The organism is Blautia sp. OM06-15AC (genome assembly GCF_003481425.1).
Lineage (GTDB): Bacteria > Bacillota > Clostridia > Lachnospirales > Lachnospiraceae > Fusicatenibacter > Fusicatenibacter saccharivorans.
On sequence record NZ_QULD01000013.1, the window covers coordinates 1 to 42,190 of the forward strand.

Consider the following 42,190-nt stretch of genomic DNA (forward strand, 5'->3'; position numbering starts at 1 on the left):
CCGCCTTTTGTGCAAGCAGTTCTTTCCGTTTTTCTCCCAGCTCGGTAATCCAGCCTTTGAGGTTTTGGATAAGCTGCCGGATGGACTTCATCAGACTGTTGGCGGCTCTGATTTCCCGGTTCAGGTTTCCGATATTCGTCTGGATACCACGCTTTTCCATCTGCCGGACAGCAGCCCCCTCATGGACAGTGGGGACAATATCAAGCCCCTGTCTGGCATAGGAACGCAAGTCCACACGCTCCGGACGGTCATTGGCTTCCAGATAGCGGTTCTGGATGACCTCCCATTCATGCCGCCAGATTTCGCAATACTTCTGGTCGTTCCAATCCACCGTATCCTCCTTGTGGCTTTTCCATCTGCCGGACGGAAGTTTTATCCGTTCCCCGTTTTCGTCAAGGTCATAAACCTTGCGGCTCTTGGGAAGCCATTTTCCATGTTCGTCCATTGCCCTCATAGTGAGCATGACATGGGCGTGGGGATTGTGTCCCGGCGGATGGGGGTCATGGATTGCAAAATCAGCAATCATGCCTTTGGAAACAAACTGCTGCTCACAAAACTCCCGGACAAGGACAGCATACTGGTCGGGTGGTATCTCTCTTGGAATGGTAAGCACCCACCGCCTTGCAAGCTGGGAGTTCCATTGCTTTTCCACCGCTTCGGCGGCGTTCCATAAGGTATTGCGGTCTGCATACGACCGTGGGGCGTTTGCCGGGAGCAGAATTTCATTGTGGACAATACCACGCTTTTCCGGGTAGTGCTTCACTTGCTGGTCGTATTCACAGAACAGCTTTTCGCCGCTTTGGTAAGCAGCGGCGGCAACCGCAGACTGCCGCTGGCTGCGCTGAACAATCGTGATTTCGTTGTGTGGGCAGGGCATTTCGTGTCCCTCCTTTCGGTAATTGGTGGATGAGGTGGCGTTTTACCACCCCACCTTGGGCAGAAAAAAAGCAGGAGACCTTTTCAGATTTCCTGCTTGGTGTGCCACTGTGTAGGCGGCGGGTATTTAGTTGTGAAAGTTCGGGGCAAGTTGACCCGATGTGTAGGGAATGAAAAACTGGAAATTATTTTTCTTTGCATTTTATACCGTAATTTCCCCTACTACCATTTTCGTAGCCCCGATATATTTCATATCTTTTTCCATTTATCTCCACTTCGTCATCGTTAATAAATGTATAAGACTCGCCATTTTCTTCACAATATTTTGAAATTGCTTCCATAGTTTTTGCAAGAGTTGGGTAATTGGTACTATCCTCATAAGGAACCCAAAAAGCCTTTTTAAACATATAAAATACCTCCTTCTAATTTGTTAAATAATCCACGAATTTTCAAATCTTTGTAAAATAATAGTATCATACAACTTCGCAAAAGTCCACTTATAACTTCTAATTTGTTGCTGTCTTTATTATACTGCATTGCCTATCGAAAAGATAGTATATTTTATGAAACTTGTCGGCTGGGAACAGCTTGTAGCGCAAGGTGTCCCCAGATGGCAAGTCCACAAAAGGGTAGCTGGCGGCAGCCAGCGCAGGGGAAGCGTAGCGTCCCCTGTTTGATTTGGAGCAGACCATGACTGCGGAAAATTACAGCCCTCCGGCGAGGAGCCTTCGGAGAACGCAATGCACCAACCTCTGGGCGGTGTATAATTGCGCCCTTAGTAAACTAAGGGGGTTCCGGCTTCTTCCGTTCCAGCAGTTTTTTCAATAGTTCCTGCGTGTCCTGCCTGTGAAAAATGAGTTTCAATAACAGCATGACATCATCATCTGTCAGGCGTTCCGGCTCTTGCAGAAAACTTTCCAGCATACCGCCACGGGTACAGAGCCGGTGCGTCCGTTCCTTTCGGGTAAGCTGCTTTAACTGGTGCTGCAATGCCTTTTCATCATTGATGGCTTTCCGCAGTTTCTTTTCGCTTTTCTCCAACTCCCGGTTGAGCTTTTCCAGCTTTGAGGTATCAGGCAAGGGCAGCGTCCTCCTTTCCCGGTATCAGCACATAAATTCTATTCGGTTCTCCCACGCCCTGACGCACCCGCATGATAAGTCCGGCGGTTTCCAGTTCATTCAGAGAACGCTTGACCGTCATGGGGCTGCGGGACAGGACTGCGGCAATGGCTGTGACAGGAAAGCAGACAAACAGGATTCCGTTCTCGTCCTCCTGCCCTTTGGATAGCATAGCGTCCAACATCCGGCAGTACATGACCTTTGCGGTGCTGCTGACTGGAAATCCTGTCAACGCTCTGGGAAATGGCATACAGGGCGGCAAGGGTGTGTCTATCGTCATAAATTCAAAATTCATTCGGTGTGTTCCTCCTTTTTCTTTGCTCGTTTGGATAAATAACGGGGGCAGTCAATCACAACCGCTCGGAAGCTCTGCTTGCACCCATGCTGGCATTTCCGGCATAATTTGTTGTAAGTGACACGCCCCCGGTCATTGAGGTAAAAGGAAAGCTCATGCTTCCGCTTTTTGCTCATTCTCGGCATATTGCATTTCCTCCTGTTTTAGTGTATGGTTTCGGGGCGATTTTCGGCAAAATTACGGTCATAGAGCCGCTTAAAATCTCCCGAAGTATCAACGATAGGGTAGACTATCCCCCTATCAGATTGTCGTGTTTCGGTATCATTTCGGTGTCAGTTCGCCAGTTCTCCCCGGTGTCGTTCCTCCCCTGAATCTCACAGCGGCGTATCGCTCCCTTTGGTATGCTCGTTTCGGTCAGGGTTCCTCCACATCCCTGCCAAAAGTCATGGCACTACATCGCCGGGGAAGCATATCCCACACAGGCTGGTCATTCGATTGGAATAATCCATCGATGAACTACCTGTATCATAGAACATTTTTGTGCCCTGTGCCGTATGTCCACAAAGTAGGAATTAGGGGTAAAAATCGGAAATTTCCACGATTGCGGAAAGTGTGATATAATCCAGTTAAGCGGCAGAAATACAACCGCTGGAAAGGAGCGTGCGCCCATGAAAGGAGCAACTACCATACAGGAACGTCTTTGGGAACTCCGCAAGGACAAAGGCTTAAATTTGGAAGAATTATCAGAGCTGACGGGCATTTCCAAATCAGCTCTTGGAAGTTATGAGAAAGAGGATTATAAGGAAATCAATCATGGCAACCTTATCACGCTGGCAGACTTCTATGAGGTTTCCGTTGATTATCTGCTGTGCCGGACAGAGAACCGGGAACAGATCAACACACCATTAACAGGGCTTCATTTGAACGATGAGATGGTGGCACTTTTGAAAAGCGGTCGAATTAACAACCGTCTGCTCTGTGAGCTTGCCACTCATAAGGATTTTATCAAGTTTCTTGCGGATATTGAGATTTATGTAGATGGGATTGCCACCATGCAGATTCAAAACCTCAACGCCCTTGTCGATACTGTCCGGCATGAAATCATTGAACGGTATCGCCCCGGCGAAGATGACCCCCATTTGAAAGTGCTACAAGCCGCCCATATCAGCGATGATGAATATTTCAGCCACATGGTGCTGGATGATCTCAACCTCATTATCCGGGATATTCGGGAAGCCCACAAAAAGGATAGTGAAAGTGCCCCACAGACCACCGTTGCCGATGAACTGAAAGAAAATCTGGAAGCGGTCGAAAAATTCAAGGGTAGTCGGGATGAAAAGCTGGTCATCCTTTATTGCAAGCAACTCGGTATCAACTATAAAAATCTGTCGGAAGAAGAATTCCGCTGGCTCATTCGGATTCTCAAAAAATCAAAGAAAATGGGAACGCCTATCAGCCAGAGGAAAAAACGGTAACAAAAAACCGCTGTTGCATGGTTGTGTTAGCTTCCATGTAGCAGCGGTTTATGCTGTGGTTATTCAGTTGAAATTTCAGAAAGACAGGCTGGAATTTATGAACTTAATGCCGTTACCAATGATAAATATCTTTCTGTCTTTTTCTTAATATCATCTTCACTAACACCATAATAGATATACAAATCTTTTGAAATTTTCTCAAACTGTTTCATTACTTTCTTGTTTCCAGAATAAGATATACCGAATATATTCCAAATATAATCTATCTCCATCTCAAGAGAATCATCACCGATTCTTATTTCATATAGATGAAAGTTCATAGGAATTACATTATCTGGCATTTCGGCAATCATTTCGCTTCGAGTCTTTATTTTACAAAAATATTCTCTGACAGATTCTTCATTAGAAACATCCGGCTTTGGAATATCCTTCATTTCACCTAAAACTTCTGGTTTATGCTGTAAAATCAAACTCTCCTTTAGGTTTTTTTGTTGTTCAATATATTTTCTCTCAGTTGAATTAGTTTCAATTAGATTGTAGGTATTCATTGCATATTGTACCAATTCATCAAGAGTATGTGAATCTGCAACCACTTTCTTCTCTACTATCTTACGTCTATATCTGTAGATAATATTTCGTATCCTTACTTTTAGAGGCTTTTTCCGTGTTCTGCCAGCTATAAAAATACTTGTTGGGCCATCTGCACCACCTATTATTGAAACTTCACTTTTGCTTTTTTCTTTCATAAGTGTTCATCCTCGCAAATTGGAATTTGACTAATCCTACATGTGCATCATATTACACTCATGTAATTATCCTCTACATAAACAGCTTTTCCATCAGCAAGCTTAATCTCATCTTTGCCGTTCGGTAATACTGTTGTTTCAGAACCATTCCAATGGGGGATAATAGGATTGTCAATAATATGTAATCCATCTGTTAAATTTCCCGCCGCATACATACTTCCTGCACTGATTCCGACATATATAAGTCCGTTTTTAATTGCATTATTAAGTATTCTATCAAAACCAGTTCTAGACATTTCACGACAAAGCACAGATACATCACCACCACTGACAAAAACAGCATCAAATTGGTTTAATTCTTCAAAAGTTAATAGCCTTGTAAGCATAAACGGGGTTGTAACATACGAAGAATAGGTTCTTTGATAGTCTTTTGAAAGAATTAATTCCAGATTGTACACTAATATATTTTCGTACTGAATTCCCATTAGAAAGAGTTCATGAAAACATATTGCAAGCGACTCTCTTGCACCATCTGTTTCAATGCCAGCTGTTGGAATATAAAGCACTTTCACATCCTTCGGACACTTTCCAATAATATCAAAGAATTTCTCTTTCATCTTATCGGTCAACCCTGCAGATGTAAGAAATAGATGTTTTCCATTCATATTCTTTTACCTCGTCAAACTCCGATTTATCATAATCATTCTACCATACCGTTATGAATAAATCATCTCATGCAAAACAATTTCTTCTGCCCGATTGTGAATGTTATTGCAACGCTGCACCCATTCCATCTGACAGATACTCTTTAATTCTTCTGTGACCCCCTCAGCAGCTTTCATCTGCTCTATGATTGTACCTAATCGCTTCTGTGCCTGTTCGTTCAGATCTGCAAGATATGTCCATAATTCCCCTGTCAGGGTCAATGTATTCAATCTGGCTGGGTGGACTTCTCTTAAATATTCCCGGTGCATCCGTCCGTACTTTCCGATAGGGCGGTGTTCCTCCGGCAATTTCAAATCTGGGATGTAGTAATCTCCGACAAGGATATAATCAATTCCGTTTTCTGTTATTCTTGGTTTCAATTCGCTCATGTTCCTTACCTCCTGTGGAAGCAGGCTCGTCTGGTACTAACTCAATCACATCGGTAATCTCACAATTCAGCGTTTCGCAGATACGGGCTAATGTGTCCATGCTGATGTGCTTTCCCTCTTTGCTCATGTTGGCAATCATATTCGTTGTCATACCGGCGGCAAGCCTTAAATCTTCTTTTCTCATATCACGCTCTAACAGTGTATGCCAGAGTGGTTTATAGCTGATGTGCATATTGCTTTCCTGCCTTTCTATCCATACCACCGGGGCGGCTGCCCCGGCAGGAACTTTTCTCTTATTATAACACCAATCTTGTGTAATCACAATTTATTCTTGTATCTTGCCGCTGATACCGTCTGGATTGTGCTTTTCCTTTCTTTTTGTTCCCTTTAATTAGCCATAAACTGCTTAACACCCTGCGACTTTGCTGATGTGTGATAAAGAAGTAGTAGAAGTGTAAAAAATTTTGCCGTTCCTATCCGGCGTTTGCGCATTGCGCCGGATAGGTCGGGCGGTCATTCGGGCAGGTCTACCTTGCCAACGAAAGAGTAATAAATATCAATGTCCTGTCTGCGTGTGCCGTTCTCGTCATAGCTGCACTCATGCACAACGATTTTCTCCACAAACTCACGCAAAAGGGTAGGGGTAAGTTCTTCAAAGCTGGTGTACTTGCGGACAACATTCATAAACTTTTCTGCGTTTACCGTGGCTTCCTGCGCTTTGGAAAGCTCTGCCCGGATAGCGGCGGCTCTCTCTTTCAGTTCTTTCTGCTCGGCTTCATAGTCTGCCGACAGCTCCGTGAAACGCTCGTCTGAAATGCGCCCGGTCACGCTGTCCTCATACAGCCGCTTGAAGATAGCGGATAACTCGCTGATACGCTTCTCGGCGGCTTCCAGCTCCTTTTTCCTTGCGGCGTTCCTGCGCTTGCCCCCGTCCTCGTTCTGCTCGATCAGCAGCTTCATAAACCGGGCTTCGTGCTTCGCTGCATAGCTGGTGACTTTCCGCAGATTGTCGGTCACTCCGGCGGTCAACAGGTCGGTGCGGATAAAGTGCGCCGTACAGTCACGGGTACGCTTCTTGTAGCTCCCGCAGATATAACAATCCTGCTTGCGGGTGGCGTTCTGGTAACGCTGCTGGTAAAGGACGCTGCCGCAGTCGGCACAAAAGAGTATGCCGGAGAATAAGCCCACTTCATCATAGCGGTTCGGGCGTTTGCGCTGCTTGCGTAACTCCTGCACACGCTCCCACATCTGGGTGTCAATGATAGGCTCATGGTGGTTCTCGAAAATCGCCTGTTTCTCAATGGGGTTCTCTACGCTGTGCTTGGTCTTGTAGGACGGCTTCTCCGTCTTGAAGTTTACCAGACAGCCCGTGTACTCCCTGTTTTCAAGGATATGTACCACGGTATTGGTCGCCCACTTGCACTCATAGCCGGGGTGGTAGCGGCGGGTGCTTCCCGTCCGACGGTATTCCAGCGTTCCCGGCGTGGGGATCTCCTGCTCTGTGAGCATACGGGCTATCTTGGTCGGCCCGTTCCCGGCAAGGCACAAGCTGTAAATCTGCCGCACAACAGGGGCGGCTTCCCCGTCAATGATAAAATTTTCGTCCTCGTCCATAAAGTAGCCGTATACGGGTTTGCTCGTGACGGGCTTCCCGCTCATACCCTTAGACCGTTTTACTGCTTTGATTTTCTTGCTCGTATCTCTCACCAGCCATTCGTTAAAAATGTTCCGCAGAGGGGCAAAATCATTGTCGCCCTGTGCGCTGTCCACTCCGTCATTGATAGCGATAAAGCGGACGCCTTTCTGTGGGAAAATCATTTCCGTATACATTCCCACTTGCAGATAGTTTCGCCCTAACCGTGACATATCCTTGACGATAACGGTGCCGACTTTTCCGGCTTCAATGTCCGCAAGCATGGCTTGAAAACCGGGTCTTTGGAAGTTCGCCCCAGAATAACCGTCATCTGTGTACCATTGCAGATTGGAAAAGCCGTTCTGCTTCGCATAGGTTTCAAGAATACGCTTCTGGTTTGAAATAGAATTGCTCTCACCTTGCAGCTCGTCCTCGTGGGATAATCTCGGATAAAGGGCGGTAATAAGGTTTCGGGTGGTCTGTCTTAACATAGTGTCCTCCATTTCCGACAGCCAGCCCCACTATTCCGTATGACTATCATACCACACGCCGGGGCTGGCTGTACAGTCCTTTCTGCTTCTTTACGTCCCGTCAAATTGCCGATTTTTGTGTAGCAGCTTCCGCTTCCAGCACTTTCAGCATTTTATCGGCGGCGGTGGCGGTGGTGTCCTGCTTGAAATAGCCGGAAACGACAAGGACAGAATTACCTATGCGGATTTCCGTCACGCAATCCGGGCGGCGGGTGCTGCGGTCATTCTTTGGGGTGTTGGTCATAGGCGGCTCTCCTTTCTGTTCATCAGCTTTTTCAGTTGTCCCATTTTCTCCTGCGCCGTGGCTTTTCGGAAGTTGCTCCCGGTAAAGCGGACAGGAGAACACATTTCAATCAGACGGTCATAAATGCGGGCGTGGGCGGTGTCCTCCGGGTGCTGCAAGTCCTCCAGCGTGAGATTAGTCGTGACGATCAGCGGCCTGCCGCTGCGGTAACGGCTGTCAATCACGTTGTAGACCTGCTCTAAGCCGTATTCCGTTCCCCGTTCCATTCCAAAATCGTCAAGGATAAGCAGCGGGAAGCTGCAAAGTCGGGAGATATATTCATTCCTGCCCTCAAAGCTGGCGGCAAGGTCACCCAATATCAATGCAAAGTTTGTCATGCACACGGGGATTTCACGCTCCATAAGGGCATTTGCGATACAGCCCGCAAAATAGCTCTTGCCTGTGCCAACGCCGCCCCATAGCAGATAGCCAATGTTGCGCTCTTTCATGGTTTCCCAGTTCTCCACATAGAAATGGGCGTGTTCCATTTGCGGGCACTTGCCGTTGTCGTTCTCAAACGTCCAGCCCTGCATAGCCGGGTCTGTAAAGCCCCGCCGCTTCAACCGCTCGACAGTTTCAAGGTGACTGCGCTGTTTCTCTGCGGCTTCCCGTTCCTCACGCTCTGCCCGCTGGCAGTCACATTCTGCCGGGTGGCGGTCACGCCCCAGCCATGCGGCGGTTTCTTTGGGGAAATAGCCCTCTTTGGGCTTGTGGCACTTCCCGCAGTATAAAAGCCCGTCCTCGCCGGTGTAGTCCTCCGGCTCCGGCGTGGTGTCGGTCATATTCAAAATCATTTCATCAAATCCATTCGTCATAAGCTCTCGCCCTCCTTACAGGTATAATCGGGTATGCCCTTTTTCGGGGCTTTCTTGGCTGCGTCCTCCTGCGCCCACTTGAAAATCGTGGCTGCATGGCTCTTGTATTTCCTCCCGCTGGAAGCGATATGGCAGGATAGGCGGTCAATGTAATACTCCCACTTGCCGGGAAGCTCTGTTTTCAGCCCGTCAAGCTCCGTATCGGAAAGAATGACATTGTGGTATCTGCCATAGGCGGCGGGGGCGGGGTGTCCCGTTTCTAACTCTCTCTCTTTTTCTATTTCTATATCTATCTCTTTCTCTATCTCTATCTCTGGTGGACAAATGTCCGCTCGATATGGTGGACATTTGTCCGCCCCTGTCTGCGGCAGGGCTTTTTGTTCCTGCAAAGCCAGCCGCGCCCTGCGCTTGCGCTCCCCCTCGGTAGAGGACTGGCCGATTAAAAGCTCAATGTTGCTCATGTAGAGTGCGCCGCTTGGCAAAGGCTCCACAAGCCCCAGCTTCATAAAGATTTTCAAAGCTCTCTCTACGGTACCTACCTGCTGGCGGGTAATGGTCGCAATCATCTGGGCGGTGTAGGGGATATTCTCGTCAAGCTGCAATTTCCCGCCGTTTTTCAGCGATTTCAAGTACAGCTTCAAGAGAATGTTGGAATAGATAACGCCGTCCTGCATACTTTCCAGCAGAACGATTGCATCATCGTCAAAATAGCTCTCTTTCAGCTTGAGGTAGTAATATTTGCGGTTATCTGCCATAGGCTGCGTCCTCCTTTTTCCAGCGTTTGGAATAATAGCGAGGGCATAGTATGATAACCGCCCGGAAGCTCTGTTTGCAGTCACGGGTGCAGCCCCGGCATAGGTCGTTGTAAGTGATACGGTTGCGGTGGTTGAGGAAGAAAGACCATTCCAGCCGCCGCTTCTTGCTCATTCTCGGCAATGGTAAGCTCCTTTCTGCCGTTCCTATCGGTGTAGCGGGATAGGGGGCATTTTCTGTATGTTCTCGGTATCATTTTCGGGCTTTTTCTGCCCTGTAAGCCCCGTTTGGAAGTCGGGGAGTATTGCGGTAAGGGTTCATATCATACCTGTATTTTTGTAGGGTTTCGGTATCATTTCGGGGCGGTCTTTAACGCTCCTGTTCACGCTTTTTCTGCTGGCTCGGTGCGCCCCTTAAAATCTGGTCGATATTGCGTCTGACTGTCTGAAGCTCCTGCGCCCGCTGGCGTTTCTCCCGGTAGTCGTTATATCCGGCGTTCTTCTGGACGGTAAGCTGCTCAATCTCCCTTTGCAGGGCTTTGCTGGCTGGCAGCTTGGTTATTCCATGCTCCCGGAAATAACGGGCGGCTGTGTCCGCTATGATAAAATCGCTTTCGTGCTGTTCCCGGTAGGCTCTCCGGGCTTTCTCCGATTTCTGCGCTTTCAGACCGTCACGGGCGGGCTTCGTGCCGATATAGCCCAAAAGGTTGCGCTGCAATTCCTTTTTCTCCCGGATAGCGGCTTCCAGCCCTTTCAGTCCGGCAAGGCTCTCCTGCGTGGCGGTGTTGGCTGCGGAAATGGCAGCGTCCAGCTCGTCCGGGGAAGAAAAGCCATACTGCTGGTAGAGCATGAGGGTAGCCGACATCTGTTTGAGGTTGTGCATGGTCGCCCACTTCTCATAGCCCCGTCCTTTCCCCTCGGCTCGCTTGGCGGCTATGTCTACCATGCGCTGTACAGCGTCATTGTTCGGGGCGTTTTTCGCTTCTTTTTTCGTCCGTAAGCGGTCTTTGATACTGCCGGGGTATTCCGCTATGGCTGCGGGTTTTTCGGCGGCTCTGGCGGCGTTCTGCTCCAAAACGGAGAGGACAGCAGCCCGGTCAAAATCGTCCCCCAGCTTCCGGGCGGTAATTGGCTTCGTCCTGTCCGGCGTGAGGTAACTTAGCCGCCCCCGGCTCTCCTTGACGGTCACACCATGCCGGAGAAGCAGGGCGGCAAACTCATCAAAGCCGGAAGCAGCGGCAAGGGCTTCCCGGATAGTCCGGCGCAGCTTCGCCTTATCCGTTTCAAACTTGGTCTGCCGGGGCGCGATACCGTCCGCAGCAATAGGGGCGTTGGCTCTGTCAAGGGCAGCCTGTCCTTTCTTCTGCGCCCAATACTCACGCTCGGTAATGCGTTCTTTGCTGCCGTTCAAAAGGTCTATCTGGTAAAGCCCCTCGCTGTGGCACATCTCCATGACTTCGGCTTTCAGATAGTTCATAGCTGCGTCCGTACAGCGGTGCTTGCAGCCTGCTTTCCTGTCCGCTGGCCTGTCCATGTGGGGCAGCATGGGAACCTCCGCAATCCGCAGACTGTTAATGACGATATGCACATGGATATTTTCGGTGTGGCTGTGTCCGTCCGGGTGGGTGCAGACAAGGGCCTGGTGTCCGGGGAAATGCTCGGCGCAGAACTTCTCGCCCAGCTCCTGCGCCCGATCAACGGTCAAGCCGTTGTCCGGGCCGTCCCGTGGGTCAAAGCTGATGATGTAGTGGTGGCTCTTTACGTCCTCCCGTTTCTGGTTCTTGCCGTAGCGGAGATTGGAGCGCATACAGGCAACGGCAAAATCCTCCCCGCCACAATTCAGAGAGGATATGCGGTAGTCTACCCTCGGTATGAGCCGCCCGTCTGCGTCAAGGGTGGGCTTCATGGTAAACTCGTCATGCTCGAATGTGAGGTATTTTTCAGCGTCCCCGTAGTTGGCATTTTTAGAGCTGATATGTTTGAGTATCGCCAACGGCTTCACCTACTTTCTGCAAGACTTCAAACTTCAAGGCGGCAAGGTCGGCGGCGGCTCCCCGCACTTCCTTTTCCAGCCCCCGGTAGGGGCTTCCGTATTCGTTCAGGCTCCGGGCAATCTGGTTTAAGTTGCCGCCGATTTTCCCGTACTCTGCCGTGAGCTTGGAGAGGGCGGCAAGCAGCCCGTCATTGACCGGGGAAACGGTGACAATGGGGCGTATGGTCGCTTTCCGTATGGCTTGCCGGATAAACTCGGACTGGCTGATTTCATAAGCCGCCAGCCGCCCGGTGAAGTCGGCGTATTCTTCATCGGTCATGCGGGTCTTTACCACATGACGGCGGTGGGGCGTATTGTATTTCTTTCGCATGGTCTGTGACCTCCTTTCTCGCCCGACAGGGCGCATAGCAGGGTTTGGGGAAGGCACTCCCCAACAAGATTCCCGCAGGGGCAAAAATAAGCGGAGAGCGAATTTTGGCACCTCGGTAGAATCTTGCTCTGAAAAACTCCGGCGTTCCCCGGCTCCCGTCCTTTCCGCTAACAAAACGTTTCAAAAGGGCTTTGCTACCCGCTATTCCGGCTTATCTTGAAAATTTTCCTTTCACTACCTACAACACCACGCAAAGCAAAATGGACGGAGATTTTTAGAATTTCCCCTCTATTCCCTACAACACCACGCAAGCCGGAATAGGCGGACAATGGCAGTATTTTTTTCTTTGATACCCTCTACGGATAAGTAAGGGATTTTGCCAACTGCGGCGGCTATTTTCCCTTTTGTTTTTTCATACTGGGGATTTTCAAAAATGCCAAACAGGAACGAAAAAAAGCAGCAAATCTGTTGAATAGATTTACTGCTTTCTGGTTGCCGGCGAAGCGGCGGTTATTCAGTTGTAGGCGGTAGGGCTATCTCCCAAAGCGGAACTTGAAAATAGCTGTGAGAAGCGTCTGGGTGATGTAGTCCTCTGTATCTTGGTCTACCCGTCCATTCACACGGGCGGCACATTGTATGCGGCGGCGGTAATACTGCAATACAGTTCCCACCGCTTCCGGCTCCCCGCTGGCGGCTTGGACGATTGTTTCATAGGGGAGAAGCCTATTATTTCTCATATGCCATTCCCTCCATTTCCGCTTGGAGCTGCCGTAGGGCTTTTCGGATATGGTAGCCCGCTGTGCTGCGGCTGCGCCCGTACTGTCTGCCAATTTCGTGCTGTGGAATACGCTTGAAAAAGGACAGGTAAATCATTTCCCGCTCCCGTTCGTCCAGCCGTGACAGGGCTTCCGCAAGTAAACCGCTGCTGAAAATGACCGTATCGCCGCAAAGGGTAAGTATGTATTCCTCGTCCGGCTCCGGGGCTTGGAAATATTCATCTGTCGTGCCTAAAGGGTAGTGCTTTTCGTCTGTGAGGTATTCAAGGGATATTTCTCTTTTGTGCTTCCTGCTCCGTGTCCTCGCTGCGTTGATCGTTGCATTTCGGATAACGACTTTGCAAAAGGCATGGAAAGTGTACTCGATATGTTCCCGATATTCTTCTGTACAGGTCATGGAAAATCCCCCTTTCCTCCCAAAAGGGCTGTGGCTGGTTAGTAGTTGCTTTTTATGATAGTAAGGGGCGGCAGCACTTTAGGCTGTCGCTCCTTGACTGCCTAACTGCAAAACCGGGCGGGGCTGTCAACGGCGGGCGAAGCCCGTTCATCTTGACCGTTGACTGGCTCGGCCGGGTTTGCTATTTATCCGGCAAACTTGAATTTATTTTAAGCTATCACGTTTTACCTTTTTAAGCCTTACTATCATTACCATAGGAATTTCTTTATTGTTTTTGAAACATTCTTCATAAAATCCATCAATGACAAATCCAGCTCTGAAACAAAGGTTAAAAATATCTTGTATGGAACGATGATAATAAATCTGCTCCTCCGGCTGCCCTTCGATCGCTATATCATAGTAACTGTGCGGTGTCATATATTTTTCAGTCAATGTGATAAAACAAGGGTGCTGCGTTGCAAAGACAAAAATCCCGTTTTCCTCCAATAGTTCATAAACAGCCATAAAAAGCGGTTCAATATCCGTAATATCCATAATTGCCATATTAGAAACTGCTTTCGTAAAGGCTCGATTTCTTTTTAATCCTAATAAGCTTTCTCTATTGGTCGCATCCGCTACGCAAAACTCAATTTGTTTTGCATATTGTGATCGCCGTCTTTTAGCCAATTCTATCATTTTTTTGCTGTAATCAAAAGCGACGACCGAAGCGCCTCTCTGTGCAAGATACGAAGAATAATTTCCATTGCCGCACGCAATATCCAAAATGTAATCCGAAGGATCAGGAGAGAGAAGTTCCGTTACTTTGGGACGTACTACCTCTCTGTGAAATTCATTGGATTCGTCACCCATTGCATCATCCCAAAATTGTGCGTTTTTCTCCCAGATCTTTTTGCTTTCCTCTGTTCCCATGTTCTCTCCCACTCCCAAAATTTGCCTTTTTGCTTCCATTAAATCTTCCTTACTATATTCCATTGTTACCCTCCATAACTTCTGATTGTTGCCGTCTTGACTATTATGTATCTTTTCTTTCCAAAATGGTATAGGCTTTTATTTTTATAATGCTGCAAAACTTTTCTTCTGTAAGGTATTCAAAGGATATTTCCCTTTGCCGCCGCTATTGGAAAGCCAAAAGCAGCGGCTTTTTTACGCGATATGACCGAAAAGACTAGAAAGCAGGATATGTCATCATTTGTCATTTCTTCTCAATGTAATAACTGCATGGCATATCAAGCCAAATACAAGAGAAAAACAGCCACCGCCAAATAGTGATGCTCCCCACCCTGCACCCGACATTGTCATAAAACCGCCAACAAAGAAAATACCAATGCCAAGAAATATCCCGACACCATAAAAAAGTCCAATTGCCATATCATACTTATTAAATTGTCGTTTCTCTTTTTTTCACATGTTTCCATTTTTGTTATTACCTCCTTCGCAAAATCGTCCATGTGGACTCCAAAAAGAAAACAAATTTTTTTCAACGTATTTAAATCGGGTTCATTAACATCTCTCTCCCAATTCGATAGCGCCTGCCGGGTAACATTCAATTTCCCAGCCAGTTCTTCCTGTGTCATTCCCGATTGTGTTCGCAGATGACGTATTTGCTTTCCTGTTGTAATATCCGTCTGTTTCTGGTTCAAAATGGTTCCTCCTCTCTGATGCTGATTTTATCAATGATATTTCGCAATAGCCAGCAATGAACGTTTGCATTGCGCAAGATGTTACATTATCTTCTGAAACATATGCCGGATCTTGTCTAAACGGCTGTTCGGGCGGCGTGGCTGAAACACAGGCTCGCCGGAAGTTTCCTGATACCCTTTTAATTCTGTAATGCAGACACTTCTTCCATTTGTATAAAAATTCAAATCATTTCTATATTCACCAATACAACGGGCAGGGATTTCCCCCTTAAAAATAACTTCATCTTTTTCAAGTCTGGTTGATTCAATGATTGCGCAATACTTTGGTGCGTCATTATAAGCCCGTGAAAGATATTCCTGCGGTGCAAAAAGGGTAAAGGAAAGGTATGGTTCCAACAGTTGTGTTCCTGCTTTTTTCAATGCCTGCTCCAACACGACAGGCGCAAGAAAACGAAAATCAGCGGGGGTGCTGACCGGGCTGTAATAAACTCCATAATCAAAACAAATTTGGCAGTCTGTCACTCCCCAGCCATATAAGCCCTGCTCCATTCCATAACGCACACCCTCCATGACGGCATTTTGAAAACTTTGGTTTAAATAGCCGAGAGATACCTCGCTTTTATATTGTGTTCCGCTTCCAACAGGAAGCGGTGTTACAGTCAAACCAATAGATGCCCAAAACGGATTCGGCGGCACTTCAATATGAATCGTGTAGCTCGCTTTTTTTTGCGGTCTTTCCAGATAAATAACCGAAGGCTCTTTCATAGCCACGCCCACATGATATTTTTCTTCTAATAGCGAACAAATAACTTCTAACTGTACTTTTCCCAAAAAAGATAATATAATCTCATGTGTAACAGTATCAATGTCAAAATGCAAAAGAGGGTCTGTATCAGCAATCTCTGTGAGGGCATTTAACAGGGCTTCCCTTTGCTCCGGCTTTTGCGGCTCTACCGTTGTCCGAAGTAATGGCATGGGATTATCAATCCGTGTTTTGTGAGGCAGGAGTTTTTCATTTCCCAGAATGTCGTTCAGTTTCAAAGTATCATCAGCTAAAATAACAATTTCTCCCGGACAGGCATGGTCAACCGGGACGATTTCACCATTTGACGGAATACACATTTCTGTAATCTTTATTTTTTCCTTTTTTGACAGCAGCAGGGTATCCCGTAAATGGAGCGTCCCATGATACAGGCGTAAATAAGAAAGCCGTTTTTTCCTCTCTGTATACTCAACCTTAAAAACATATCCACATAATTCAGACTGAATATCGTCTGTTTCTGTAATGAAAGTTTCTGTAATCGCTTCAATCAGTTTTTCTGTTCCTAAATTGTCTTTTGCACTCCCATGATAAACAGGAAACAAAGAGCAGCATCTGGTTCTTTTGCACTTTTCATATTGTAATTCCTGTATATCCAAAGAATCCTCTGCAACATATCGTTCTAATAGTTCATCGCTTCCGGAAATAATCATATCCCATTTGTCCAAATCAGAAATATCGGTCATGGTTATCTTTGGCGACAGGGAAACCTCCTGCATGACAATCATATCACTGGTAAGTTTATCTTTAATGCTTTGGTAAACACGCCGCAGGTCGATCCCATTTTGGTCTATCTTATTTATAAAGATAATTGTCGGAATGTCCATTTTCTGAAGCGCATGGAATAATATACGGGTTTGTGCCTGTACGCCGTCTTTTGCCGAAATGACTAAAACAGCTCCGTCAAGGACAGATAAAGAGCGGTATGCTTCGGTTAAAAAATCCATATGACCGGGAGTGTCCACGATATTGATTTTATAATCATTCCAGCAAAAAGAAGTAACCGCTGTCTGAATGGTAATTCCGCGCTGCCGTTCCAAAATCATAGTGTCTGTTCTTGTAGTTCCTTTATCCACGTTTCCTTGTTCCGCAATCGCTCCACTGGTGTACAGCAGGCTTTCCGTCAATGTTGTTTTTCCTGCGTCTACATGGGCGAGAATTCCAATATTGATTATTTTCATGTGATTGTCCTCCTTTTACAGCCCCAAAAGGGCATAAAAATCCCCAGCAGTAAAATACTTTTACCACTGGGGATTATAATTTGCGGACATACACATATACAGCATACACCTGTTTGTGATTGCTGTTTTTCGGATATGTCAAAATTGATAAGGCAAAAGTATTTTTAAATTGGGTACAAAAAACCAAGCCCCCACAAAAGGGACTATCATAATCCTTTGTTCCCACTATTTGATTATAGTTTTATTTAAGAATACCTTGCCGCATATTTTTTACTCCTTTTTTGGAATGATGCTATTATATCACATTAGTTTTAGGAAAGAAAGTACCTAAAAGAAATTTTTCTTCCCCTTATATGTAACAATCATACCGACTTTCTGGCGTTCAGAATGGTTTCTGCTGTCTGCTGTGGTGTTTGGTTGGAATTGTCCAGCCAAAAGCCGATCCGTGGTGTTGTCTGCATAAATGTATCGTATAAGGTTTCAACCGTAAAGCCGGAATAGCCTGTTTTCTCCCTGTATCGTTCCCTTCCTTTTATTGTTTCCACATCTGGACAAAGAACGACAACCTCAACAGGGTATTTATGCGGCACAAAAAATATGTACATGTAACTAATTCAACACATTTATAATTTGAATAGGGACATTATAGCATTTACTAAATACAAATTCAATGTATACGGAAATAAAGATATAAGGAGTGGGAAGGATTCCGCCGTAGTCGGCATTGTAGGAAAATCCAAAAGTTTAGATTTTCCCACAATGCTTATCTTTTGGTCTTTGGTTCGGAATAGTGTAGTGCTGGCGGTCTATCTCTTGTTTTCGGTTGCTTGCTTCCTTACCGTACATGAGCATTGCTGGCCGGGTTATCCTGACCGTAACCTTCCAGAAGGTTGATGCCGCCCCAAACACACAGCGCACCGCCGAGGCCCACAACGATAGTCTGCAAAGTAGTAACCGCACTATTGAAAAATTCCATAAATTTACCTCCATAATTTTAGATTGATATGATTTGTTGATAAGGGAAAGCCGCCGGTCATTCGTTCACGGCGGCCATATCTTCATCCGACAGGTCTATGTCGTAGAGGTCAAAGGTTTCCTCCTGCGAAACCACTCGCTGCCGTTTCCGGCGCAGGGCGGTCAAGTACCTGTCCACGTCAAAATAGTTTTTCTTGTCGGCGTCGGAAAGGTATTTATAGCGGGGGTGACGGGTAATGTCATATTTCTCACTGAAAAACGGCCTGACACCGCGCACCTGCAAAATACACTTGCCTCCGTCCATCGTTGCGATTTCGTCCTGTGACATCAACTCCTTTCCTAACTTCTGATAATTCAATCCGTGAGAGGTCTGTGCGCCCCGGTTTTCGCTCTGGTTGTAGCTGTCGATAGTTTCTTTGCCCAGCACGTCAGAGATTTCCTTGGCGTTCTTGCCCCGCCCACTAAGAAAAAGCGTACAGTCGCAGTTGTCGGAAATGATTTCCGCAGCGTCCTTGTAGATGGCCTTTAACTGTGACTGGCTTTGCAAAATAATAGAAGCCGAGATTTCACGGCTTCGGATGGTGGCGATCAGCTTGTCAAAGTTGGGTATCTGGCCGATGTTCGCAAACTCGTCCAGTATCATGCGGACGTGAACCGGCAGCCGCCCGCCGTATTTATCATCGGCCCGGTCACAAAGCAGGTTGATAAGCTGGCTCTGTACCATTGCCAGAATGAAATTAAAGGTTGTGTCCGTGTCCGACATAATCAGGAAAAGCGCCGTTTTCTCGTCCCCGATGGTGTCAAGTTCCAGTTCGTCGTCCTCCATCAGCTCCCGCACCTCGCGGATGTCAAACGGGGCCATTCTTGCGCCCGCGCTGATAAGGATTGAGGAACGGGTCTTGCCCGCCGAAAGCAGGAATTTTTTATACTGTCGGACGGCAAAGTGGTCGGGGGCGCGTTCTTCCAATCGCTCAAACATCATATCCACCGGCGATTGAAATTCCGGGTCGTCCTCGCGAGCTTCACTGGCATTTATCATTTCAAGCAGCGTCGTGAAGTTCATTTCTTCCTCCGGCGCTTCCTGCCAGATATAGCCGATCAGGGCCGTGTAGAACAGCCGTTCCGATTTCACCCAAAAATCTTCGGCGGATTTTTCGCCCTCGCCCTTGGTGTTGCAGATCAGGGTGTTTACCAGCTTCAACACGTCTTTTTCCGAGTGCAGATACCGAAACGGGTTGTATTTCATGCTCTTGGAAAAATTGATGGTGTTCAGCACTTTCACGCGGTAGCCGCTGCGGATAAGGAGCTGGCCCACTTCACCGATCAAGCTGCCCTTGGGATCGGTTATCACAAATGAGGTTGGATAGTCCTTGGACACACATTGCATCAGGTTCGGCTTCACGAAGAACCGGGTCTTGCCGGAGCCGGAACCGCCGATTACAAGAACATTTTTATTTCTTGCGGTTTTGGGGTCTTTCGGCCTGTTGTTCATGGTAAGCCGTTCCGTCTGTGTCAGCAGAATGTTGTTGTCAAAATTGGGGTCGATATAGGGGGCTATATCCTTGGGGCCGCCCCATCGGGCGCTGCCATACTCCACACCTTTGCGGTATTTCTTGGCGTTCTTGCCTTTGCAGTACACCATAAGCCGCAGCGCCGCAGCACCGGCGACGCCGATCAGCAGGTCAAAGAGGTGGAAGCTGGGGGCGGCACTTTCAAAGGCCGCCGCGCAGCCATCCGCAAAGTGCAGGAGCTTTTGGGAAAGGTCGATGCCCTCCGCCAGCCGGTACGCCTGCCCCAGCTTGCCGAACAGATAGACAAACAGCAGATAGGGCAGATTGGCGATTATCAGTTTTTTCATTTCCGGCTTCATCGTGACAGCCCCCTTTCTTTGAATTTTTCCTTGGCCCGGTCAGCGTTGCGGGCCGCTGCCTTTTCCTTGCTTGCGGCAATGTTCTTGCGGATCGAGGGCCGTTCCTCCCGCTGCAACTTCTTGGCCGTGAACTCCTTGAACGCCTGTTCCATGTTGCCGGCGTCCTTGGCCTTGAAAATCACGATGTAGTGCGGGGGCTGGGTAGTGGCGTCTTTTCGCAGCGTGAAGTCCACGCCGTATTTCTTGGCACAGGGCTTAAACAGTCCAATGTTGGCATCGGTGATCTCGATATTGGACAGGGCCGCCCCGTGCTTTTTGAGCTGCTTTAGGCTCTGCTGGCCGTGGTGCAGCTTGGTCTTGCCCTTGTTTTGGGTTTCCAGAAACTTGCGGGCCGCCGCTTGCAGCACTTGGATTGTCAGCTTGGCCGATTTGATAGAAAAGGCTATTGTCTTTTGGGTTACTTCCTCCTGCAATCGCTATCCCTCCTTTCGCAGAAGTGCGGCGGGACGGTTAAGGTGGCACCGTCAGCCGCCGCAGGAAACAGAAAAGGGACAGCCGCTTGCGCCGGTTGTCCCCGATTAAATCCTCACCCGCAGGCCGGAAAGGTCGTCGGCACGGATACCAACCAGATACCAGTTGGCCCCGTACTCAATGCGGGTGGGCTTCCATCTGCCGCCCACCATCACGTCAAAGGTTTCTCCACAGTGCAGGCCGCCGTAGTAGTCCGCCAGATCAAAGCGAATGTCGTAACGGTCGCTGCGCTCGTCGAAAATCAATGCACCCTGTTTCATAGGGCCGTCCTCCTTTCAGATTTTGCCGGTGTTCATGTCATGGGCCACCAGCGCGGCATAGTAACCGTTGATCGTGCTGGGCGCATTGAACAGCATAGCCAGCAGGTATTTCTTGATGTTGCGGATTTCCGAAGTGTTCTTGCTCAAACAGTCAAAGACAAACTCGATGTGAGAGCTGTCCAGCTTCATAAACTTGGATTTCACCAGCTCTGCCGGGTAATCGTCCCCGGCAATGCGGATGGTCTTGCGGGCGCTGCATACGGTTTCCACCAGCAAGTCCACAATTTCGTCCAGCGTTTCCCGGTCAATGCCCTTGACGTGCTGGAAAAGGTGTTCGTACTCGATGTTGTCCATGATGATTTGACGATAAATCTCTATGGCGCTCTGTGATTTCGCTTCCGTTCCTTTCCGTTCCGGCGGCTGTGCCGCCTCGTCCTCCAAAGGAGAGGGTCGGGAAAGGATAGGAATGGGATCGGTAATTGATACATCAGTAATTGATTTTTCTTTACTTGATATATCTTTATTTAATTGCGTTGGTTTTCCCAACGTAGGCTTTTCCTGCGTTGGATTATCCAACATTGGATTTTCCAACGTAGGTGAATCCGGCACAGGCTGGGGCTGTTCATAGATCACATAGTCCGCGCCGCGCAAGCGCCCTTGACTGTCGCGCTCACGGGATCGGACGATGTACCCGGCCTGTTCCAGCTCCCGGATTGCGGCCCGGATCGCGTCGATCTGCTCCCGGTTGATAAGGGATAAGCCTTTGAGCGTATAGTCCCAATCTTCCGGCAGGGAGAGCATTTGCGATAACAGGCCCTTGGCTTTCAGGGATAAGTCCTTGTTCCGCAGGTGGTGATTGGACATCACCGTGTAGCCCTTGTTACGCTCTACACGAAATACTGCCATATTCTCAACTCCTTTCACTCGAAATGTCACCGCGTCGTAGGCGGTCAGCTTGCCCGGCTGGTAGGGACATTCCGCATAGACGCAGAATTGATATTTCCAGTGCGGGCGATAAAAGCGGCAGGTGCCGCAGTCCTCCGGCGTGACCGCCTCGCCGCTGTCGTAGTGGTCGAAACCAGGCTTGCCCTGCATGAGCTGTTCAAAGGCCCGGTCGCTGCCGGAAGTGAAGTACATAGGCCGTCGCCTCCTTTCCGCTTTCGGGCAAAAAGAAAAGCCGCAGAATATGAAAACTCTGCGGCTCCGCCCATGAGAAAGGGACACCGCTTGCACGATGTCCCTTTCAGTCAACTATTTAGTTTTTTGTGTTCCCACACTCCATATCAATAACTACCGAAACCGTGATATAGTCCTCAATACGCTTATTACGGAATTTATCACCCTCGGCGTCAAACACCACATGGCGGGAAAAGTGCCTAAATCTAAGGATTTCTACAAGGTTTCTCTTTGTAGCAACACTATTGTCTCGACGTGCACCGTTCCCGGAAACATATCAACACAGCAGACTTTTTCTACACGGTATCCATATTTTGCAAACTCTACCAGATCCCGCGCAAGAGAAGTCGGCTTGCAGGAGATGTAAAGCATTTTTTCACACCTATATAAATCAACTATCTTCGGCAGAGCCTTCGGATGGATTCCTTCGCGCGGTGGATCAAGAACGATGAAGTCCGGTTTTTCTTCGATTTCATCGATCACCTTCAGCACGTCTCCGGCGAGGAAACTGCAGTTGGTAAGGCCGTTTGCCTCTGCGTTCTCTTTTGCAGCTGTAACAGCTTCTTCCACGATTTCCACGCCGATCACTTCTTTTGCGACCGGTGCAAGGATCTGGGCGATGGTTCCGGTTCCGCTGTAGAGGTCGAAGATCGTGCGGTCTTTCGTCTCGCCGACGAACTCGCGGGCGGTGCTGTAGAGAACTTCCGCGCCAAGGGAATTGGTCTGGAAGAAGGAGAACGGGGTGATCTTGAATTTCAGTCCGAGGAGTTCTTCATAGAAGTAGTCCTGTCCGTAGAGCACTTTTGTCTCATCGCTCTTTACAACATCTGCCAGGGAATCATTTATGATATGGAGGAATCCGACAACCTTTCCTTCCAGCGGCAGACCAAGCACTTCCTGCACGAGCGGCATCAGATCCCACTCTTCCTGGCTTGTGGTGACGAGATTTACCAGGATTTCTCCGGTATTCTCGGCTCTTCGAACCAGCAGGTGGCGCAGGTAACCCTCGTGGCTTATCTTGTGGTAGTAACTTGCGTTCCGCTCTTTAAAGTACGCCAGCACGCAGGTCAGAATCTTTGTGAAATCCTCATGCACGATTTTGCAGTCGCACGCGGTCAGGACATCGTAGGTGCTTCCCTTTTTATGAAGTCCGAGAGACAACGGGCCGTCCTTGTATTCATCGCCGAAGGAAAACTCCATTTTATTCCGGTATGCAAACTCCTTCGGACTTCCTTTGATTCCAAGGAACGGATAATCGGCCTCCCCCGCCTCATTGACCTGGCCGGCCTCCACGAGGGCATCGTCGAGCAGTTTTTTCACCTGACCGGCCTTCATTGCAAGCTGATCCTCATAACTCATCGTCTGGTACATGCATCCGCCGCAGGACGGGAAAATACTGCAGACCGGATCGCGCTTTTCCATCGGGGATTTTTCTGTTACTTCGAGCAGGCGGCCCTCCATGCGGTTCTTTCTTTTTTTGTTGATTTGAAAGCGGATCTTCTGTCCCGGAATTGCATTTTTCACGGTAACCGTCTCGCCCTCCACATGTACACGTCCTTTATTCGGGAAATCGATTCTTTCCACGACTCCCTCGTAAATTTCTCCTTTTTTCATTCTCTTCTCCTTCTATGTCAAACTGATTTCCGGACAGAAAAACTCCGGTACCACGTTCCGGCACCGGAGTTTCTTTTTTCCATCCTACTTATCTTCGTCTTCATCCTCGAAGTAATCGTCGAAATCGTCATCGAAATCATCTTCGAAGTCTTCCAGATAATCCGGAGTTACAAACCGGTATACTGCGTATGCGATTCCTGCAACTGCCGCTACCGCTCCGACAATGGCAAGAACCCATAAAATCACGTTTTTCGGTTTTTCGTTCTCACGTTCTCTCTGTTTTAAAAGCTCTAATACTTCATCAATCTTATTCATACTGTCCACCAACCTTTGCTTTAGATTAGAAACTTAACTTAACGATAGTATACCATACGAGCCGCAATTTTACCACAATTTCCGCTCTTTTTTATAAATCTTTTCGTTTCAACTCACAATCGGTATTTTCACAGAGTCTGACATGTCGAGAATAGTTCGACTGTGACTTTCCTCATGTCAGTGGAGGATACCGATTTCTCTCCGCCTACCACTGCCGTTATGTTTCTTTTAACAATTCATCCCACCACTTTAGAAGCTGAGGACTTCTTGTCTACTGGTGTTAAAATTCAGAATCCGCCGGCAGTTCCCGCAGAATCTTGTGGAACTGACCGCCGCAGCGCTCCATTTCTCCTAACACCTGGTCGATCCATTCACCCTTTGTATGCCAGTTTTCTCTGGTGAACTCAATATCCGAAGGACAGACAAAAAACTCTGTCTCCGGGTAGACAAGCTGGTAATACAGAATACACCGTCTCGCATGGAGATTCCGGCAGCAGAGGATCGCTTTTTTTACCTCGATGCCCGCCGCATCTGTCACTTCCCGTGACCGCAGTGCATTTTCATACGTATACGTCGCCTGGTCTTCGCGTAGAATCGCTTTCTCCGGCACGCTGTTTTTCTGCAGTACCGTCCGCAGAAACTCCCACTCGGTTTCATAGTTTCCGCCGTACTGCTCCGCAAGATCCTGTACACCGGCGAAATGCCCGAGCACAGTACTGTATCTTCCCGACGGAAGCACATACGGCGCAAATCCTTCTTTCCAGAGTTCTGCCGCGTGCGCCGCCATCTGCGGATATCCGTTTCCCGGCACAAAAATCACATCGGCTTTCTGCGGCTCATCCTTCACGAAAATATAGTCCGTAAAGTAGTTTAAAAACTTCTCATACATGAAATGTTACCACTCTTTAAAGTCCATGAGGCACTCTACGACATATGCCATATCCTGTTCAGACAGGCTGTAGAACATCGGCAGACGCATCAGGCGCTCGCTCTCTTTTGTTGTGTATTTGTCCTCTCCGTGGAAAACACCGAACTTCTGTCCGGCCGGGGAGGTATGGAGCGGAACGTAATGGAAGACACACATCACACCGCGCTCTTTCATATAGTTGATCAGTTTTGTACGTACTTCCAGATTTCTTGCCTTGATGAAGTACATATGCGCATTATGTACACAGCCTTCCGGCACAACCGGCTGCTCGATCTTTCCGGCCTCAGCCAGCGGACGGAGCTGCTCATGGTAATAGTTGTAGATGGCCATCCGCTTTCTATCGATTTTCTCATGTTCCTCGAGTTCTGCAAGCAGGTAAGCAGCATTCATATCGCTCGGCAGATAGGAGGAACCGTAGTCGATCCAGGTATATTTGTCGATCTGTCCGCGGAAAAACTTGCTGCGGTTCGTTCCCTTTTCACGAAGGATCTCTGCTTTTTCCAGATAATTCTCATCCTGGAACAGCAGTGCGCCGCCCTCTCCCATCGTATAGTTTTTCGTCTCATGGAAGCTGTAGCAGCCAAAATCGCCGATCGTTCCAAGGGCTTTTCCCTTGTAGTACGCGCTCACACCCTGTGCCGCATCCTCTACAACCTTCAGGTTATGGCGTTTTGCAATATCCATGATGGTATCCATTTCACAGGCAACGCCCGCATAGTGAACCGGAACAATCGCTTTTGTTTTTTCGGTGATGGCATCCTCAATCTTGGTCTCGTCGATGTTCATCGTATCCGGACGGATATCCACGTAGACGATTTTTGCTCCGCGCAGAACAAAGGCATCTGCAGTGGAAACAAACGTGTAGGACGGCATGATCACTTCGTCGCCCGGCCGAATCTCAGACAGGTAAGCTGCCATTTCCAGTGCATGGGTGCAGGATGTCGTAAGCATCGCATGTTTTACGTTGAAATTGTCCTGCATCCAGGCAGAACATTTCTTCGTAAAAGGACCGTCGCCGCACAGCTTGTTGTTTTCCTCTGCCGCCTGGCGGATGTATTCCAGTTCTGTTCCAATAAAAGGTGGTTTATTAAACTCTATCATTGTTTTTTCCTTATCTTTCTTCTATCCATTACTGTTTTATTTACTTTCAGAGCCCAAAACAAGCTCTTAGGTAGTCTCATTTTCTCACAAATCCCTGTGAATTTCAAGACACGATTTTGACATGACAGCCATATCATCAGACTGTCCATAAAGCTAAAAGAACCCTTGATTTCTCAAGGGTTCCACAAGTAGCGAGAGGGGGATTCGAACCCTCGACACCGCGGGTATGAACCGCGTGCTCTAGCCAACTGAGCTATCTCGCCATATTCATTTTCAACACCGTTTTTCATAAAATATGGGGCCTATAGGGCTCGAACCTATGACCCTCTGCTTGTAAGGCAGATGCTCTCCCAGCTGAGCTAAGACCCCACATCAGTGTTTTGTCTGTTGGCTTTTTATCTGTATCACCAACCGACTTCGTTAGTATAGCATTCCACCCGCCAAATGTCAACACTAATTTTCAAATTTTTTCGATTTTTTTCAACTTTTTCTCCCGCCACTCTTTCAGGTACTGCTCCTGTTCAAGATCTTCCCGTTCTTTCTCCCATCCTGCCGCCCGGCAGAGCGTCCATGCAAGCAGAAGAAATACGGCAAAAATCCCCGCCAGACAAACGATTCCCATCTTTTCTGACCGCCTTTCCTGTTCTGATTCTGCTAAAAAGCAAAGGATCTCCTTACTATTGTATCCGGAACGGCGGCGCTTTATTCCCTTTTCAGAACAAAAAGACAAAGCCGCCAGATTTCCCTTTCACCGGGATTCTGGCGGCTCCATTTTACTCAAAATTAAAATTCACATTCACGTTACGCTTCGTCAATCGCTTTTCCAATATCATGGCGGTAATATTTATTGTCAAAGTCAACCCAGTCAACAGCCTTATATGCATTCGCACGTGCCTCTTTCAGGGTATCGCCAAGTGCTGTCACGCCGAGGACACGGCCTCCGTTTGTCACGATCTCGCCGTCTTTGAACTTCGTTCCTGCATGGAAGCAGTAATAGCCCTCATGCTCTTTGAACGTCTCGAGTCCGCGGATCGGGAATCCTTTTTCGTAGGAAACCGGATAACCGTTCGAAGCCAGTACGATGCAGACACACGCATTATCTGCAAACTGCAGGTCGATCTGGTCGAGAGTTCCGTCGATGCAGGCTTCAAATACATCAATGATGTCTGTCTTCATACGAGGAAGCACAACCTGTGCCTCCGGATCGCCGAAGCGGGCATTGTACTCGAGCACTTTCGGTCCGTCCGGTGTCAGCATCAGTCCGAAGAAGATAACTCCCTTAAACGGTCTTCCCTCAGCTGCCATCGCATCTACGGTCGGCTGATAGATATATTTCTTACAGAACTTATCCACTTCTTCGGTATAAAACGGACTCGGGGAGAAGTTGCCCATACCGCCGGTGTTCAGGCCGGTGTCGCCGTCTCCTGCTCTCTTGTGGTCCTGTGCGGAACTCATCGTCTTGATCGTCTTTCCATCCACAAAGGAGAGAACGGAAACCTCACGTCCCGTCATAAACTCCTCGATGACCATCTCGTTTCCGGCACTGCCGAATTTCTTGTCGAGCATGATCGTCTTGACGCCCTCTTTTGCTTCCTCTAAGGTATTGCAGATCAGAACGCCTTTTCCAAGAGCCAGACCGTCGGCTTTCAGCACGATCGGGAATTTTGCAGTCTCGAGATATTTCTCTGCCGCTTCTGGATCGGAGAATGTCTCGTATGCCGCCGTCGGGATATGGTATTTTTTCATCAGGTCTTTGGAGAACGCTTTCGATCCTTCCAGGATTGCCGCATTCTTTCTTGGTCCGAATACGCGCAGTCCCTCTGCCTCAAACGCATCGACAACACCGCCGACCAGCGGATCATCCATGCCGATGACGGTCAGGTCAATCTCTTTTTCTTTCGCAAAAGCAACGAGCTTGTCAAACTCCATCGCTGCAATATCGACACACTCTGCGTACTCCGCAATTCCTGCGTTTCCAGGAGCGCAGTAAATCTTGTCTACCTTCGGGCTCTGCGCCACCTTCCAGGCAATCGCATGCTCTCTTCCGCCGCTTCCTACAATCAATACTTTCATCGCTCTTACTCCTTTATCTTTACGTGTCCGTCTTCTACCGTTACTTTTCCGTTTGCAATCAGATCAATCGCACGCGGCATAATGACCCACTCGGCCTCTTCCATGACGCGCTGCTGCAGTGCCTTCGGTGTATCGCCCTCGTGCACTTCGACTGCCTTCTGCAGAATAATCGGGCCGGTGTCTGTTCCGCCGTCCACAAAATGAACCGTCGCTCCCGTCACTTTGACGCCGCGGGATAATACGCCCTCGTGCACTTTCAGTCCGTAATAGCCCGTTCCGCAGAACGACGGAATGAGGGACGGATGAATGTTGATGATCTTATTCGGATAAGCATCCACAATGCTCTGCGGGATCACAACCAGGCATCCTGCGAGCACAACGAGATCGACGTTGTACGACTGCAGTTTCGCCAGCAGTGCCTCGTTGAATGCTTCTCTCGATGCAAAGGTCTTCGGGGAAAGGCATACCGCATCAATCTCCTTCTTTTTCGCACGCTCCAGCGCATACGCTCCTGCATTGTTGCTGATGACAACAGAAACCTCCGCGTTTGTGATGATTCCCTCGTCAATCGCATCCAGAATCGCCTGCAGGTTCGTGCCGCCGCCGGAGACGAGAACTGCTAATCTTAGCATAACTGTACTCCTTTTTCTCCGTTTTCAATGTGGCCGATCACATATGGCGTATCTCCTGTGGAACGGATGGCTTTCATCACTGCGTCTACATCTTTCGGATCAACAGCCAGTACCATACCGATACCCATGTTGAAGGTGTTGTACATCATCTGCTCGTCGATATTGCCTTTCTTTGCCATCAGATCAAAGATCGGCGGTACGGTGTAGCTGTCTTTCTGTACAACGGCTACGGTGTTGTCTTTGAGCATACGCGGAATGTTCTCGTAGAAGCCGCCTCCGGTGATGTGGCTGCATGCTTTTACGGTTACACCGGCATCTTTGATGGCGCGGAGTGCTTTTACGTAGATACGGGTCGGTGCAAGCAGGGTCTCGCCGAGGGTTGCGCCGAGCTCATCATAGTATGTATTTAAAGAATCTTTTGTCATATCGAAAACTTTGCGGACAAGAGAAAATCCGTTGCTGTGAACGCCGGTGGAAGCCATGCCGATCAGTACGTCTCCGGCTGCCAGATTTTCACCGGTAATCATGTCTTTCTTGTCACATACGCCGACAGCAAAACCTGCCAGATCGTACTCATCCTCCGGCATCAGGCCCGGATGCTCTGCGGTCTCACCGCCGATCAGTGCCGCATCGGACTGCAGACAGCCTTCTGCAACGCCTTTTACGATCGAAGCGATCTTCTCCGGATAGTTCTTTCCGCATGCGATGTAGTCGAGGAAGAACAGCGGTTCTCCGCCGGCACATGCGATATCGTTCACACACATGGCAACGGCATCAATGCCGATGGTGTCGTGTTTATCAAGAATCATGGCGAGCTTCACCTTGGTTCCGCATCCGTCTGTACCGGAAAGCAGCACCGGCTCTTCCATTTCTTTGATTTTTGCCAGGGAAAAAGCGCCGGAAAAACCGCCAAGGCCGCCTAATACCTCCGGGCGCATGGTTTTCTTTACATGCTCTTTCATTAATTCTACTGATTTGTATCCAGCTTCAATATCTACTCCTGCGTTCTTGTAATCCATGGTGAACCTCCCTTGTCCTTTGTTTTTATTTACTGTAGTTACGGTATCCTGTTTCCTGCAGTTTTGCGTCTTTTGCCTCAACCTGCTCTTTCATTTCCTGTGTATATGCTTTCAGTTTTGCAAGCAGTTCCGGATCGGAAGTTGCAAGAATCTTTGCTGCCAGGATTCCGGCATTGGCACCGCCATTGATGGCAACGGTTGCTACCGGAATGCCGCTCGGCATCTGTACGATGGAGTACAGGGAATCACGACCTCCAAGCGATGTGGTATGCATCGGAATTCCGATGACCGGCATTGGGAAAATAGCTGCGCACATACCCGGCAGATGAGCTGCCATACCTGCGCCTGCAATGATAACCTTGAAGCCTTTCTCCTCTGCGGTTTTTGCATATTCGAAAAATACATCCGGCTCGCGGTGTGCGGAGATGATTTTCATCTCGTACTCAATTCCAAATTTTTCCAGCATGTCGGCTGCTTTGCTCATTACCGGCATATCAGAGTCGCTGCCCATCACAATTCCTACTTTAGCCATGTTGTTCTCCTTTTCTGATTAACTGTTCTAAGCGTTATTCATTAGTTATACTTATATTTATGTTTTAATCATTCAGTTCTGCTTATAATATACTAAGCAGGCGCAGAAATGTCAACCCATAATCAGCCAAAAGGTTCATTTAATTCTTCCGTTCCCGGCAGGACGAAGCGTCCGTCCTCAATGAGAGGGATCGTCGTTCCGTCTGCTTTTTCGACCGCAACCGACTGCAGTTCGCGGTACGGAATCGTGATGTCCGTGTGGCATCCGAAGTATGCTTTCGACGGATCTTCTTTCCGTTTTGCCGAAACCTCGTTCTCGCGCGCGATTACTTCTTTTCCGTCCGGGTTGTACATCGGGCTGTCCTCCGCCCAGGCGTAGCAGGTGTCGCCCATCGCAAAATGCGGGCCCATCTTCTCTGCAATCAGGATCGGCAGTTTTCCGGCGATGCCGTACTGCTCTGCCATCACGTACGCCGTCGTGTTCGTTCCGATGGCAAACTCACCGATCGGCAGCGTCCTGTGGTGATACAGCAGGTTTTCTTCTATATAAGTACGATTGTCCTCTTCTTTTTCGAAGTTTGCGCAGTCATACGCGGTGATCATGCCGTCAGTCAGCGTCAGGCAGAGATCGCGGTAATACAGCTCGTTCAGGTAGACCCCCGTCACATGGAGCACGCCTGTCGTGCCGGTAAGACTCGGGGAAGTAAAGACCTCTCCGACCGGAATATTGCAGTCGGCAACACAGTTCTCGAAATTCGTCTCTTTCGCAGGATCGTTCAGATGATGCAGCATCACGCGCAGATCCGTTCTGTTCTCTCCTTTTCCAAGCACATGCACGGAAACACCCTCGTCGAGCGCATCGATCAGGTACTGCTGGATGCGCTGGTATTTTTCGTAATCGAGCGTGTTGATCTTTACGATCTCACGGAAAATTTTTTCGTAGCGCGGATCGATCTCCGGCATCGGGTAGGCGATGATCGTGTAGCCGTACTCGTCATCCTTGATATAGCGGTTTACAATCTGGCCCGCCTCGTTCTGGAAACCGACACGGAGCTTTTGCTGGCGCTCGTTTAAGTGCAGTGCCTGTTTTTTATTTACTGGCTCAAACGGAACTTCGCCGAAGGTTTCCACCACGGCAGGGCCGGCATAGCCGTCCGCCAGTTCTTTGTACTCGTCGTATTTCACCTGCATCGCGCGGAGCCGTCTCTTCACGAGATCCTCGTTGAGATACAGCGCCTCATCGTTCCGGTGATCGTAGTCATACTGCTTATTCGCAGACGCACCGGCAACCCACGTTCTCCGCGCGCCGCGGGAAATCACCGGCTCGAGTCCCATCTCGCGGAACTGTAATATTGCCGCACGGATCATGCGCTCAAAACCGATGTGGAAGCGGATGCTGACTGTCTTCTTTTTCGACAGATCTTTTCGCGCCACGAGAAAGCACTTGCGGAAGCCTTCTGTGTAGGTGCGTGCCATCGCGTCGATTTCTTCCTGGCTGAACGTATTTAAAAAGCGGGCTGTACCCTTCTCATTTTCGGTGATATATTCGCCGTACTGGTACAGATACCGCAGATCCGTCAGATCAGATTCCATCACAATATCCTTCACAAAGTGCAGCGACGGGTCGACGATTTCGCGCACCTGGTATTCCTGGCGCTCCTCGGCGTAATCGCTCACATACCAGTAAATGCTCTCTTTTACATACTGCGCGGACGGCAGCGTCTCCTCCTCGAACATCGCATACAACTCGAGATACAGCTCCATCGCCGCAGTCAGCTCCAGCAGGCGGTCCTCATAGACCCAGACAACAGCATTTCCCAGCTCCCGGTACAGGCAGCAGAGGCTCCTTCCATGCGTTTCACCAAGTGCCCGCACGGCAAACGCCGGGTTTCCGTAGGAGGTCTCATACCGCTCCCCGATCACATCTTCATACGGCTCGCGGTTAAAAACAGCCAGCTCTTCCTCGGATGCTGTTTTTAGATATCCTTCTGCGATTCTGCTCCGGATCTGGTCCATTTTGCAGAGGTACTGTGCCATCTGTGCAAAAAAATCGCGGTACGGCTGCGGAACGCTTTTTTCCGCCGGAATCTGGCGGATCCGCTCAATTGCAAGCGCATACCGCTCGTTTAATAATTCATCCGTCATAAAAAATCCCTTTCTGTTTCTCTTTAACTGTTACGAGGGGCAGATCTGCCCCTCATTCTTCTTAACTTATTCCTGTTTTTCTTCCCGGTCGTCAATAATTTTTCCATCCCGGATACTCTGTTCGAGAATCTCTTCCATATAACTCCAGATCTCCTCGGAGCCGGTCGCCGTCTTCTCGTTTCGTTTTAACGGCTGGGAAATCCGCACATTGTGGCTGGTCCAGTCTTTTCCATCGTTCTCATGATTTAAAAGCAGCGGCTGGAAATTGTCCATCACATGAGCAAAGCGCGCTTCCGGTGTCTCATACGCTTCGAACTCGAGCCAGAGATCCATCAGCATTTTTCCCTGATCCTCCGGCAGCAGGCCGTAGATGCGCTCGGCCGCTTTGTGTTCTCTCTCGTCTTTTGTTTTGTTTGCCTCCGCGTCGTACGCATACGTGTCGCCTGCATCAATCTCCACGAGGTCGTGGATCAGCAGCATGAGCATCGTTCTGCCGATGTCGATTTTCTCATTCGAATATTCCTGCAGCAGAAATGCCATCACCGCCATGTGCCATGCGTGCTCCGCGTCGTCCTCCTGGCGCGAATAGCCGCGGATGTGCGTCTGGCGCAGGATCTGTTTTTCTTTATCAATCTCCAGAATAAAATTCAGCTGTTTTTCAAAACGTTCGCGATCCATCTTTTTCCCCTTTTCTTTTATATGTACTCCCGGAGTCTTTCTGTGCTTGATTTTACGAGAGTACATTTATCTCACACCGATCAGAAACAGTGCCAGCCATGCGACCAGCATGCCGCCGCTCGTAATCGAGCCGAGAACCGACATTCTGTGGCTGACCTGTTCTTCTTTAAAGCTCTTCATTCCCACATAGAAGCCGTATCCCGACAGAAGGAATGAGAACAGTCCCGCTGCTCCGAGAAAAATGCCTCCGTTTCCGCGGAATGCAAACGATACGATCGAAGCCAGCAGAAGCAGAAAGACCGAAGCACCTGCCATATAGAGAGCTTCCTTTCCGCCTTCCGACGGCTTCCGGACAAAATTGTAATTATACTTCTTCCTCGCCATATTTCCATCTCCTGAATTTATTGCAGATCAGGAATGCGCCGCAGCCGATCATGGCTCCAAGCGTATTCAGGATCAGATCATCTACATCAAAGCAGCCCACCTTCGTGATGAGCTGAATCGTCTCCACGCAGAGGCTGAACATAAAACCAAGAAGCGATACTTTCCAGAAACTCTCCATTTTTTTGTGCATCACCGGAACGATAAAGCCGAACGGCAGAAAACCGATCACATTGCCCGCCAGATTTAAAAATGCGGCAAGGAATCCCACCTTTTCGCGGTAAATCCAGAACCGTCTGATTTCCTGAAACGGCACCAGATTGTAACGGTAATCCAGTTCAAAAAAGTTTCTTCTCCCGTATTCTTCTGCAAAAAACAGAAAATAAACGAGCGCAAGAAGATACACCAGAAATAAAATCCGTCCCACAACGCGGATTCTGGCTTTCGTCTCCTGCTTCATCTTCGTTTCCCCTTTCTGCGTTGTTCTCCCCTCTGCTATCAGAAACGCCGGCATACCTCATCGGCGCACGCGCTTCCGAAATATCCCGGCATTTTTTCTTTTTAAAAGGCGCTTTTAGAACATGATTTCCCCGCGTCGTTTCAGCAGGCCTGCCCCGCTTACGATCATCAGAACACCGGTTGCCACGCCAACAACAACCAGTACGGCGCCCATAGCGATATTTCCGCCGCCGACACGTCCCATGGTTTTATAAATCTTTTCATTCATAGCGCAAAACTCCCTTTCCCGGTGTACCGCATCTTATTTCACGCCGTACTCCTCATAATATGCATCAATGGCAGCCTTCATCTTGTCATCGATCTGAATTTTGCCCTGGCATGGACGGTTGTACAGATACGTGATAACGTCCTCCATGGTTACAATGGCATTTGCCGGGAAGCCATAGGTTTCCTGGATTTCCTCGAGTGCGCTCTTATCGCCTTTTCCGCGCTCCATGCGGTTTAAGGATACCATCAGTCCTTTGATCTCCACATTGCCCTGTGCCTGGATGATCGGGAAGGTCTCCTCGATGGATTTTCCGGAAGTGGTTACATCCTCAATAATGACAACGCGGTCACCGTCTTTGATCTTGCTTCCAAGCAGCAGTCCTGCATCTCCACCGTGGTCTTTGGCTTCCTTCCGGTTGGAGCAGTAGCGTACTTCTACACCGTAGAGATCATGAATCGCAATTGCTGTTACAACACTGAGCGGAATTCCTTTGTATGCCGGTCCGAACAGAACGTCAAAATCCAGCCCGTAGTTGTCATGGATTGCTTTTGCGTAATACTCGCCGAGACGTTTTAACTGACTGCCGGTTACGTAAGCGCCTGCATTCATAAAGAACGGGGATTTTCTTCCGCTTTTCAGGGTGAACTCTCCAAATTTTAATACCTGGCTCTCGACCATGAATTCAATGAACTCTTTCTTATACTGTTCCATCTTATTTTCCTCCATATTTTCAGGGGAAGGCATCGGTTCTCGCATGCCGCCCGTTTTTACTTCTATTCTGTTCTATACTACCATAAATGCCTCTGTTTTTCCAGTCCAGACACAGGATTTCGCATAAAAAACATAAAATCCACACAAATAAATTTCATTCTCTGACGCAAAAAATCCCTCCGCCCAGAGAACGGAGGGATTTCGATATGTTTTCTTTTTAGAAATCTACTTCTGTATCATAGTAGCAGCATTTCAGCAGTTTTTCCATCTCTTCAACAGATGGCTGTCTCGGGTTGGATCCGGTGCAGGCATCGGCGATGGCATTTACAGCGATGTCGTGCAGTCTCTCCAGGAATACGTCTTCCGGAACGAAGCCCTGCTCGGTCGGATAGCTGTCTTTTCCGTAGTTCTTGATGCAGTGCGGAATGTTCAGTTTGTCGTTCATGCCGCGCAGATAGTCAATGAGGAGTTTTACTTTCTCTTCCGTTGTCTCGCCGCCAAGTTTCATCTCGTCAGCGATCACTGCATAACGTTTTGCTGCAGTCTCGTCTTTTGCGTTGAACGCGATAACCTTCGGCAGGTACATAGCGTTTGCTGCGCCGTGGATCAGGTGAGCGCCGTAATCAGCGAATGCTGCGCCTGTTTTATGTGCCATGGAGTGAACAATACCAAGAAGTGCATTGGAGAATGCCATACCAGCGAGGCACTGTGCGTTGTGCATGCTGTCACGTTTTGCCATATCTCCGTTGTAGGAATCTACCAGGTCTGCCTGAATCATCTTGATTGCATACAGTGCCAGCGGATCGGTGAAGTCACAGTTCGCGGTGGAAACGTATGCCTCGATTGCATGGGTCATAGCGTCCATACCGGTGTGAGCAACTAACTTTTGCGGCATCGTCTCTGCCAGATCCGGATCTACGATTGCAACGTCCGGCGTGATTTCGAAGTCTGCCAGCGGGTATTTGATACCTTTTTCATAGTCTGTGATAACTGCGAACGCGGTTACCTCGGTTGCTGTTCCGGATGTAGAAGAAATTGCACAGAAATGAGCTTTTCTGCGGAGTTTCGGCATTCCGAATACCTTGCACATTTCTTCGAAGGTGATGTCTGGATACTCGTATTTGATCCACATTGCTTTTGCTGCGTCGATCGGAGATCCGCCGCCCATTGCTACGATCCAGTCCGGCTGGAACTCTTCCATCGCTTTTGCTCCGCGCATAACAGTCTCGACTGACGGGTCAGACTCGATTCCCTCAAAAAGCTGTACTTCCATGCCGGCTTCTTTCAGGTAGTCTACTGCGCGATCCAGGAAACCGAAACGTTTCATGGAGCCGCCGCCTACACAGACGATTGCACGTTTTCCTTCGAATGTTTTCAGTGCCTCTAAAGCACCCTTTCCGTGGTATAAATCTCTTGGTAATGTAAATCTTGCCATTGTTCAGAACCCCTTTCTTGTTTTGCTTCTGATGGACAGCTCCGGCAGATCAGATCAGCAGAATTTCTGTTTTTCCTACTCTCTGTTTGAGCCGCCTTTTGTCTTTTGTTTTCGACTTTGTTATTATTATAACAAACTTTTTCAGGGATTTCCAATACAAAAATGATATTTCCTGATGTCAATTATATATGTCTTATTTACTCCCGTGCCGCCCGCAATGCCTGTTTTTCACGGTACATCGCTCTTTTCCTCCAGCTTTCCGCTTCCAGATATTTCACGAAAAACACTCCCAACCACTTTCAACGCCTCCGCCAGATCCTCCCGAAAATCCTCATCCCCTCTCCGCAGACTATTCACCCTGCACCCAAACACCCTCTCATGCCCCGTACAGTGCAGATACCTGCCGTCCCCCAGATACATCCCCACATGCCCCCTCCAGAACAGCAGATCCCCGGCCTTCGCCCGTTCCTCCACCAGACACATCTCCTCCCCTTCTCTCCAGATCGCTTTCATCGGATACCCTTCCCTGATATCCGCATCCCGCCAAATCAAAACCCCATTCATCAAATACACCATAAACACCACACCCGAACAGTCAATCCCATCCGCCGCCTTCCCGCCCCACCGGTACTGGCATCCAAGATACCCCTTCGCACACTCCACAACCTTCCTCCGAAACTTCTCTTCCGACCACCCCTCCGGAATCCCCTGCTCCACAAAAAACCTCTCTTCCGATTTTCCCCACAAAAACCGATCCGAATCCAGTCTTTTTCTTAATGCCACCTCCGGCACAAACCCACTGATCCCATTCGCCAGTTTCACCCTGCAATACCCATTCTCCGTCTCCTCCATTTTCTCCACAAAACACCCCCGTCCCAGCGTCTCCAACATCCGCGACTGCACCCGCGCTCCCCTCATCACATCCGCAAACCCGCGTGTCACCACATACGTATTCCCTGCCTTTTCCCTCTCCTCCATCCACTCCCGGCTTTTCTCTTCAATCAAATTCCTCTCCATCCACCCCCGATACCCATAATGCGTCCAAACCTCAATCCACTCCCCCTCATCTTCCCACATCACGCTCCATCCAAAAAACACCTCATCCACCACATCCACCCCATTCTCCTCATACAAAAACGCCCGCTTCACTTTAATGATCCCATACTTCATCTCACATACCACCTTCCATTTTCTATATACTATGCACCCACCACAACACTCTCACGCCGATCCGCCCCCGGCGGATCCAGACCTACTTCGTTTCAGCTCCACACAACCAGATCTCACTGGAATTTGCGCCTGCGGTGTGGCGGGCATAGAAAAAGAGGGCGGAACTGTGCCCATTCTGAGCCACAGTTCCGCCCTCTTTTTCTCGCCCGCCGCACCGCAGATGCGAAGCCGCTCGAGGCCGTCCGTCTTATCTCACCGCCCCGATCAGCGAATTAATATCGTCAACCTTATGCCTTCTCATATACTCTTCGATACCGCGAACCGTTTCAACAGTCGCATACGGATTAAAGAAATTCGCCGTCCCAATCGAAACCGCCGTAGCCCCCGCCAGAATAAACTCCAGCGCATCCTCCGCCGACGCAATACCGCCCATACCAATAATCGGCACTTTCACTGCCTGCGCCACCTGATACACCATCCGCACCGCAATCGGCTTCACCGCCGGCCCCGACATACCGCCAGTCTTATTCGCAATCGCAAACTTCTGCCGTTCAATATCAATCTTCATCCCAGTAAGCGTATTGATCAGCGACAGCACATCCGCCCCGCCGGCTTCCGCAGCCCGCGCCATCTCCGTAATATCCGTCACATTCGGGCTCAATTTCATAATAATCGGCTGCTTCGCATATTTTTTAACTTCTCTGGTGATCGCCTCCACCGCCTTCGGATCCTGTCCAAACGCAATACCGCCCTCCTTCACATTCGGGCACGAAATATTAATCTCCAGCAGATCCACCGGCTCCGAAGTCAATCGCTCCACAACCTCACAGTAATCCTCCGTCGTCCGTCCACACACATTCACCACAATCTTCGTGTCAAACTGTTTCAAAAACGGAATATCCCTCTCACAGAACACATCAATACCAGGATTCTGCAGCCCGATCGCATTCAGCATTCCGCCGTAAACCTCCGCAATACGCGGCGTCGGATTCCCCGGCCACGGCACATTCGCAACACCCTTCGTCACAACCGCACCAAGCTCCTTCAAATCCACAAACTCACTGTACTCCGCGCCGGAGCCAAACGTACCAGATGCCGTCATAACCGGATTCTTCAGTTCCACACCCGCCAGATTCACACTTGTCTTCATCGCTTTTTCTCCTCCTCGCGTCACTTACAGCTCAATTTCCGTACTTAAAAAGACAGGTCCGTCCTTGCAGATCCGCTTGTTGTGCACATGTGAATGACCATCCACCTCAGTCGACTGGCAGACACACGCAAGACATGCGCCAACGCCGCACGCCATCTTCTCTTCCATCGAAATCCAGCATGGAATTCCCTTTTCCAGACCGTACGCCTTAATTGCACGCAGCATCGGAGCCGGACCGCAGGCAAAAATTACATCTGCTTCCAGATGATCCTCGCGCACCGCATCCATCACATTGCCCTTCACACCGGCACTTCCGTCCTCCGTTGCAATATGAAGATCGCCTGCCGCAGCAAACTCCTCATTTAAGAACAACTCATCGCGGTAACCACAGCAGATGATCGTGTCCGTTCCAAGATCCTTCGCCGTCTGCAGCATCGGCGGAACACCGATACCGCCGCCCATCAGCATCACACGTTTTCCCTTACCTTCCTCGATCGGGAATCCATTTCCAAGCGGCCCTAAAATATCAACCTCATCCCCCGCTTTCAGATGCGAAAACTCCTCCGTTCCTGCACCTGCCACACGGTAGACAATCCGAAGTCTTCCTCCCTCTCGGTCGATCTCACAAAGAGAAATCGGACGCGGCAGAAGACGGCTGCCGTCCTTCGAAAACAGAGAAATAAACTGGCCGGCCTTCGCCTCTTTCGCAATCACTTTCGTGGAAATCCACATGCTGTAAATTCCTTTTGCAATGCACTCCTGACTTTCCACAGTACAGCATTCCTTGATTTTCATAAGCTGAACACTCCTTTTATTTTCTTGAATCGGCGAAAAGCCCAAAATATCCTCCGGCGGACATAACATCTACCCGGCAGACCTTCTGAGCTTTTCACCCTGTATTCTTATTTTGCAGCAGCAAGCGCCCCGCTGATATCCTCAACCATATCCTTTACAGCTGCTCTCGAAGCATCCGCAAAGTTCTCAGTGCCAAACTCGGCATATTTTTCCTGTTTGTAAGCAGCGATAATACCTCTCGAAGAGTTTACGATTGCACCCAGTCCGTCCTCATTGAAGAAGTGAACGAGGTCTTTTCCTTTTCCACCCTGTGCACCGTAGCCCGGTACCAGGATGTAGGATTTCGGCATTACCTTACGCAGCACCTTGCCCATCTCCGGGTACGTAGCGCCGACAACAGCTCCCACATAGCTGTAATCATCGCCCATGTGCTCCTCGCCCCACGCGGCAACCTGCTCGCCGACCCACTCATACAGCGGACGTCCGTCGATGATGCGGTCCTGGAACTCGCCGCTGGACGGGTTCGAGGTTTTTACCAGAACAAAGATACCTTTTTTCTCCTCTTTGCAGACCTTGATGAACGGTTTTACGCCGTCAGATCCAAGATACGGATTGACAGTTGCAAAATCCTCATGGAATCCGGCGTAGGATTTGCTTCCCACCTGCACGTGGCCGAGGTGGCCGACTGCATACGCCTCAGAAGTAGAACCGATATCGCCTCGTTTGATATCGCCGATGACAACGAGACCCTTTTCCTGGCAGTAGGAAACGGTCTTCTCATACGCTGCCATTCCCGGAACGCCGAACTGCTCATACATGGCAACCTGCGGTTTTACAGCCGGAATCAGATCGTATGTTGCGTCGACAATCGCTTTATTGAACTGCCAAACGGCCTCTGCAGCTCCTTCGAGTGTCTCTCCGTACTCGGCAAATGCCTTTTTCTGTACGTGCTCCGGCACATAGTTCAGCATCGGGTCCAGACCTACGACGATCGGTGCATTTGTTTTTTTAATGTTTGCAATCAGTTTGTTAATCATCTGCTTACTCTCCCTCTTCTGTTTTTTCTTATAGAAATTACTCAGCTTCGTATACAATCTTGCCGCCGCATACGGTAGCCATAACTTTTCCTTTGACTTTCTTGCCGCCGAACGGAGTGTTTTTGCCCTTGGAAACAAACTCCTTCGGATCGATCACATACTCTGCTTCCGGATCGATGATAACCACATCGGCGTCCATGCCGGGTGCAAGAGAACCTTTCTTGTCCAGGTGCAGGATTTTTGCCGGATTGTAGCTCATCTTCTCTGCCATCTGCATCGGGGTGATGATCTCGGTATCCACAAGTTCGGTGATGGTAAGAGCCACGCTCGTCTCCAGTCCGACGATGCCGAACGGAGCTTTCTTGAAGGACTCCTGTTTCTCGGTCAGCGCATGCGGTGCATGATCGGTGCTGATGACATCGAAGACATCGTCTTTCAGACCCTGGCGCAGTGCCTCGAGATCCTCTTTCGTACGGAGCGGCGGATTCATCTTGTAGTTGGTGTCGCCCTTTACGATGTCGTCGCTGCAGAGGGTAAAGTGATGCGGGCAGACCTCGGCGGAAATCGAAACGCCGGCCTTTCTCGCCTCACGCACCATATCCACGCTCTCTTTGGTCGAGCAGTGACACAGATGCAGGTGTGCACCTGTCTCTGCGGCAAGTACGATATCTCTTGCAACAATCGTGTTCTCTACGGAGTTTGTGATGCCCGGCAGATGCCACTCTCTCGAGTTTGCATCCTCATTCATGCAGCCGCCGTTTACGAGGTTCTTGTCCTCGCAGTGAGCCAGCACCGGAATGTTTTTCTCTGCGGCAATCTCCATGGCCTCTTTGTAGAGCAGCGCGTTCATAACGGATTTTCCGTCCTCGCTGATCGCCGGGATGCCGGCTTTTACCATGCCCTCGATATCGGCGAGCTCTTCACCCTTCTGTCCTACTGTGATGGCGCCTGCCTGCAGTACATTAATCGGAGAAAAACGGTCTGCTTTGATCGTTACATAGTTGACGCGGTCCGGGCTGTCGATGACCGGTTTTGTATTCGGCATCGCTACCAGCGTTGTCACGCCTCCTTTTGCTGCTGCTTTCGAACCGCTTTCAATATCTTCTTTATATGTCTGCCCCGGGTCGCGGAGATGTACATGCATATCGATGATGCCAGGCATTACATAGCAGCCTTTTGCATCTATTACCTGCGCATCTTTTACGCGGATTCCTTTTTCAACCCGTGTAATAACGCCGTTTTCGATCAGAACATCACTGATTTCGTCTTTTTGGGTGGCCGGGTCGATGACCTGTCCATTTTTGATTAAGATACTCATCTTACGTTCTCTGATCCTTTCTTTTCTTCTGGCCGTCGTCCGACCATTTATTCCTTTTTATAATACACGAAATCTTTCCTGAAATAAAGAGTTTTTTCTTGACTTTTTTGATTTGCAAGATTATAATGGTCTCAATCGAGAAGATGTTGAGATGTAATACGTGGTCACTAGCTATTAGAGATTATATTAGCATTCACCTTCAATATAATCTGTAATAGCTAGTGAATTTTTTTATCAAAAGTTCACTCGCTTATGGGGGAACATATGCATTCCCACATCATGCTTATTTTTTAATTTTATGGAGGTAACTCACAATGAACAAGGGAACAGTGAAATGGTTTAACGCAGAGAAGGGCTATGGCTTCATCACAGGCGAAGACGGAAACGATGTATTCGTACATTTCTCCGCTATCCAGGGTGAAGGATTCAAAACTCTTGACGAAGGTCAGGCGGTTACTTACGATCTTACCGAGGGTGCTCGCGGAATGCAGGCTTCCAACGTTGTTAAATGCTAATTAACCATAAGCGAAAGGCCGGGGGATGTATGTCCTCCGGTTTTTTAATTTACGCGGGCAACGAGCCAAAGTCCGTGCCTGCACGAGACCTTGGCGACTGCCGCGATAACTTGAGAAACTCGCGGAGCGTGTTTCTCATAGTTTTTTCTATAGCAAGACCCGAAAATAATGCAAAAAAGGCAGTGCTGCAGAGCGCGAATTGCAAGGAACAGATTTGAAGGCGTACCGGGGTACGACGAAAATCTGTGACGCAGTAATTCACGCTCTGCGGTGCTGAATTTTTTGCATTATTTTCGGGGATTGCTATA

General features: G+C 48.9%; 49 protein-coding genes, 2 tRNA genes and 2 pseudogenes. 2 read left to right on the plus strand and 51 right to left on the minus strand.

Going from position 1 to position 42,190, the window contains the following annotated elements:
- The 5 genes from mobQ to DXB83_RS13940 form a co-directional block, all read right to left on the minus strand.
- Positions 1–877, minus strand: an 877-nt coding sequence (gene mobQ, locus DXB83_RS13920) for a MobQ family relaxase (protein WP_147399380.1), incomplete at its 3' end; no start/stop codon positions are given.
- Between the two features lie 184 nt (positions 878–1,061).
- Positions 1,062–1,283 (minus strand): DUF4318 domain-containing protein, encoded by a 222-nt coding sequence (locus DXB83_RS13925; RefSeq protein WP_006876003.1) that lies wholly within the window; start codon positions 1,281–1,283, stop codon positions 1,062–1,064.
- A gap of 376 nt (positions 1,284–1,659) precedes the next feature.
- A complete protein-coding gene (locus DXB83_RS13930) occupies positions 1,660–1,956 on the minus strand; it encodes a DUF3847 domain-containing protein (protein ID WP_118212517.1) in 297 nt (98 codons plus the stop codon).
- Entirely contained in the window at positions 1,949–2,290 is a 342-nt protein-coding gene (locus DXB83_RS13935; protein ID WP_003020305.1) for a DeoR family transcriptional regulator, read from the minus strand. The genes DXB83_RS13930 and DXB83_RS13935 overlap by 8 nt, the downstream gene beginning before the upstream one ends.
- The gene (locus DXB83_RS13940; protein WP_117844090.1) at positions 2,287–2,475 is read right to left on the minus strand and encodes a hypothetical protein; all 189 of its coding nucleotides are present in this window, start codon (positions 2,473–2,475) and stop codon (positions 2,287–2,289) included. Before DXB83_RS13940 ends, DXB83_RS13935 begins: the two co-directional genes overlap by 4 nt.
- Positions 2,476–2,958: 483 nt before the next feature.
- On the opposite strand from DXB83_RS13940, the gene DXB83_RS13950 reads away from it, so the two are divergent.
- Entirely contained in the window at positions 2,959–3,765 is an 807-nt protein-coding gene (locus DXB83_RS13950) for a helix-turn-helix domain-containing protein (protein WP_109258343.1), read from the plus strand.
- A gap of 95 nt (positions 3,766–3,860) precedes the next feature.
- Here DXB83_RS13950 and DXB83_RS13955 read toward each other — a convergent pair whose 3' ends face one another.
- From DXB83_RS13955 to DXB83_RS14175, 45 genes and pseudogenes are all read right to left on the minus strand, one after another.
- Positions 3,861–4,511, minus strand: a complete 651-nt coding sequence (locus DXB83_RS13955; RefSeq protein ID WP_025579830.1) for a hypothetical protein — start codon at positions 4,509–4,511, stop codon at positions 3,861–3,863.
- Between the two features lie 47 nt (positions 4,512–4,558).
- Positions 4,559–5,176, minus strand: a complete 618-nt coding sequence (locus DXB83_RS13960; RefSeq protein WP_005930833.1) for a Type 1 glutamine amidotransferase-like domain-containing protein — start codon at positions 5,174–5,176, stop codon at positions 4,559–4,561.
- A gap of 51 nt (positions 5,177–5,227) precedes the next feature.
- Positions 5,228–5,605, minus strand: coding sequence for a TnpV protein (locus DXB83_RS13965; protein WP_117844092.1), 378 nt, complete (start codon positions 5,603–5,605; stop codon positions 5,228–5,230).
- A complete protein-coding gene (locus DXB83_RS13970) occupies positions 5,565–5,837 on the minus strand; it encodes a helix-turn-helix domain-containing protein (protein WP_002592127.1) in 273 nt (90 codons plus the stop codon). The genes DXB83_RS13965 and DXB83_RS13970 overlap by 41 nt, the downstream gene beginning before the upstream one ends.
- Positions 5,838–5,998: 161 nt before the next feature.
- Positions 5,999–6,097 (minus strand): annotated as a pseudogene (locus tag DXB83_RS17415) (Maff2 family mobile element protein); the annotation flags it as partial.
- A 21-nt stretch (positions 6,098–6,118) separates the two neighbouring features.
- Complete coding sequence (locus DXB83_RS13975; protein WP_002605633.1) at positions 6,119–7,729, minus strand: recombinase family protein; 1,611 nt, start codon at positions 7,727–7,729, stop codon at positions 6,119–6,121.
- A 100-nt stretch (positions 7,730–7,829) separates the two neighbouring features.
- Complete coding sequence (locus tag DXB83_RS13980) at positions 7,830–8,012, minus strand: transposon-encoded TnpW family protein (protein WP_002605634.1); 183 nt, start codon at positions 8,010–8,012, stop codon at positions 7,830–7,832.
- Positions 8,009–8,866 carry an ATP-binding protein gene (locus DXB83_RS13985; protein WP_002605635.1) on the minus strand — a complete coding sequence of 286 codons (858 nt, stop codon included), beginning with the start codon at positions 8,864–8,866 and terminating at the stop codon, positions 8,009–8,011. Before DXB83_RS13985 ends, DXB83_RS13980 begins: the two co-directional genes overlap by 4 nt.
- The gene (locus tag DXB83_RS13990; protein ID WP_002605636.1) at positions 8,863–9,621 is read right to left on the minus strand and encodes a phage replisome organizer N-terminal domain-containing protein; all 759 of its coding nucleotides are present in this window, start codon (positions 9,619–9,621) and stop codon (positions 8,863–8,865) included. Before DXB83_RS13990 ends, DXB83_RS13985 begins: the two co-directional genes overlap by 4 nt.
- Entirely contained in the window at positions 9,611–9,802 is a 192-nt protein-coding gene (locus DXB83_RS13995) for a hypothetical protein (protein ID WP_006058351.1), read from the minus strand. Before DXB83_RS13995 ends, DXB83_RS13990 begins: the two co-directional genes overlap by 11 nt.
- Before the next feature lie 186 nt (positions 9,803–9,988).
- Positions 9,989–11,611 (minus strand): relaxase/mobilization nuclease domain-containing protein, encoded by a 1,623-nt coding sequence (locus DXB83_RS14005; RefSeq protein WP_002602093.1) that lies wholly within the window; start codon positions 11,609–11,611, stop codon positions 9,989–9,991.
- On the minus strand, positions 11,583–11,981 hold the full coding sequence (locus DXB83_RS14010) for a plasmid mobilization protein (RefSeq protein WP_002602094.1): 399 nt from the start codon (positions 11,979–11,981) through the stop codon (positions 11,583–11,585). The genes DXB83_RS14005 and DXB83_RS14010 overlap by 29 nt, the downstream gene beginning before the upstream one ends.
- A gap of 533 nt (positions 11,982–12,514) precedes the next feature.
- Positions 12,515–12,718 carry a helix-turn-helix domain-containing protein gene (locus DXB83_RS14015; RefSeq protein WP_002602095.1) on the minus strand — a complete coding sequence of 68 codons (204 nt, stop codon included), beginning with the start codon at positions 12,716–12,718 and terminating at the stop codon, positions 12,515–12,517.
- Positions 12,708–13,154 carry an RNA polymerase sigma factor gene (locus tag DXB83_RS14020; RefSeq protein ID WP_002602096.1) on the minus strand — a complete coding sequence of 149 codons (447 nt, stop codon included), beginning with the start codon at positions 13,152–13,154 and terminating at the stop codon, positions 12,708–12,710. Before DXB83_RS14020 ends, DXB83_RS14015 begins: the two co-directional genes overlap by 11 nt.
- Positions 13,155–13,358: 204 nt before the next feature.
- A complete protein-coding gene (locus tag DXB83_RS14025; RefSeq protein ID WP_002602097.1) occupies positions 13,359–14,126 on the minus strand; it encodes a class I SAM-dependent methyltransferase in 768 nt (255 codons plus the stop codon).
- 213 nt (positions 14,127–14,339) lie between these two features.
- Positions 14,340–14,794, minus strand: a pseudogene (locus DXB83_RS14030) (helix-turn-helix domain-containing protein).
- Between the two features lie 81 nt (positions 14,795–14,875).
- Positions 14,876–16,795, minus strand: a complete 1,920-nt coding sequence (gene tet(32), locus DXB83_RS14035; RefSeq protein ID WP_002602099.1) for a tetracycline resistance ribosomal protection protein Tet(32) — start codon at positions 16,793–16,795, stop codon at positions 14,876–14,878.
- Between the two features lie 835 nt (positions 16,796–17,630).
- On the minus strand, positions 17,631–17,771 hold the full coding sequence (locus tag DXB83_RS14045) for a Maff2 family mobile element protein (protein WP_091132270.1): 141 nt from the start codon (positions 17,769–17,771) through the stop codon (positions 17,631–17,633).
- 57 nt (positions 17,772–17,828) lie between these two features.
- Complete coding sequence (locus DXB83_RS14050) at positions 17,829–19,640, minus strand: VirD4-like conjugal transfer protein, CD1115 family (protein WP_118697768.1); 1,812 nt, start codon at positions 19,638–19,640, stop codon at positions 17,829–17,831.
- Positions 19,637–20,113, minus strand: coding sequence for a PcfB family protein (locus tag DXB83_RS14055; protein ID WP_118697769.1), 477 nt, complete (start codon positions 20,111–20,113; stop codon positions 19,637–19,639). Before DXB83_RS14055 ends, DXB83_RS14050 begins: the two co-directional genes overlap by 4 nt.
- A gap of 105 nt (positions 20,114–20,218) precedes the next feature.
- Positions 20,219–20,431 (minus strand): DUF5348 domain-containing protein, encoded by a 213-nt coding sequence (locus DXB83_RS14060; protein ID WP_002574007.1) that lies wholly within the window; start codon positions 20,429–20,431, stop codon positions 20,219–20,221.
- Positions 20,432–20,446: 15 nt separating this feature from the next.
- Entirely contained in the window at positions 20,447–21,337 is an 891-nt protein-coding gene (locus DXB83_RS14065) for a DUF6017 domain-containing protein (RefSeq protein WP_206908189.1), read from the minus strand.
- Positions 21,338–21,823: 486 nt separating this feature from the next.
- Positions 21,824–23,221, minus strand: coding sequence for a 23S rRNA (uracil(1939)-C(5))-methyltransferase RlmD (gene rlmD / locus DXB83_RS14075; RefSeq protein WP_118697771.1), 1,398 nt, complete (start codon positions 23,219–23,221; stop codon positions 21,824–21,826).
- 84 nt (positions 23,222–23,305) lie between these two features.
- Positions 23,306–23,536: a hypothetical protein gene (locus tag DXB83_RS14080; protein ID WP_055221244.1), complete on the minus strand. Its 231-nt coding sequence runs from the start codon at positions 23,534–23,536 to the stop codon at positions 23,306–23,308.
- 280 nt (positions 23,537–23,816) lie between these two features.
- Complete coding sequence (locus tag DXB83_RS14085; protein WP_055221246.1) at positions 23,817–24,425, minus strand: YdcF family protein; 609 nt, start codon at positions 24,423–24,425, stop codon at positions 23,817–23,819.
- Positions 24,426–24,431: 6 nt separating this feature from the next.
- On the minus strand, positions 24,432–25,565 hold the full coding sequence (rffA, locus tag DXB83_RS14090; protein WP_117760542.1) for a dTDP-4-amino-4,6-dideoxygalactose transaminase: 1,134 nt from the start codon (positions 25,563–25,565) through the stop codon (positions 24,432–24,434).
- Positions 25,566–25,754: 189 nt separating this feature from the next.
- Positions 25,755–25,828, minus strand: a tRNA-Met gene (locus DXB83_RS14095).
- Positions 25,829–25,861: 33 nt separating this feature from the next.
- Positions 25,862–25,934, minus strand: a tRNA-Val gene (locus DXB83_RS14100).
- 91 nt (positions 25,935–26,025) lie between these two features.
- Positions 26,026–26,187 carry a hypothetical protein gene (locus DXB83_RS16595; protein WP_022462017.1) on the minus strand — a complete coding sequence of 54 codons (162 nt, stop codon included), beginning with the start codon at positions 26,185–26,187 and terminating at the stop codon, positions 26,026–26,028.
- A gap of 179 nt (positions 26,188–26,366) precedes the next feature.
- Positions 26,367–27,638 (minus strand): phosphoribosylamine--glycine ligase, encoded by a 1,272-nt coding sequence (gene purD / locus DXB83_RS14105; protein ID WP_055227099.1) that lies wholly within the window; start codon positions 27,636–27,638, stop codon positions 26,367–26,369.
- Positions 27,639–27,643: 5 nt separating this feature from the next.
- Positions 27,644–28,270 (minus strand): phosphoribosylglycinamide formyltransferase, encoded by a 627-nt coding sequence (purN, locus tag DXB83_RS14110; RefSeq protein WP_055221251.1) that lies wholly within the window; start codon positions 28,268–28,270, stop codon positions 27,644–27,646.
- A complete protein-coding gene (gene purM, locus DXB83_RS14115) occupies positions 28,264–29,289 on the minus strand; it encodes a phosphoribosylformylglycinamidine cyclo-ligase (protein WP_118659418.1) in 1,026 nt (341 codons plus the stop codon). Before purM ends, purN begins: the two co-directional genes overlap by 7 nt.
- 25 nt (positions 29,290–29,314) lie before the next feature.
- The gene (gene purE, locus DXB83_RS14120) at positions 29,315–29,821 is read right to left on the minus strand and encodes a 5-(carboxyamino)imidazole ribonucleotide mutase (protein WP_022462013.1); all 507 of its coding nucleotides are present in this window, start codon (positions 29,819–29,821) and stop codon (positions 29,315–29,317) included.
- 122 nt (positions 29,822–29,943) lie between these two features.
- Positions 29,944–31,965 carry an aminopeptidase gene (locus tag DXB83_RS14125; RefSeq protein ID WP_117813269.1) on the minus strand — a complete coding sequence of 674 codons (2,022 nt, stop codon included), beginning with the start codon at positions 31,963–31,965 and terminating at the stop codon, positions 29,944–29,946.
- Positions 31,966–32,031: 66 nt separating this feature from the next.
- The gene (locus DXB83_RS14130; RefSeq protein ID WP_117760545.1) at positions 32,032–32,643 is read right to left on the minus strand and encodes an HD domain-containing protein; all 612 of its coding nucleotides are present in this window, start codon (positions 32,641–32,643) and stop codon (positions 32,032–32,034) included.
- A 66-nt stretch (positions 32,644–32,709) separates the two neighbouring features.
- Entirely contained in the window at positions 32,710–33,027 is a 318-nt protein-coding gene (locus DXB83_RS14135; RefSeq protein WP_118697772.1) for a hypothetical protein, read from the minus strand.
- On the minus strand, positions 33,008–33,484 hold the full coding sequence (locus DXB83_RS14140) for a VanZ family protein (protein WP_055227152.1): 477 nt from the start codon (positions 33,482–33,484) through the stop codon (positions 33,008–33,010). The genes DXB83_RS14135 and DXB83_RS14140 overlap by 20 nt, the downstream gene beginning before the upstream one ends.
- A 114-nt stretch (positions 33,485–33,598) precedes the next feature.
- Positions 33,599–33,751, minus strand: a complete 153-nt coding sequence (locus DXB83_RS16700) for a hypothetical protein (RefSeq protein ID WP_055221261.1) — start codon at positions 33,749–33,751, stop codon at positions 33,599–33,601.
- A gap of 33 nt (positions 33,752–33,784) precedes the next feature.
- The gene (gene pyrE / locus DXB83_RS14145) at positions 33,785–34,462 is read right to left on the minus strand and encodes an orotate phosphoribosyltransferase (RefSeq protein WP_117802627.1); all 678 of its coding nucleotides are present in this window, start codon (positions 34,460–34,462) and stop codon (positions 33,785–33,787) included.
- A gap of 217 nt (positions 34,463–34,679) precedes the next feature.
- On the minus strand, positions 34,680–35,897 hold the full coding sequence (locus DXB83_RS14150; protein ID WP_055227104.1) for an iron-containing alcohol dehydrogenase: 1,218 nt from the start codon (positions 35,895–35,897) through the stop codon (positions 34,680–34,682).
- Between the two features lie 228 nt (positions 35,898–36,125).
- Positions 36,126–37,067: a C40 family peptidase gene (locus DXB83_RS14155; RefSeq protein ID WP_118595601.1), complete on the minus strand. Its 942-nt coding sequence runs from the start codon at positions 37,065–37,067 to the stop codon at positions 36,126–36,128.
- Positions 37,068–37,314: 247 nt separating this feature from the next.
- Positions 37,315–38,217, minus strand: a complete 903-nt coding sequence (locus DXB83_RS14160; protein ID WP_022462000.1) for a dihydroorotate dehydrogenase — start codon at positions 38,215–38,217, stop codon at positions 37,315–37,317.
- A 24-nt stretch (positions 38,218–38,241) separates the two neighbouring features.
- The gene (locus DXB83_RS14165) at positions 38,242–39,012 is read right to left on the minus strand and encodes a dihydroorotate dehydrogenase electron transfer subunit (protein ID WP_022461999.1); all 771 of its coding nucleotides are present in this window, start codon (positions 39,010–39,012) and stop codon (positions 38,242–38,244) included.
- Positions 39,013–39,119: 107 nt separating this feature from the next.
- Positions 39,120–40,049, minus strand: a complete 930-nt coding sequence (gene pyrF, locus DXB83_RS14170; RefSeq protein WP_022461998.1) for an orotidine-5'-phosphate decarboxylase — start codon at positions 40,047–40,049, stop codon at positions 39,120–39,122.
- A gap of 37 nt (positions 40,050–40,086) precedes the next feature.
- On the minus strand, positions 40,087–41,367 hold the full coding sequence (locus DXB83_RS14175; RefSeq protein ID WP_117509731.1) for a dihydroorotase: 1,281 nt from the start codon (positions 41,365–41,367) through the stop codon (positions 40,087–40,089).
- Positions 41,368–41,681: 314 nt separating this feature from the next.
- On the opposite strand from DXB83_RS14175, the gene DXB83_RS14180 reads away from it, so the two are divergent.
- A complete protein-coding gene (locus DXB83_RS14180; protein ID WP_022461996.1) occupies positions 41,682–41,882 on the plus strand; it encodes a cold-shock protein in 201 nt (66 codons plus the stop codon).
- Positions 41,883–41,931: 49 nt separating this feature from the next.
- Here DXB83_RS14180 and DXB83_RS16720 read toward each other — a convergent pair.
- Positions 41,932–42,190, minus strand: a 259-nt coding sequence (locus tag DXB83_RS16720) for a hypothetical protein (RefSeq protein WP_207665917.1), incomplete at its 5' end; no start/stop codon positions are given.

Bases quoted from the DNA above. Each gene is read 5' to 3' on its own strand.
- DXB83_RS14155 (WP_118595601.1), bottom strand. From the start codon at position 37,067: ATGAAGTATGGGATCATTAAAGTGAAGCGGGCGTTTTTGTATGAGGAG.
- rffA (WP_117760542.1), bottom strand. From the start codon at position 25,565: ATGATAGAGTTTAATAAACCACCTTTTATTGGAACAGAACTGGAATAC.
- DXB83_RS13935 (WP_003020305.1), bottom strand. From the start codon at position 2,290: ATGAATTTTGAATTTATGACGATAGACACACCCTTGCCGCCCTGTATG.
- DXB83_RS13960 (WP_005930833.1), bottom strand. From the start codon at position 5,176: ATGAATGGAAAACATCTATTTCTTACATCTGCAGGGTTGACCGATAAG.
- DXB83_RS14025 (WP_002602097.1), bottom strand. From the start codon at position 14,126: ATGGAATATAGTAAGGAAGATTTAATGGAAGCAAAAAGGCAAATTTTG.
- DXB83_RS14180 (WP_022461996.1), top strand. From the start codon at position 41,682: ATGAACAAGGGAACAGTGAAATGGTTTAACGCAGAGAAGGGCTATGGC.
- DXB83_RS14135 (WP_118697772.1), bottom strand. From the start codon at position 33,027: ATGGCGAGGAAGAAGTATAATTACAATTTTGTCCGGAAGCCGTCGGAA.
- DXB83_RS13940 (WP_117844090.1), bottom strand. From the start codon at position 2,475: ATGCCGAGAATGAGCAAAAAGCGGAAGCATGAGCTTTCCTTTTACCTC.
- DXB83_RS13980 (WP_002605634.1), bottom strand. From the start codon at position 8,012: ATGACCAACACCCCAAAGAATGACCGCAGCACCCGCCGCCCGGATTGC.
- DXB83_RS14010 (WP_002602094.1), bottom strand. From the start codon at position 11,981: ATGCGAAAGAAATACAATACGCCCCACCGCCGTCATGTGGTAAAGACC.
- pyrE (WP_117802627.1), bottom strand. From the start codon at position 34,462: ATGGAACAGTATAAGAAAGAGTTCATTGAATTCATGGTCGAGAGCCAG.
- DXB83_RS13975 (WP_002605633.1), bottom strand. From the start codon at position 7,729: ATGTTAAGACAGACCACCCGAAACCTTATTACCGCCCTTTATCCGAGA.
- DXB83_RS14175 (WP_117509731.1), bottom strand. From the start codon at position 41,367: ATGAGTATCTTAATCAAAAATGGACAGGTCATCGACCCGGCCACCCAA.
- DXB83_RS14130 (WP_117760545.1), bottom strand. From the start codon at position 32,643: ATGGATCGCGAACGTTTTGAAAAACAGCTGAATTTTATTCTGGAGATT.
- DXB83_RS16700 (WP_055221261.1), bottom strand. From the start codon at position 33,751: ATGAATGAAAAGATTTATAAAACCATGGGACGTGTCGGCGGCGGAAAT.
- DXB83_RS14020 (WP_002602096.1), bottom strand. From the start codon at position 13,154: ATGACCTGTACAGAAGAATATCGGGAACATATCGAGTACACTTTCCAT.
- DXB83_RS14165 (WP_022461999.1), bottom strand. From the start codon at position 39,012: ATGAAAATCAAGGAATGCTGTACTGTGGAAAGTCAGGAGTGCATTGCA.
- pyrF (WP_022461998.1), bottom strand. From the start codon at position 40,049: ATGATTAACAAACTGATTGCAAACATTAAAAAAACAAATGCACCGATC.
- DXB83_RS13990 (WP_002605636.1), bottom strand. From the start codon at position 9,621: ATGGCAGATAACCGCAAATATTACTACCTCAAGCTGAAAGAGAGCTAT.
- DXB83_RS13985 (WP_002605635.1), bottom strand. From the start codon at position 8,866: ATGACGAATGGATTTGATGAAATGATTTTGAATATGACCGACACCACG.
- DXB83_RS14060 (WP_002574007.1), bottom strand. From the start codon at position 20,431: ATGAAACAGGGTGCATTGATTTTCGACGAGCGCAGCGACCGTTACGAC.
- purE (WP_022462013.1), bottom strand. From the start codon at position 29,821: ATGGCTAAAGTAGGAATTGTGATGGGCAGCGACTCTGATATGCCGGTA.
- purN (WP_055221251.1), bottom strand. From the start codon at position 28,270: ATGCTAAGATTAGCAGTTCTCGTCTCCGGCGGCGGCACGAACCTGCAG.
- DXB83_RS14050 (WP_118697768.1), bottom strand. From the start codon at position 19,640: ATGAAGCCGGAAATGAAAAAACTGATAATCGCCAATCTGCCCTATCTG.
- DXB83_RS14065 (WP_206908189.1), bottom strand. From the start codon at position 21,337: ATGGCAGTATTTCGTGTAGAGCGTAACAAGGGCTACACGGTGATGTCC.
- DXB83_RS16595 (WP_022462017.1), bottom strand. From the start codon at position 26,187: ATGGGAATCGTTTGTCTGGCGGGGATTTTTGCCGTATTTCTTCTGCTT.
- DXB83_RS14140 (WP_055227152.1), bottom strand. From the start codon at position 33,484: ATGAAGCAGGAGACGAAAGCCAGAATCCGCGTTGTGGGACGGATTTTA.
- DXB83_RS13965 (WP_117844092.1), bottom strand. From the start codon at position 5,605: ATGAGCGAATTGAAACCAAGAATAACAGAAAACGGAATTGATTATATC.
- DXB83_RS14150 (WP_055227104.1), bottom strand. From the start codon at position 35,897: ATGGCAAGATTTACATTACCAAGAGATTTATACCACGGAAAGGGTGCT.
- DXB83_RS14160 (WP_022462000.1), bottom strand. From the start codon at position 38,217: ATGAAGACAAGTGTGAATCTGGCGGGTGTGGAACTGAAGAATCCGGTT.
- DXB83_RS14125 (WP_117813269.1), bottom strand. From the start codon at position 31,965: ATGACGGATGAATTATTAAACGAGCGGTATGCGCTTGCAATTGAGCGG.
- DXB83_RS13925 (WP_006876003.1), bottom strand. From the start codon at position 1,283: ATGTTTAAAAAGGCTTTTTGGGTTCCTTATGAGGATAGTACCAATTAC.
- DXB83_RS14085 (WP_055221246.1), bottom strand. From the start codon at position 24,425: ATGTATGAGAAGTTTTTAAACTACTTTACGGACTATATTTTCGTGAAG.
- DXB83_RS13955 (WP_025579830.1), bottom strand. From the start codon at position 4,511: ATGAAAGAAAAAAGCAAAAGTGAAGTTTCAATAATAGGTGGTGCAGAT.
- DXB83_RS14015 (WP_002602095.1), bottom strand. From the start codon at position 12,718: ATGAGAAATAATAGGCTTCTCCCCTATGAAACAATCGTCCAAGCCGCC.
- DXB83_RS14080 (WP_055221244.1), bottom strand. From the start codon at position 23,536: ATGAATAAGATTGATGAAGTATTAGAGCTTTTAAAACAGAGAGAACGT.
- rlmD (WP_118697771.1), bottom strand. From the start codon at position 23,221: ATGAAAAAAGGAGAAATTTACGAGGGAGTCGTGGAAAGAATCGATTTC.
- DXB83_RS13970 (WP_002592127.1), bottom strand. From the start codon at position 5,837: ATGCACATCAGCTATAAACCACTCTGGCATACACTGTTAGAGCGTGAT.
- purD (WP_055227099.1), bottom strand. From the start codon at position 27,638: ATGAAAGTATTGATTGTAGGAAGCGGCGGAAGAGAGCATGCGATTGCC.
- DXB83_RS14045 (WP_091132270.1), bottom strand. From the start codon at position 17,771: ATGGAATTTTTCAATAGTGCGGTTACTACTTTGCAGACTATCGTTGTG.
- DXB83_RS13950 (WP_109258343.1), top strand. From the start codon at position 2,959: ATGAAAGGAGCAACTACCATACAGGAACGTCTTTGGGAACTCCGCAAG.
- purM (WP_118659418.1), bottom strand. From the start codon at position 29,289: ATGGATTACAAGAACGCAGGAGTAGATATTGAAGCTGGATACAAATCA.